This is a genomic window from Fontibacillus panacisegetis (assembly GCF_900102215.1).
GTDB lineage: Bacteria > Bacillota > Bacilli > Paenibacillales > Paenibacillaceae > Fontibacillus > Fontibacillus panacisegetis.
In genome coordinates, this window is the sequence record NZ_FNBG01000009.1 from 1 (window position 1) to 57,671 (window position 57,671).

Annotated in this window: 53 protein-coding genes (1 of these 53 running past the window's edge); 22 read left to right on the forward strand and 31 right to left on the reverse strand. The window is 42.1% G+C overall.

What is annotated here, in order from left to right; all coding sequences use genetic code 11:
• Positions 1 to 204, forward strand: a 204-nt coding sequence (locus tag BLS49_RS25000; protein ID WP_217640048.1) for a hypothetical protein, incomplete at its 5' end; no start/stop codon positions are given.
• A 152-nt stretch (positions 205 to 356) separates the two neighbouring features.
• Here BLS49_RS25000 and BLS49_RS09435 read toward each other — a convergent pair.
• The 4 genes from BLS49_RS09435 to BLS49_RS09450 form a co-directional block, all read right to left on the reverse strand.
• The gene (locus tag BLS49_RS09435; protein WP_091229241.1) at positions 357 to 782 is read right to left on the reverse strand and encodes a hypothetical protein; all 426 of its coding nucleotides are present in this window, start codon (positions 780 to 782) and stop codon (positions 357 to 359) included.
• Positions 783 to 937: 155 nt separating this feature from the next.
• A complete protein-coding gene (gene mdh, locus BLS49_RS09440) occupies positions 938 to 1,882 on the reverse strand; it encodes a malate dehydrogenase (protein ID WP_091228900.1) in 945 nt (314 codons plus the stop codon).
• Positions 1,883 to 1,896: 14 nt separating this feature from the next.
• Positions 1,897 to 3,192 carry an NADP-dependent isocitrate dehydrogenase gene (gene icd, locus BLS49_RS09445; protein WP_091228905.1) on the reverse strand — a complete coding sequence of 432 codons (1,296 nt, stop codon included), beginning with the start codon at positions 3,190 to 3,192 and terminating at the stop codon, positions 1,897 to 1,899.
• 74 nt (positions 3,193 to 3,266) lie between these two features.
• Entirely contained in the window at positions 3,267 to 4,379 is a 1,113-nt protein-coding gene (locus tag BLS49_RS09450; protein ID WP_091228907.1) for a citrate/2-methylcitrate synthase, read from the reverse strand.
• Between the two features lie 349 nt (positions 4,380 to 4,728).
• Here BLS49_RS09450 and ytvI point away from each other — a divergent pair, with 349 nt between their 5' ends.
• Positions 4,729 to 5,847, forward strand: coding sequence for a sporulation integral membrane protein YtvI (gene ytvI, locus BLS49_RS09455; protein WP_091228910.1), 1,119 nt, complete (start codon positions 4,729 to 4,731; stop codon positions 5,845 to 5,847).
• A gap of 94 nt (positions 5,848 to 5,941) precedes the next feature.
• Here ytvI and BLS49_RS09460 read toward each other — a convergent pair whose 3' ends face one another.
• The 11 genes from BLS49_RS09460 to BLS49_RS09510 all read right to left on the reverse strand — a co-directional run bounded on the left by BLS49_RS09460 (position 5,942) and on the right by BLS49_RS09510 (position 19,505).
• Positions 5,942 to 6,271 carry a FlxA-like family protein gene (locus tag BLS49_RS09460; protein WP_091228916.1) on the reverse strand — a complete coding sequence of 110 codons (330 nt, stop codon included), beginning with the start codon at positions 6,269 to 6,271 and terminating at the stop codon, positions 5,942 to 5,944.
• Between the two features lie 96 nt (positions 6,272 to 6,367).
• Positions 6,368 to 6,946, reverse strand: coding sequence for a hypothetical protein (locus BLS49_RS09465; protein WP_091228920.1), 579 nt, complete (start codon positions 6,944 to 6,946; stop codon positions 6,368 to 6,370).
• Positions 6,947 to 6,962: 16 nt separating this feature from the next.
• On the reverse strand, positions 6,963 to 9,947 hold the full coding sequence (locus BLS49_RS09470) for an ABC transporter substrate binding protein (protein WP_091228923.1): 2,985 nt from the start codon (positions 9,945 to 9,947) through the stop codon (positions 6,963 to 6,965).
• Between the two features lie 150 nt (positions 9,948 to 10,097).
• Positions 10,098 to 10,490 (reverse strand): FxsA family protein, encoded by a 393-nt coding sequence (locus tag BLS49_RS09475; RefSeq protein ID WP_091228927.1) that lies wholly within the window; start codon positions 10,488 to 10,490, stop codon positions 10,098 to 10,100.
• 64 nt (positions 10,491 to 10,554) lie between these two features.
• Positions 10,555 to 10,974 (reverse strand): acyl-CoA thioesterase, encoded by a 420-nt coding sequence (locus tag BLS49_RS09480; RefSeq protein ID WP_091228930.1) that lies wholly within the window; start codon positions 10,972 to 10,974, stop codon positions 10,555 to 10,557.
• A 96-nt stretch (positions 10,975 to 11,070) separates the two neighbouring features.
• Complete coding sequence (gene pyk, locus BLS49_RS09485) at positions 11,071 to 12,492, reverse strand: pyruvate kinase (protein WP_091228935.1); 1,422 nt, start codon at positions 12,490 to 12,492, stop codon at positions 11,071 to 11,073.
• Positions 12,493 to 12,615: 123 nt separating this feature from the next.
• Positions 12,616 to 13,638, reverse strand: coding sequence for an acetyl-CoA carboxylase carboxyl transferase subunit alpha (gene accA, locus BLS49_RS09490; RefSeq protein WP_091228940.1), 1,023 nt, complete (start codon positions 13,636 to 13,638; stop codon positions 12,616 to 12,618).
• Positions 13,639 to 14,529 carry an acetyl-CoA carboxylase, carboxyltransferase subunit beta gene (accD, locus tag BLS49_RS09495; RefSeq protein ID WP_091228945.1) on the reverse strand — a complete coding sequence of 297 codons (891 nt, stop codon included), beginning with the start codon at positions 14,527 to 14,529 and terminating at the stop codon, positions 13,639 to 13,641.
• Positions 14,530 to 14,614: 85 nt separating this feature from the next.
• Positions 14,615 to 14,803, reverse strand: coding sequence for a glutamate decarboxylase (locus tag BLS49_RS09500; RefSeq protein ID WP_091228947.1), 189 nt, complete (start codon positions 14,801 to 14,803; stop codon positions 14,615 to 14,617).
• 209 nt (positions 14,804 to 15,012) lie between these two features.
• A complete protein-coding gene (locus BLS49_RS09505) occupies positions 15,013 to 15,501 on the reverse strand; it encodes a phosphatidylglycerophosphatase A family protein (RefSeq protein WP_091228950.1) in 489 nt (162 codons plus the stop codon).
• Between the two features lie 353 nt (positions 15,502 to 15,854).
• Complete coding sequence (locus tag BLS49_RS09510; RefSeq protein ID WP_091228953.1) at positions 15,855 to 19,505, reverse strand: DNA polymerase III subunit alpha; 3,651 nt, start codon at positions 19,503 to 19,505, stop codon at positions 15,855 to 15,857.
• A gap of 336 nt (positions 19,506 to 19,841) precedes the next feature.
• Here BLS49_RS09510 and BLS49_RS09515 point away from each other — a divergent pair, with 336 nt between their 5' ends.
• From BLS49_RS09515 to BLS49_RS09525, 3 genes are all read left to right on the forward strand, one after another.
• Positions 19,842 to 20,171, forward strand: coding sequence for a YtrH family sporulation protein (locus tag BLS49_RS09515; RefSeq protein WP_091228956.1), 330 nt, complete (start codon positions 19,842 to 19,844; stop codon positions 20,169 to 20,171).
• A complete protein-coding gene (locus tag BLS49_RS09520; RefSeq protein WP_091228959.1) occupies positions 20,168 to 20,665 on the forward strand; it encodes a sporulation membrane protein YtrI in 498 nt (165 codons plus the stop codon). The genes BLS49_RS09515 and BLS49_RS09520 overlap by 4 nt, the downstream gene beginning before the upstream one ends.
• A gap of 122 nt (positions 20,666 to 20,787) precedes the next feature.
• Positions 20,788 to 21,087 carry a YtpI family protein gene (locus tag BLS49_RS09525; protein WP_091228964.1) on the forward strand — a complete coding sequence of 100 codons (300 nt, stop codon included), beginning with the start codon at positions 20,788 to 20,790 and terminating at the stop codon, positions 21,085 to 21,087.
• A 353-nt stretch (positions 21,088 to 21,440) separates the two neighbouring features.
• On the opposite strand, the gene BLS49_RS09530 is transcribed toward BLS49_RS09525, so the two are convergent.
• Positions 21,441 to 22,775, reverse strand: coding sequence for a DRTGG domain-containing protein (locus BLS49_RS09530; RefSeq protein ID WP_091228966.1), 1,335 nt, complete (start codon positions 22,773 to 22,775; stop codon positions 21,441 to 21,443).
• Between the two features lie 120 nt (positions 22,776 to 22,895).
• Entirely contained in the window at positions 22,896 to 23,606 is a 711-nt protein-coding gene (locus tag BLS49_RS09535; protein ID WP_245742320.1) for a YwiC-like family protein, read from the reverse strand.
• 187 nt (positions 23,607 to 23,793) lie between these two features.
• Between BLS49_RS09535 and ilvB the strand changes: the two genes are divergently transcribed.
• Positions 23,794 to 25,503: a biosynthetic-type acetolactate synthase large subunit gene (gene ilvB, locus BLS49_RS09540; RefSeq protein WP_217640049.1), complete on the forward strand. Its 1,710-nt coding sequence runs from the start codon at positions 23,794 to 23,796 to the stop codon at positions 25,501 to 25,503.
• A gap of 443 nt (positions 25,504 to 25,946) precedes the next feature.
• Here the strand turns inward: ilvB and BLS49_RS09545 are convergent, their stop codons facing one another.
• The 4 genes from BLS49_RS09545 to BLS49_RS09560 form a co-directional block, all read right to left on the reverse strand.
• On the reverse strand, positions 25,947 to 26,258 hold the full coding sequence (locus BLS49_RS09545; protein WP_175471358.1) for a YciI family protein: 312 nt from the start codon (positions 26,256 to 26,258) through the stop codon (positions 25,947 to 25,949).
• Positions 26,259 to 26,316: 58 nt separating this feature from the next.
• Positions 26,317 to 26,610, reverse strand: coding sequence for a hypothetical protein (locus BLS49_RS09550; RefSeq protein ID WP_091228972.1), 294 nt, complete (start codon positions 26,608 to 26,610; stop codon positions 26,317 to 26,319).
• 116 nt (positions 26,611 to 26,726) lie between these two features.
• Complete coding sequence (locus tag BLS49_RS09555) at positions 26,727 to 27,065, reverse strand: YlbF family regulator (RefSeq protein ID WP_091228974.1); 339 nt, start codon at positions 27,063 to 27,065, stop codon at positions 26,727 to 26,729.
• Between the two features lie 40 nt (positions 27,066 to 27,105).
• Positions 27,106 to 28,269 carry a DUF445 family protein gene (locus BLS49_RS09560; protein WP_091228977.1) on the reverse strand — a complete coding sequence of 388 codons (1,164 nt, stop codon included), beginning with the start codon at positions 28,267 to 28,269 and terminating at the stop codon, positions 27,106 to 27,108.
• Between the two features lie 147 nt (positions 28,270 to 28,416).
• Here BLS49_RS09560 and BLS49_RS09565 point away from each other — a divergent pair, with 147 nt between their 5' ends.
• The 14 genes from BLS49_RS09565 to BLS49_RS09630 all read left to right on the forward strand — a co-directional run bounded on the left by BLS49_RS09565 (position 28,417) and on the right by BLS49_RS09630 (position 41,655).
• Positions 28,417 to 29,784, forward strand: coding sequence for a YheC/YheD family endospore coat-associated protein (locus tag BLS49_RS09565; protein ID WP_091228980.1), 1,368 nt, complete (start codon positions 28,417 to 28,419; stop codon positions 29,782 to 29,784).
• Positions 29,785 to 29,798: 14 nt separating this feature from the next.
• Entirely contained in the window at positions 29,799 to 30,908 is a 1,110-nt protein-coding gene (locus BLS49_RS09570; RefSeq protein WP_091228984.1) for a YheC/YheD family endospore coat-associated protein, read from the forward strand.
• 25 nt (positions 30,909 to 30,933) lie between these two features.
• The gene (locus BLS49_RS09575; protein ID WP_091228987.1) at positions 30,934 to 32,307 is read left to right on the forward strand and encodes a YheC/YheD family endospore coat-associated protein; all 1,374 of its coding nucleotides are present in this window, start codon (positions 30,934 to 30,936) and stop codon (positions 32,305 to 32,307) included.
• Positions 32,307 to 33,422, forward strand: coding sequence for a YheC/YheD family endospore coat-associated protein (locus BLS49_RS09580; protein WP_091228990.1), 1,116 nt, complete (start codon positions 32,307 to 32,309; stop codon positions 33,420 to 33,422). Before BLS49_RS09575 ends, BLS49_RS09580 begins: the two co-directional genes overlap by 1 nt.
• A 27-nt stretch (positions 33,423 to 33,449) precedes the next feature.
• Entirely contained in the window at positions 33,450 to 33,947 is a 498-nt protein-coding gene (locus BLS49_RS09585) for a GNAT family N-acetyltransferase (protein ID WP_091228993.1), read from the forward strand.
• A gap of 7 nt (positions 33,948 to 33,954) precedes the next feature.
• The gene (locus BLS49_RS09590) at positions 33,955 to 35,064 is read left to right on the forward strand and encodes a YheC/YheD family endospore coat-associated protein (RefSeq protein ID WP_091228996.1); all 1,110 of its coding nucleotides are present in this window, start codon (positions 33,955 to 33,957) and stop codon (positions 35,062 to 35,064) included.
• A gap of 216 nt (positions 35,065 to 35,280) precedes the next feature.
• Positions 35,281 to 36,066 (forward strand): basic amino acid ABC transporter substrate-binding protein, encoded by a 786-nt coding sequence (locus BLS49_RS09595; protein ID WP_091228998.1) that lies wholly within the window; start codon positions 35,281 to 35,283, stop codon positions 36,064 to 36,066.
• A gap of 81 nt (positions 36,067 to 36,147) precedes the next feature.
• Complete coding sequence (locus BLS49_RS09600; protein WP_091229000.1) at positions 36,148 to 36,795, forward strand: amino acid ABC transporter permease; 648 nt, start codon at positions 36,148 to 36,150, stop codon at positions 36,793 to 36,795.
• Positions 36,796 to 36,805: 10 nt separating this feature from the next.
• Positions 36,806 to 37,528, forward strand: a complete 723-nt coding sequence (locus tag BLS49_RS09605) for an amino acid ABC transporter ATP-binding protein (protein ID WP_091229251.1) — start codon at positions 36,806 to 36,808, stop codon at positions 37,526 to 37,528.
• Between the two features lie 535 nt (positions 37,529 to 38,063).
• A complete protein-coding gene (locus BLS49_RS09610; RefSeq protein WP_091229003.1) occupies positions 38,064 to 38,642 on the forward strand; it encodes a CD3073 family putative ECF transporter S component in 579 nt (192 codons plus the stop codon).
• Positions 38,632 to 39,150 (forward strand): CD3072 family TudS-related putative desulfidase, encoded by a 519-nt coding sequence (locus BLS49_RS09615; RefSeq protein ID WP_091229005.1) that lies wholly within the window; start codon positions 38,632 to 38,634, stop codon positions 39,148 to 39,150. Before BLS49_RS09610 ends, BLS49_RS09615 begins: the two co-directional genes overlap by 11 nt.
• On the forward strand, positions 39,143 to 39,985 hold the full coding sequence (locus tag BLS49_RS09620) for an ATP-binding cassette domain-containing protein (RefSeq protein WP_091229008.1): 843 nt from the start codon (positions 39,143 to 39,145) through the stop codon (positions 39,983 to 39,985). The genes BLS49_RS09615 and BLS49_RS09620 overlap by 8 nt, the downstream gene beginning before the upstream one ends.
• On the forward strand, positions 39,970 to 40,854 hold the full coding sequence (locus tag BLS49_RS09625; RefSeq protein ID WP_091229011.1) for an ATP-binding cassette domain-containing protein: 885 nt from the start codon (positions 39,970 to 39,972) through the stop codon (positions 40,852 to 40,854). Before BLS49_RS09620 ends, BLS49_RS09625 begins: the two co-directional genes overlap by 16 nt.
• A gap of 9 nt (positions 40,855 to 40,863) precedes the next feature.
• Positions 40,864 to 41,655, forward strand: coding sequence for an energy-coupling factor transporter transmembrane component T family protein (locus tag BLS49_RS09630; RefSeq protein ID WP_091229015.1), 792 nt, complete (start codon positions 40,864 to 40,866; stop codon positions 41,653 to 41,655).
• A 69-nt stretch (positions 41,656 to 41,724) separates the two neighbouring features.
• On the opposite strand, the gene BLS49_RS09635 is transcribed toward BLS49_RS09630, so the two are convergent.
• Complete coding sequence (locus BLS49_RS09635; protein ID WP_245742322.1) at positions 41,725 to 42,429, reverse strand: HAD family hydrolase; 705 nt, start codon at positions 42,427 to 42,429, stop codon at positions 41,725 to 41,727.
• Between the two features lie 588 nt (positions 42,430 to 43,017).
• Between BLS49_RS09635 and BLS49_RS09640 the strand changes: the two genes are divergently transcribed.
• Positions 43,018 to 43,761 carry a CPBP family intramembrane glutamic endopeptidase gene (locus BLS49_RS09640; protein ID WP_091229017.1) on the forward strand — a complete coding sequence of 248 codons (744 nt, stop codon included), beginning with the start codon at positions 43,018 to 43,020 and terminating at the stop codon, positions 43,759 to 43,761.
• A 102-nt stretch (positions 43,762 to 43,863) separates the two neighbouring features.
• Here BLS49_RS09640 and BLS49_RS09645 read toward each other — a convergent pair whose 3' ends face one another.
• The 3 genes from BLS49_RS09645 to BLS49_RS09655 form a co-directional block, all read right to left on the reverse strand.
• Positions 43,864 to 44,451 (reverse strand): sugar O-acetyltransferase, encoded by a 588-nt coding sequence (locus BLS49_RS09645; protein ID WP_091229259.1) that lies wholly within the window; start codon positions 44,449 to 44,451, stop codon positions 43,864 to 43,866.
• Positions 44,452 to 44,496: 45 nt separating this feature from the next.
• On the reverse strand, positions 44,497 to 45,405 hold the full coding sequence (locus BLS49_RS09650; RefSeq protein ID WP_091229264.1) for an ROK family protein: 909 nt from the start codon (positions 45,403 to 45,405) through the stop codon (positions 44,497 to 44,499).
• Positions 45,406 to 45,685: 280 nt separating this feature from the next.
• Complete coding sequence (locus tag BLS49_RS09655) at positions 45,686 to 46,411, reverse strand: Fic family protein (RefSeq protein WP_175471365.1); 726 nt, start codon at positions 46,409 to 46,411, stop codon at positions 45,686 to 45,688.
• A 762-nt stretch (positions 46,412 to 47,173) separates the two neighbouring features.
• Here BLS49_RS09655 and BLS49_RS09665 point away from each other — a divergent pair.
• Entirely contained in the window at positions 47,174 to 47,521 is a 348-nt protein-coding gene (locus BLS49_RS09665) for a helix-turn-helix domain-containing protein (RefSeq protein ID WP_091229024.1), read from the forward strand.
• A 241-nt stretch (positions 47,522 to 47,762) separates the two neighbouring features.
• Here BLS49_RS09665 and BLS49_RS09675 read toward each other — a convergent pair whose 3' ends face one another.
• The 6 genes from BLS49_RS09675 to BLS49_RS09700 form a co-directional block, all read right to left on the reverse strand.
• Positions 47,763 to 49,733, reverse strand: coding sequence for a DUF2075 domain-containing protein (locus BLS49_RS09675; protein ID WP_091229027.1), 1,971 nt, complete (start codon positions 49,731 to 49,733; stop codon positions 47,763 to 47,765).
• A 15-nt stretch (positions 49,734 to 49,748) separates the two neighbouring features.
• Positions 49,749 to 50,081 (reverse strand): nucleotide pyrophosphohydrolase, encoded by a 333-nt coding sequence (locus tag BLS49_RS09680; RefSeq protein ID WP_091229031.1) that lies wholly within the window; start codon positions 50,079 to 50,081, stop codon positions 49,749 to 49,751.
• Positions 50,082 to 50,797: 716 nt separating this feature from the next.
• Positions 50,798 to 51,649, reverse strand: coding sequence for a DNA adenine methylase (locus BLS49_RS09685; protein ID WP_091229034.1), 852 nt, complete (start codon positions 51,647 to 51,649; stop codon positions 50,798 to 50,800).
• A 57-nt stretch (positions 51,650 to 51,706) separates the two neighbouring features.
• Complete coding sequence (locus BLS49_RS09690) at positions 51,707 to 53,440, reverse strand: hypothetical protein (RefSeq protein ID WP_091229037.1); 1,734 nt, start codon at positions 53,438 to 53,440, stop codon at positions 51,707 to 51,709.
• An 84-nt stretch (positions 53,441 to 53,524) separates the two neighbouring features.
• Positions 53,525 to 55,324 (reverse strand): AAA family ATPase, encoded by a 1,800-nt coding sequence (locus BLS49_RS09695; RefSeq protein ID WP_091229041.1) that lies wholly within the window; start codon positions 55,322 to 55,324, stop codon positions 53,525 to 53,527.
• Between the two features lie 364 nt (positions 55,325 to 55,688).
• Positions 55,689 to 57,671, reverse strand: the 3' portion of a protein-coding gene (locus BLS49_RS09700) for a DEAD/DEAH box helicase (RefSeq protein WP_091229045.1). It continues 1,161 nt past the right edge of the window; 1,983 of the gene's 3,144 nt are visible here — the last part of the coding sequence; its start codon lies beyond the right edge, outside the window — the gene reads right to left on this strand; its stop codon occupies positions 55,689 to 55,691.

A 57,671-nucleotide genomic window follows, 5' to 3' on the forward strand; every position in this document is an offset into this window, starting at 1 on the left:
AATGGCTTCGATCATCTCATCAATGACACGTGCCACATGATGATCGGGAATGAACATTTCCAAATCCAAAATCATATGGATCTGCTTGTTGTCGTAGGCTTGGAAACCGCCTTTTCTTCCAAATTCCCTAGAGGAAGTGTCGTTTGCATGGTATACTGTTCTGTAGTGGTCGTTAGATTACGCATAAAAACCGTCCTTTTGTAAAGTGTGGGTGTGGTAACTTTCATTTTACAGGAAAAGACGGTTTTTTTGTGCCTATTTTTAACTTTCAACAAAAACGGGGCTTCCAGTAGTCAGTTTTCACTGACTTTCTGGACAGCCCCACATTTTATTTTGCCTATTCATTTTTCTATAACTTAGATAATTGATCTAAATACCATAAAGAAAGAAATCAGTAACACACAAATGCTTAGAAGAGTACTGAATGTGCGTAGCTTGCCAAACACTTCGCCGATCCCTTTGTTGCTGCGAATATTTTCTAGCGCTTGACGAAGAGGTTTACCCATAATGCCGCTAAAAGCTCCAATGGCAAGGAACAATACTACGATGACTGTCATCCATATAGCCGTGTATTCACCTTTAGTCATCAAATATCCACCTGTTAACAATTGAATGACCAAACCGATTTGAGCGTAGGTATTGTAAGTTTTTACGGCCGAAACGGTTCCTTCTTGAGCTGCCGGGGACAATTTAGCTACTTTTCCAAAAACTAATGGCAAAAACAAGTAAAATCCGAGGGCTAACGAACCCACAATATGTAGAAACATCATAACTCCAAACATAAACATCTGACTCAACAACCGCCTTTCATTGTCAATTAAATTTATCACAATCTATTATACCTATTCCTAGAAACAAAAGAAAGAAAACCTTCCCAATTCGGGAAGGTTTCTTGATTAATATTTAATAAATTTTCATAAAAGAGACTAATTATCAGCTATCTCCCTTGTACAATAGAGATCACACTACGAACAGAATCAGCCGATTTATCAAGCGCAGCTTTTTCTTCTGCTGTCAACTCAAGTTCGAACACTCTTTCGATCCCATCGCCGCCCAGAATGGCAGGCACTCCCAGGAAAAGACCACCATAGCCATATTCGCCTTCGAGAAGCGCAATTACAGGAATAATCCGTTTCTTGTCCTTCAAGATCGCTTCTGTCATCTGTACGAGCGAAGCCGCAGGAGCATAATAGGCGCTTCCGTTACCGAGCAGATTTACGATTTCGCCGCCGCCAACACGTGTGCGCTGTACGATCTCGTCAATCCGTTCCTTGGAAATCAGAGTGTCGATAGGAATACCCCCGACGCTGGAGTAACGAACGAGTGGAACCATGTCATCACCATGCCCGCCGAGAACAAAGCCGCGTACGTCTTCGATGGATACATTCAGCTCCTGAGCAATGAAAGTGCAATAGCGAGCTGTATCCAGAACACCAGATTGACCAATTACGCGGTTTTTCGGAAAACCAAGAGCTTGATATGCCGCATAAGTCATCGCATCAACCGGATTGCTCAAAATGATAACCGTTGAGTCAGGGCAATACTTCTTTACGTTCTCGCACACAGCAGAAACAATGCCTGCGTTCGTATTAACAAGGTCATCACGACTCATGCCTGGTTTACGGGCAATCCCTGCCGTAATAATGACGATGTCGGAATCCGCAGCATCCTCATAAGAAGATGTACCTACGATATTGCTGTCAAATCCTTGAACCGGACTAGCTTCCAGCATGTCGAGCGCTTTACCCTTTGTTGGATTTTCCAGCGCTGGAATATCAAGCAGTACAACGTCTCCAAGTTCTTTTTGTGCCAGCATAAGTGCAGTTGTAGCTCCTGTAAAACCAGCACCTACAACGGTAATTTTTTTACGCTTAATAGCCACTCAGGTCAAGCCTCCTACATATTATTGATGACTTGATTAGCAAACTCAGAGCATTTCACCTCAGTTGCACCATCCATCAATCGAGCAAAGTCATAAGTCACTGTTTTGTTGTTGATCGAAGCTTCCAGACCTTTATAGATCAAATCAGCCGCTTCCTGCCATCCGAGATGCTCAAGCAGCATAACGCCGGACAAAATAACAGAACCCGGATTTACAACGTCAAGATCAGCATATTTAGGTGCTGTGCCGTGTGTCGCTTCAAAAATAGCATGACCAGTAACATAATTAATGTTAGCTCCTGGAGCAATACCGATGCCGCCAACTTGTGCAGCAAGTGCATCAGACAAATAGTCACCATTCAAGTTAAGTGTAGCAATTACGTCAAAATCAGTTGGACGAGTCAATACCTGTTGCAGAGCGATATCGGCAATAGCATCTTTAATGATGATTTTGCCAGCATCCTGAGCTTCTTTTTGTGCCTGATTCGCTGCATCTGTACCTGACTCTTCTTTAATACGGTCATACTGTGCCCAAGTGAACACTTTATCGCCAAATTCAGCTTCTGCTACTTCATAACCCCAGTTCTTGAATGCACCTTCAGTAAATTTCATAATGTTACCTTTATGAACCAAAGTTACACTTTTACGTTCATGCTTGATTGCATATTCAACCGCTGCACGAACGAGACGTTTGGAGCCTTCTTCAGATACCGGCTTAATTCCGATCCCGGATGTCTCTGGGAAACGAATCTTTGTCACGCCCATTTCATTTTGTAAGAATGCGAGTACTTTTTTCACTTCCTCAGTGCCTTCCTTGTACTCAATTCCCGCATAAATGTCCTCTGTGTTCTCACGGAAAATAACCATGTCAACAAGCTCAGGACGTTTTACTGGTGAAGGAACTCCGTCAAAATAACGAACAGGACGAAGACAAACATATAGATCAAGCTCTTGACGTAGCGCAACGTTCAGGGAACGGATACCGCCGCCAATCGGAGTCGTCAATGGTCCTTTGATTGCCACAATATACTCACGGATCGCAGTCAGCGTATCAGCTGGCAGCCACTCTCCGTATGCATTGTAAGCTTTTTCACCTGCAAACACTTCGTACCAAGCGATCTTCTTCTCGCCGCCGTAAGCTTTGTCTACAGCTGCATCCAATACACGTTTGGATGCTTTCCAAATATCACGGCCTGTACCGTCTCCTTCAATAAAAGGAATGATCGGATTGTTTGGCACCTGCAGTTTACCATTGTCAATGACGATTTTTTCACCTTCAGTTGGAAGGTTGAACTTTTCCAATTGCAGCATGTTTATGTTTTCCTCCTCGTAACAATTAGTTTATTCATCAATACATAGTCATCATTTTACCATAAATAATCGGACTATCTTAAATCAATAGGAATATATTGTTGATTGTTAGGGCCTGTATATTCAGCACGAGGGCGAATAATACGGTTATCCTCAAGCTGCTCCAGAATGTGGGCAGTCCAACCGGACAATCTGCTAATTGCAAAAATAGGCGTAAACAAATCGCTAGGAATACCTAACAGCGTGTAGACAGACGCAGAATAGAAGTCCACATTGGGTCTCAATCCTTTTTGACTTGATACAAGACCATCTACCTTAATGGAAATATCATAGAGGGTCGTATCGCCGTTTAACAGGCTTAATTGACGAGACATCTTTTGCAAATGCTTCGCACGAGGATCGCCATTTTTGTATACACGATGACCAAAGCCCATAATCTTCTCTTTATTAGTTAGCTTACGTTGGATGTACGGTTCCGCTTGGTCAAGTGTGCCAATTTCATTCAGCATCTTCATAACTGCTTCGTTAGCTCCGCCATGAAGAGGGCCCTTAAGCGTACCAATAGCGGAAGTAACGCCAGAATAAATATCAGACAGGGTTGCAATAGTAACACGCGCAGAGAACGTAGAAGCATTCAGCTCGTGATCTGCATGCAGCACAAGCGCCTGATCCAAAGCCCGAACAGCTACCGGATCAGGTTCTTCACCTGAAAGCATGTAGAGGAAATTATGGGACAAGGTTACGTTCGCAAGCGGTGCGATCGGCTCCTTGCCTTCACGAATACGAGCAAAAGCAGCAATAAGTGTTGGAAGCTGCGCTTGAAGCTTGATAGCCTTCTCTTGATTGCATTCCCAAGAATTATCATCAGCCTGCTCATCGTACAAAGCAAGAGCGGATACAGCCGTACGCAGGACAGCCATCGTATTCGCATCCTTAGGGTACACCTTCAACTGTTCAAGCAATTGCTCAGGCACCGGCGCGTAATCACTCAATTTTTTCCCCAACGTCTGAAGCTCTGATTTCGTAGGTAACTTACCATACCAAAGCAAATAGGCGGTCTCTTCATAACAAGCATGCTCGGCAAGGTCATCGATATTAATTCCACGATAAGCAAGTACGCCGTCATAAATGGAACTGATGGAGGAAGTTGCTGCCACGATACCTTCCAGTCCTTTGATAGCCGTCATAGTACATCTCTCCTTTGTAAACGATGTGAAGAAATCAATCAAACAACCATAGAAAACATTTTCATTTTAAGAGTTTTAAATTTGTGAAACATAACATAACTAGCCGAATAATTAGAAGTCAGTTTGTAATAAGTACTCTAATAATCATACTGGATTTTCCGAAGCATGGGAACAATTTGAGCCCTTCCAGTGATATCAAAATGTTTTATCAGCATTATAAAGAATTTTTGTAAACGTTTTCGATTATCAATGACAAATGTCACCGTATTGCATCAATTTTGTATCAGGAATACAAATTATCGATTTGTAATAAGCTTTGAAGAGAGTTGTCCTGTAGAGGAGAATGCGTATGGATCACGTATTTACGAAACGACTGTTGCGCGGGACCTGGATTTGTATAGTTCTGCTGCTGACCGGCTCAGGAATATATTGGTTATTCCCACTACTCTATCCTTTTCTAATCGCCTGGCTAATTGCTTACGCTATGAATCCGTTTGTTAGTTGGCTGCAATCCTCGTTGAAATCCCCTCGCTGGTTAGCTGTCATACTTGCACTTGCCGTATATTTTGTAGGAGCGGCGATTATACTATCTGCTGCCATTACCCGACTAGTTAAAGAATTGCTCCATTTAGCAGAATCTATCGATCTACACATCACCCAGTGGAGAGATTTATTTATTGAATGGAGCCAGAGCGAAGGGATTCAGAATCTGATCAATGAAATCAATCGCTTTATTGCGGACAATCCGAGCTACAGCCATACGTTAAACGAAAACATTGACAACACAGCAAGTACAATAACGATTGCAATCTCCCGCCTTATGAACGATACTCTATCTGCCATTGTCAATGTACTCACTTCACTTCCCAATATAGGAGTCATCTTAGTCGTGATTCTGCTATCCGTTTTTTTTATAAGCAAAAATTGGGATAAAGATATACGCTTCATTGCCCGGGTAATTCCCGCACCATTTCGTTCAATTACAGTGCAAATTTGGTATGATCTCCAAAAAGCGCTATCAGGCTATCTTCGTTCACAGTTTATTATGATCTCGATTACCGCACTCATTGTGTTGATCGGCCTGCTCATTTTAAAGGTAGATTCACCCTTAACTTATGCCATTTTAATTGGCTTCGTGGACCTTTTGCCTTATTTAGGAGTAGGGACGATCATGGCCCCTTGGCTGCTCTACGCTTTTTTCACCGGCAACGTCGCCCTTGGGATCGGCCTGTCGATACTGTATGGCATCATTGTAGTCGCAAGACAATTGATCGAGCCTAAGGTGCTATCCAGCAGCGTTGGTCTCGAGCCTCTACCCACCCTCATTTCTACGTTTGTTGGTCTCAAGCTGTTTGGGGTACTCGGATTAATCATCGGTCCTGTATCACTAGTGATTGCTGCCGCAATTATACGCGCAGGCGTGCTTGAAAACTTAAGAAATTACATAATGAATGGGAGATTAAGGTGAAATCAAAAACGTCTATCAATAAACAAAAAAAGTGGAGATGCTTGAGAAAAAGAATTCTCTTGCACTCCACTTTATTCTATAACATAACAACTAATTAAATCGAAATATCGATACTTCCCTCTTTTTGAGCAACGTTAATCCCCAGCTTTCTGGAGTCTGACTCGGGCTCATTGTTATCTTGCATTCTTTTTGCATTTTCTTCGGTGGCAGCTTGATTCTTTTTTTGAATGATTTGATTTTGTACTAGCTGGATTTCCTGCTGCAATTGCTGAGTTTTTAATTGCTTCGTTTTCTCATCAGCATCGCTAAACGCAACTTCTCCCAGCTCCTTAAGCAATTTAGCCAGTTGCTTTTCCAATTTTGCGATTTCGCTTGACGAAACTGAAGGATACGTACCGCTCCCTGATACAGATGAAATCGTCATTATTGATCCCCCCTGAATAATATGTACTCCATCAAGTATACACCATCAAAATAAAAGATGCCTTAATCGTTACTTAATGTTTACTGAATGAGTGCTTTATCCAACAATGCTGGCAGAGTATACATAAATCCTGGTATGATATATATCTTCACAGACAATCACCTTCTCCGGAACCCAGCCAGGAAGCGCGAAGCAGATGCTAATAATTCGAGTTCCTATTGACAGCTGCTCCTGAAATATCATACTTAGCGATTGCATGGCACGAGGAAACAAATAGCATACTACTACATCGGCATCTCGATAAGAAAAACGGTATATGTCTCGACGAACAAAAGTAACCATTTCTTCAGCAAGCATTACACTCATCAGCTGCGAAAACAAAAGAGGTACCATAGAATTTTCCAGTCCAATGATTTTCGGTTCTATATCCCGCCTAACCTTTCTTCCCTGTCTAGTTATAGAAAAAGCTAATGTGCCCCACCCAGAGCCTGCTTCAACAATAGTACGAACTCTATTCAGGGAGTTAATCTCCGCAGCGACAGCACGTCTGACAGCCCGAGACGAAGGCATTGGAGAAATTCCGTTACGCAGACTTCTATAAACAATAGACACCATCGCAACAAATACCAATAAAATAATTAAACCAGTCACCAGTCCATAGAGCGCAATCCCCATGTTGTTAATCTCCTGACTATGGATTATGCTTGCAAAGTTTATTTCTAGAATGTTCATTCCATTCGGATAGCCAGGTCAGCACCTTTTCCTCGGCCATTGGAGCATTAAAGTAGTAACCCTGAATTTTATCACATTTACAATTTTGTAAAAATGCAACCTGATCCCCTGTCTCTACCCCCTCTGCCGTCACCTTCATTCCAAGATCATGACCAATTGATACGATGGAATCGACAAGCGATAAATGATCCAGCGTATCGATAATTCCGTCAACAAAGGATTTATCAATTTTGAGCGTATGAATCGGTAATTGTTTTAAATAGCTCAAGGAGGAATAACCCGTTCCAAAATCATCAAGCGCAATCTGAATGCCCTTCGTTTTCAAAAACTCCAATTTAGCAACAGTTGCTTCAAAAGAGTCCATCACAACGGATTCCGTAACCTCAATTTCCAGAAAGCTAGGGTCAAGCCCAGTCTCTTCAAGAACATCCAGCACCATATCCGTAAAACCCTCATGCATTAGCTGAACAACGGATATATTCACGGAAATATGATAATTTTCAAACCCTTGCCGATGCATATACTTCATAAAATGACAGGCCGTAATCAGCACCCATTCTCCAATTGGAAGAATCAATCGGCAGTCCTCGGCGATTTGGATAAAAGAAAGCGGGGATACGAAACCAAGGACCGGATTGTTCCAACGAATTAAAGCTTCAAAGCCCCAGACGTTCCCTGACTCAAGATCAATGATTGGCTGATAATTTAAATACAGTTCATTATTAGCGATCGCAGTTCGCAAATATTTCTCAATCATAACTCGTTCATCAAGCGGCTGCTGCATCGAAGAATCGTACACAACAAATGCCCCTTGACGCTGTTCTTTAGCCTTATACATTGCCACATCGGCATTTTTAAGCAATTCTTCTGCATTTTTTGCATGATCAGGATATTCTGCAATCCCGATGCTTACCGTAATATAAACCTGAGTTCCTTCCAGCACAAATGGTTCTTTCAAGCCTTGAACCAATCGTTTCGCATATTCAGTAACTTCAGCTTGATCCTGAATATGATTTAAAATAATGGCATATTCATCGCCACCAAAACGGAAGTGCTTGTCCTTACCGTTAGATAAAAACAACAATCTGTCACTGACATGGACAAGGAGTTCATCGCCAAAATTGTGCCCCATCGTATCATTGATGTACTTGAAATTATCGATATCAAGGAAAAATAAAATAAGTCCCCGATCCCTGTTGTTTTGCGTAAATTCCTTAAGCTCTTCCAAGAGAGACAGTTTATTTGGTAAATTGCTCAATGTATCCCGATACGCCAGCTCATGTAGCTCTAGCTGTGAATCCTTCAACTTGTTATACTGTTCCATCAATTCCGATTGCAGGGCAGTCAGCTCTTCATAAGTAGTCTCCAGCTCCTCATAGCTGCTCTGAAGCTTGAGCTCAGTAGCTTTAAGCTCTGTAATGTCAGTCATGGAACCCGCAAACCGGATGTGATTGTCAAAAGCATCATTCAACAATTTGCCTCTGGTTTGAAACCATCTATATTGGCCTAATTTATCAAGCAACCGATATTCGCAATAATAATATTGAGATTGCCCGGTCAGATGTTTATTTTCTTCATTTATTTTTTTCTCCACATCATCCGGGTGAATCAATTTTATCCAGCCGCCATTGCGTTCATCAACTTCATCTTTCTCATAACCTAACAGCTCGTACCAGCTCTCTGAAAAATAGAATGTATTGGTCAGCATATCCTGGTCCCATATTACAGCATGCGAACCATTAGTAGCCAAAGCATATCGTTCATTGCTAATCTCAAGCTTCCGTTTCATTCTTCTAACCATACGAACATATATGATAAGCACTGCTATAAATGCTAGCAAAATAATAAATGCACAAACAATCGTAATAACCAAGGTCCGATAGGTTTCATAAAAGGAAAAGGGTTTATTGATAATTTCCGTTCCTTGCGGAAGCTTGCTTACTGGAATATCAAACCGCTGCAGCTGAGCGTAGTCGAATACATGACGAATCGTATTTTCTGATAGAAATGGGATTTGATCCGCAGACTCTCCATTAAGGATTCGGATCGCGAGGTCCGCAGCATACTTCCCTTGAAGAAATCCGCTAATCATGCTCCCGCCAATAGCACCATCATTTAAACCAAAATCAAAAATATGATACACGGGCACCGCACTTTGTCGGCTAAGCTCTTTCGCAAATCTGTCAAATTCTACAGTCTTTCCGGTAACATCGCTAAAATAGGTCGTCACTAAAATAATACTATTGCGATCAAGCTGGGATGCTTCCTCCATCACCTGATCATAACGCAATTTATTCATAGAAATAACATCAAGATGCGGGAAATGATCATGAATCTGATCTGTCACGATGCTCCCCGTTGATTCACCACTTTGAGAATTATCAAAAAGGACATATACAGTATTGATATCCGGATTTACTTGTATAGCTAAATTAACTGTACCTGCAGGGTCAATTTCCTCAATAATACCTGTTACATTGTCGTATTGTTCGGTCAGCTTCTCAGCACCGACTGCGTTTATTCCGCTAAAAATAATGGGCAGCATATCCCGCTCTGATTCCTCTCGATATTTTAACGCCATATCAAGAGCAATATCATCCGTAACGATGATCATATCAAAATTAACATACTTGTATTTATCTTTAAGCTTATCATAAAACTTACCTATATCTTCTTCACTGGGGTATCGCTTGCCATCTATGTATTCTGTATAAAGAGTTGCGTTAATTTCTGTATCCCGCATAGTATCCGTAATCCCTCTGGTCTGATCATCACTCCACGCCAATCCTTTGTGGTAAGAATTAAGTATAAGCACGTCCTTTACAGGAGCAAAATCTCTGGCAAAGACGGAGGGGGAACAATACAACATTATGTAGCAGAACAACAGCGAGAAAATCATTGTCAGTGTAATCCAAGACCGGTGTTTACATCTAGCTCCATCCATATCCGCACTCCTTGTTCTCAAATTTCAGATATAAACCTACTTGTTTGCTACTATTTATTTTCGGGGATTTTCTGCAAATTCCTGCAATACTAAACAAAAATCACCCTCAAATTGTGAAGGTGATTTCCCAGACCACTTTGTAAATAAATACTATCGTCTAAAAAACGTAATCGAACCATCCCGAAGCTTTTTACCAATCCATTTCATGAGTAAAGCACTAAATATCGGTCTAGTCAGAGGAAATACAAGCAAAAATCCAATGATATCTGTCACAAATCCAGGAAGCAGCAGCAGAATTCCACCGCCAAACACACACAAGCCATCCAGAGCCATCCGACCAGGAACCTGCCCATTTGTCATTTGTGCCTTTGAATCTGTCATTACCTTACGTCCTTCGAATTGCATCATTAATCCACCGATAATCGAGGTCGCAATCGTAAGAAATACAGTTTTACCTACACCTAATCTCTCAGCCACTTCAACATAACCCCAAAATTCCACAATCGGCAAAATGATGATTAAAGCGACTATCCATTTACGCATAAAATAACTCCTTCCGTTCCTTAAAGAGTATTTTACCGTTTTATTCTGTCAGAATCAAAAATCGTCAATCCGCTTTGGCACGATCAAAGGCAGCGTGCCATTCCGGGAACACTTTTTTGAATTGTACAGGCCTAAAATCATCACGACGCACTACATAATGTGTAGATGAGCCTTCAACACACAAAGTACCTTCCCCGTTTAGAACCTCATAACCGTACTCTGTCTTAACTCCGCCGTTTTCCTTGATCCAGGTGCGGAGCAGCACCTCTTCGCCATAACGAATACCGCGTTTATATTCTATTTTCATTTCCTGAACAGGAGAAATGTATCCAGCCTGTTCCATATCAAAATACCTAAAGCCAAGATCTTCAATTAATTTGGTGCGCCCGGCTTCAAACCATCCTAAATAATGTGCATGATAAATAATGCCCATCATATCAAACTCAAAATACTTGGGAACGATCGATAACTCACTTACAAACACTTCATTTCCTCTCCCTTCATCCTGGCAACCAGAAAAAAAAGCAATGGTGAGTCCGTTTCCGAACGTCCCATTGCTTATTCTCTGTAACAATATATATTATTTGCGTACTTGACCGATCTTAATCAGGTTCGTAGAACCGGAGCGTCCCAAAGGAACTCCCGCAGTAATTACAACGAGGTCTCCTTCTTTAACAAGGCCGGAATCCAAGCCGCCTTTCATTGCATAATCAAACATTTCATCTGTAGAAGCAGCAAGCGTGCCTTTAACCGGAGTAACGCCCCAGTTCAGAGCAAGACGACGCATAGTTTGATCTTCCGTTGTTACCGCGATAATTGGAGCCTTCGGACGGTATTTAGAAACCATACGTGCTGTATAGCCTGTTTCCGTAGAAGTAATAATCGCTTTAGCATTAAGCTCAAGCGCAGAGTTAGCTACAGCTTGGCTGATTGCTTCAGTAACAGTAGTTTGTTGAGCATTGCTTTGTTTGATGAAAATTTCCCGGTATTCCAGAGCGGATTCCGCTTTTTCAGCAATACGGGACATAGTCTCAACAGATTCTACAGGATATTTACCAGCAGCAGTTTCACCAGACAACATGATCGCATCAGTACCATCGAAAATAGCGTTAGCTACATCACTTGCTTCAGCGCGAGTAGGTCTAGGATTACGTTGCATGGAATCAAGCATTTGAGTTGCTGTGATAACTGGTTTACCAGCGATGTTACATTTTTCGATCATACGTTTTTGAGCGAGCGGAACATCTTCAGCTGGAATTTCAACGCCAAGGTCACCACGCGCCACCATCAAGCCATCGGAAACTTCAAGAATTTCATCGAGGTTATCGATACCTTGCTGGTTTTCGATTTTAGAAATAATTTGAATGTGTGCAGCATTGTGTTTTTCAAGCAATTGACGAATTTCAAGAACATCACTAGCTTTACGCACGAAGGAAGCAGCAATAAAATCGATGCCTGATTCGATCCCGAATTTAATGTCGTTAGCATCTTTTTCAGTAATACCTGGCAAGGAGATTTTTACTCCAGGAACGTTAACACCTTTTTTGCTCTTAATTGTTCCGCCATTAATAATACGGCACTTGATCTCGGTACCTTGAACTTCAACCACAGTCAAACCGATCAAACCATCATCGATCAAAATCGTAGAACCTACTTCAACATCACTAGGAAGATCGACATATGTAACTGAGATGCGATCTTTGTCACCAAGGATTTCTTCCGTAGTTAATGTAATGAACTGATCTTGCTCAAGTTCAATTGGTTCTTCTTTCAATTTACCTGTGCGGATTTCAGGACCTTTGGTGTCCAACAGTATGGCAACTGATTTCCCCAACTCTTCGCTCGCTTGACGAATATTTTTGATACGGCCTCCATGCTCCTCGAAATCACCGTGTGAGAAGTTGAGACGAGCGACGTTCATTCCAGCTAGAATAAGCTTCTTGATGTTTTCTAACGATTCACTGGAAGGACCGATAGTACAGACGATTTTAGTTTTGCGCATTTGGGTTTCCTCCGTTTTTTCTAGTTCTCTCTATACATCTTTTCCAACAACTAAATTTACTACAAATTACCCGTTTTGTATAGGAAGTTTGTCATATTGTAACAGGAAAATATATTCTTTTAATTATTCTTTGCCCACAAGTGAGGAATCTATAATCTGTTTTTCCTCTGGAGCAGGTATTTCTTCCTTCCTGGCTTCGGCAAATTTACCAATTTTCCGGAATTTGCGATATCGATCTTCAAGCAGCTCGTCCGGATTCATAATCAACAGGTCGTTCAGATGACTCAGCAGGCTCTTCTTGATTTCTGCAGCTGTAGCTTCATAATCGCGATGCGCGCCACCGTGCGGCTCTGGCACGATGTCTTCGATCACTTCCATCTCCAAAAGATCCTGAGCCGTAATCTTCATCGCCTCAGCAGCCTGATCGGCCTTGGATGCATCCTTCCACAAAATGGAAGCCGCGCCGTTTGGTGAAATTACTGAATAAATCGCGTTCTCAAGCATCAACACTCTGTTGCCAACACCAAGTGCAAGAGCTCCTCCGCTTCCACCTTCACCGATAACTACACAAATGATCGGCACTCTCAGGATTGCCATTTCACGCAAATTACGAGCAATGGCCTCTGATTGGCCTCTCTCCTCAGCTGTAATGCCCGGATAAGCACCTTTCGTATCGATAAAGGTAATGATTGGTCTTTTGAACTTGTCCGCTTGTTGCATAAGCCGTAGCGCTTTACGGAAGCCCTCAGGGTGTGCACTTCCGAAGAAACGCGCAATGTTATCCTTTGTATCTTTCCCCCGCTGTTGACCAAGCACAGTAACAGGAACGCCATCCAGCTTGGCCAAACCGCCAACTACCGCCAAATCGTCACCGAACACCCGATCACCGTGAAGCTCAACAAAATCTTCAAAAATCAAAGAAATGAGATCCAGTGAAGTCGGACGTTGATGATGTCTGGCCAGGTGCATTTTCTGAGATGGAGTAATTGAGCTATATATCTCATTCTCGAGCTGTGCATAACGTTCTTCCAGTCGAGCAATTTCTTCACTAAAATCAATTTCTTTCTCTCTGCCAAACCGCTGCAATTCCTCAATTTTCTCTCTCAACTTGCCCAAGGGCGCCTCAAAAGGTAATTCTCCAGCCACTTATACCCCTCCCTTCACACCGTGGAGATCGAGTAATTGGGACAACATCCCTCTCATCTCTTTGCGGTGAACCACCAGGTCCAGTTGACCGTGCTGTAGGTTAAACTCAGCCGTTTGGAAATCATCAGGCAGCTTCTGACGAATCGTCTGCTCGATCACGATACGTCCGGCAAAACCGAACACCGCTCCCGGCTCTGCAACAATAATATCTCCAAGCATAGCAAAACTAGCCGATACGCCCCCTGTGGTTGGGTCCGTAATGACCGAAATATAAAGTCCACCCTGTTCATTCAGACGAGCCAATGCCGCACTTGTCTTGGCCATCTGCATAAGACTTAAAATGCTTTCTTGCATCCGCGCTCCGCCTGATGTCGAAAAAATGATGATAGGCAAACGTTTTTCAGTTGCCGCTTCGATTGCTCTCGTTATTTTTTCACCTACAACTGAACCCATGCTCCCGGTGAAAAAATCAAAACTCATTATAGCGACAACGGTAGGAAATCCGCCAATAGTACCTTCACCAGTAACTACTGCTTCTTTTAACCCCGATTTGAGAGCTTGCTGCTCCAGTTTGTTAGCATAGCCTGGAAACTCTAATGGATCGACGGAGATCAAATCTTCGTCGTATTCCCTGAAGCTGCCTTCATCCATCGTCATACGAATACGCTCCATAGCGTTAAGCCGCATGTGATGTCCACAAGCCGAGCAGACCTTCAAATTTTTCTCAAGCTCTTTGCTGTATTGAATGCTGCCGCATCGGCTGCACTTATTCATCAGACCTTCCGGAATCTCACGTTTTGGCCGGTCATCCGACTGGCTAGCGTCAGCTCCCAAACGCTCTGAAGGAATGGTCGCGTATTTTCTTTTTTTCTGGAACAAGTCTTTAAACACAACTACACCTCTTCAGCCGTTAATTTATTGGCCGCATTGCAGCCAAGGAGAATCGATATACTGCCTGCGTTCTCCCCGCTCCCTATTATGGATGCAATATCGAATTCAAAACTTCTTGAACCTCTTCAAGCTCGCCCGAAGGAACTAGAATTTCAAACTGTTGTTTGGATAAATTAACAGGACGTGTTTGGACAAGAAAGCCTTCTTCAGTAAGTTTGGTCACAATCATTTCCGCGAACTTTGCAGTAGGCGCAATGTACATAACGGTCCACATGTCCTCTTCTAAGCCCCCTAACCTTTCTTCTTGAGCCCGTATAATAGAGTTATGATAACATAATTTTCAAATTTATCGCAACAAAGTGAACATGAAATAAAAAACCGGGACCGAGGTTAATACACGGTTCCCGGACTATGGAAAGCTGCTGCATGCACCAGTTGCCAATCTGAAAAAAATCCTGATTTTCTTAAAAGGTCTTCTCTGGCTCAGTTCGCAGAATACGTATTTACATGGGGACTTTTATGGGCAATTCGGGCAGATGCCGCTGCGGCAAGTCCAGCCACCAAATCATCCAGAAATACGTGAATGTGTTGTTCCTGACTATTCAAATCACCTATAATTTCAGGTTTGACTTTATCCAAATAACCAAAGCTTGTAAGGCCAATCATTCCAAAAACGCTTGTAATTCCCAGCGCCATCGTCTCATCTACTCCATAGAGCGGTTCATCCGCCTCCAAAATGGACTGAAGCGGCTGGGGCAGCAGCTTCTTCTCTGCAAGCTCGTCAAGGGCAATACCAGTAAACAAGGTATACTGAACCTCTCGTTTTTGCAGTACAGCTTTGACACTATCCAAACATTGCTTCATTTTCAGATCACTGTGATAGGGTTCTTGAAGAGCGTACACGATTTCAGCAATAGACTCAAGTCGTACACCTCTACGAAGAAGCTGGGCTTCTGCTATCTCAAATGACATGACTATCCCTCCCTGATTTCCCGAACAACCCCACTACAGAACATGTTTCGCCTCTCATACCTTGAATTGAAAAGCAAGAATATTTTTTTTAACGGACTTGCATCCTGTCCTGCCGTGTCTCTAAGTGTATGCTCCAACTAAATAAAATGTTCTTAAAATAGTTTATCGTTTAGAAATGAATAACTACATTTACTCTGTCGTTTCAACAATGTTTACCAAGAATATGATCAACCGTCTCTTTGTTTTTCATTGTTCGACATAGGTAAGATTGCATCAAGGGTGAGACTCAAGCTCATATATAAGAAAAAGAGCCCGGCCCCAGGTAATAACAAGGGGAGGCTCCTCGCACTGTATTATTTCACTTTTACTGTATCTTGACCCAGCATTTGCTCCATTTCAAGGAACAGCGTCGGAGAAGGCTTGATATTGTAGCGTTCAGTTAATGCCAGCAGCCTGCCAGTGCTTTCGTAGAACAGCACGGTAGGCAATGGTCCCGGGTGAAGCTCAAGCAGCGCCTTGAGCTTCTCCAGCAGGCCGGCGTTCTCCGCCGCCGCCGTGACTTTGATGAAGACGCGCTGCGACTGCGTCTTCTTGCCTTCACGGCCACCCGCGGGTGGCCGTGAGACAGCGCCGTCTGCGACCGGCGCTTGCTCTTGCCGGGGCCGCCGTGCCGCGGCCCCGGTCGGCGCAGGCGCGTGCGGCTGCTGACGCACAGCGCCTGCGCCAGCGGCGCCTGCTGCTGCGGCCGTGCCAGCAGCAGGCGCCTTGCCGTGGCTGCCGCCGCGTGTACGCGTCAAGCCACGGCGCAGCTGCTCCAGGCTCCGTTCGTTGAGCGGAGCTACTTCATCGGCCAGCAGCTTGAAGCCTTCGTCCTGCTGCTGGACCGTGGCGCGCAGTGCCAGCAGCGCGCCCTTCGTTACATGCCCTGCGCTGCGCCGCCACACTTCAGGGAACAACACAACCTCACAGCGCTCTATCTGATCCTCAAGCTCCATAAATGCCATCGCTTTTCCCTGCTTGGTCGTAATCGCCTTAACCGACACAACCATACCTGCAACTACCGTTTTACTCTCATCAGGTGCTTCAGCCAAATCCATCAGACGATCAACACCATCGCCTTCGAGCAGGTTCTCAAAATCATCAAGAGGATGACCCGATAAATACAATCCTAACAGCTCCCGCTCCAAATCAAGCTGCTGCGTAGCTGTAAACTTAGATACTTCCGGATACTCAATGTCCCAATTGGGTGTCTCTACAAAATCAAACAGCTGGATCTGTAAATCATCCCGTTCCTTGCGCCATTTTGTTGCAGCCTCTACTGTTTCATCCAGCATAGCCAGCAGCTGCGCCCGATGACCTGGCAGAGAATCAAACGCTCCACCCTGAATGAGCGACTCAATCACTCGCTTGTTACAGGTACGTAAATCAACTCGACGACAAAAATCGAGCAAGCTGTTGAACGGACGCTCCTTGCGTTCACGAAGTATGCTATCCATCGCCTGTGTTCCGACATTTTTTATGGCTGCAAGACCAAAACGAACAATTTCTGCCTGAGGTGTAAAAAGAATTCCACTCTCATTTACATCCGGTGGCAGGACAGTAATTCCCATTCGTCTACATTCGACAATATATTCAGCCACCTTGCGATGGCTGCCCATTACAGCGGTTAACATCGATGCCATAAATTGCACTGGATAATGTGCCTTTAAATAGGCGGTCTGAAACGCAAGAACACCATATGCCGCAGCATGGGCCCGAGGAAAACCGTAATCCGCAAAACGAACGATCATATCGTAAACGACATTGGCTTCATCTTCCCTGTATCCTTGAGCAAGACTGCCTGTGACGAAATGTCCTCTTTGCTCGTCCAGCACCTCGCGTTTCTTTTTTGACACCGCACGCCGCAGTAAATCCGCTTCACCCAGTGAGAATCCGGCCATCTTGGAGGCAATCTGCATGATCTGTTCCTGGTATACAATAATTCCATAAGTATCCTTTAGAATCGGTTCCAAATCCTGATGCGGATACTCCACCTCTATTTGTCCATGCTTCCCAGCTATAAATTTCGGAATGAACTCCATCGGACCTGGTCGATACAATGCCAGTACCGAAATAATATCCTCAAAAGTACTCGGCTTCAAATCACGGAGAACACGACGCATCCCGGCTGATTCCAGCTGGAATACACCCGTAGTTTCACCTTTACCCAACATATCGTAGGTTAGTGGATCGTTGTCAGGAATCGAACGAAAATCTAACGTTGTCCCTCTACCCTCTTGAATCCAATCAAGACTCCGTTCGATGATCGAAAGTGTACGCAGGCCCAGAAAGTCCATTTTCAACAGACCAATCGACTCCAAAATCTCCATCGAATATTGAGTTAGCGCCGTATTTTCCCCACCAGCCTGAAGAGGTACTGCATCTGTGAGTGGATCACGTGAAATAACGACCCCGGCAGCATGAGTTGATGCATGTCTTGGCATTCCCTCTACTTTTTTAGCCATGTCCAGCAGTCCCTTTATTCGAGACTGTGAATCATAGAGCTGCTTCAGATCAGGACTCTCCTTCATAGCACGCTCGATGTTCATACCGAGATGACCCGGGATCAGCTTGGCGACCTTGTCCACTTCTCCAAACGGAACGCCAAGTACCCGGCCTACGTCCCTTACCGCAGCACGAGCTGCCATCGTTCCGAACGTAATAATTTGCGCTACATGCTCTGTCCCGTATTTTTCTACTACATAAGCAATGACTTCATCACGTCGTTCATCACTGAAATCTATATCAATATCGGGCATTGTTACCCGCTCTGGATTCAAAAAACGTTCAAAAAACAAATGATATTTTATCGGATCTACATCCGTAATGTGCAGCACATAAGCAACAAGGCTGCCCGCTGAAGAGCCCCGCCCAGGCCCGGTTGCTATTCCATTACGATGAGCGTAGGCGATAAAATCCCACACGATCAAAAAATAATCCGAGAATCCCATGTTACCAATAACGTTTAACTCATAATGCAGACGTTGCTTTAATTTAGCCCATTCAGACTCGTCCTGCCACTCTGGCAAATGAGCATACCGTTCCTCAAGTCCCCGCTCACATAATGAAGCAAGATATGTCCCTGCGTTCATCCCCTCAGGAATCGGGGTATAGGCCGGAAGGATATGACGACCGAATTCCAGCTCTAATTCACATTTTTCTGCAATAATAGCCGTATTCGCTATCGCTTCTGAAACATGTGGAAACAATGCTGCCATTTGCGCCCCGTTCTTGAAGTAGAGCTGAGTGGTGTTCATTTTGAGACGATCCTCGTCCTCAACCGTTTTGCCTGTACCGATACATATAAGAACATCCTGTACCTCAGCATCGCTTTCACCGAGATAATGGACATCATTCGTGGCAACAAGACTGATCTCTGTCTCCTTTGCAAGCTCAAGCAGCTGAATATTCACTTTTTTCTGTTCTGCCATACCATGATCCTGCAGCTCCAAATAAAAATCCTCACCAAAGACAGATTTGTATCGCAGAGCTGCCTTTTTCGCTTCTTCATAACGTCCATGAAGTATATGCTGCGGCACTTCCCCTCCAAGACAAGCACTAAGACATACGAGACCTTCACTATGCTGTTCTAGCACATCCCAATCGATCCGCGGCTTATAATGAAATCCTTCCAAATGTCCGATAGAGCACAGCTTCATCAAATTGCGATAACCCGTCTCATTTTTAGCCAGCAAAATAAGATGATGAATCGGCTGATCCTTCCGACTGCCTCTTTCTTTCCGCGACCCCGCCGTAAAATACATCTCACAGCCTATAATAGGCTTGATTCCGTTAGCCTTGCACAATTTATAAAAAGGTACCGCCCCATACATCACACCATGATCAGTAAGCGCGAGCGACTTCATGCCAAGCTCCGCCGCCCTATGTACGAGATCCTCCAGCCGGGCGGCTCCGTCCAGCAAGCTGTATTCACTATGAACATGTAAATGAACAAAGCCGTCCATGCGTATCCCCCTCTAAGCACTACTATTACTTCCTTGATTTACTTCGTGATCAAAAGCCTACTTTTTTTAAAATAAAGGTTAAAAAGTTGGCTTTTCAGCACCAAGAAGTTTGGATGAAACCAGAGATTGAGGAGCGGAGCGTAGGGAATCCTACGTGAGCACCGGAAATCTCTGGTTGAATTCAAAATTCGACGCCGATTTACTCCTTGATTTACTTCGTGATCAAAAGCCTACTTTTTAACTTCCTTATTATTAAAAATATTTTATCATATATGGTTGAAATACGCCCATACAATGGTACAAGACTGTATTCTCGAAAAAGGGGCGTTCACAAAAATGAGCACTTTTCTGACTAAGGCAGTTATGGATTTTTTCGTCGCTTTCGGAATCGTATTGGGAGGGGCACTTATTGGCGGAATCGGAGCTGTTGTATCCCTGCAACCACCTACCCAAACGATGCTCGATATCGCTGGACGAATCAAAATATGGGCGCTCGCTGCAGCCGTAGGTGGGACGATCGATCCGATGCGGGTCATTGAGAGCAACTTTTTTGACGGGAACCTGTCGCCAGCCATCAAACAAATCCTGTATTTGTTGTTTGCCTTTCTTGGCGCCCACATGGGCTCAGAGCTGGTGAGATGGATGTGCGGAGGGAGCCGGGGATGAGTGAGAAGAAGCAGCCGACCCTAAAAGGATTTAGGCGATTTATGCAGCTGCTCGCGGTTTTTTTGTTAGGGATGGTCATAGGCAGCATAGCTTATAACGTGGTCTACCAGACCAGCTACAATACACTGTGGATTCAGAACAAGGATTTACAGATTCAATTGCATCAGGCGGAGGAAGATATTAAGACGTTAAAAAAATACCATAAACGCTCGACCGTCATCAAAGAGATCAAAGTGACCGTTGAGGAGCGCGATCCTCCTCTGGATTCCTTAGCCGTAAAAGAAGTCGTGCAGCAGCTCCACGAGGAGCTTGAAGTTCTTCGCGGGAGAAATATGTTCGACATAGATTCTGATGCGAAAATGGCGAGAACGCTGCTCAATCGAAAAATTTACAGTGTGCGGGACAAGGAATTTTCCATCCAAATCAAGACGATGCTCGTCAGTGACGGCGTATTGCAGGTCTGGATCGATATGCGTCCTTACACTCGAAGCTAACTGTTCGTATATTTTTACAGGATAAGCTACTGAAATAAGAGTTTTTCATGCTACAATGATAAAAATCACGATTGAGCTGTACTAACGCTATTACCTACGTTCGAAGGAGATGTTCGTTAACTATGATTGAAGGTATTTTGTATGTGCTGTATGCGGGCTTGATCATTTCCAGCATCGGCTCCATTTTCTACAGCTTTAAATCACGAAGAGCTCTTGATCCAATCGTGCGCGGCAAATCATCTGCGAAAATGAACATCTTCATGGGTTTTATGCTCATCATTCTAGCGCTTATTCAAATGTTTATGTATAGCGGTTCTACCGTTCGTGTAGTAGTTGGAGCTCTGTTTATGGTGCTAGGTGCATTTAATATTTTTGCCGGAATCCGCAATCTCGGACTTTATGCCCGTCAAGGCACAAAGTAATGGGACATACCTGAATATGAGCAGGCGCTGTTAGCACTAAAGTAGCGGAAATATTTTCCTTTATTTTTGAAAATGAAGCTATTGTTCATAAATAAAGGGATCTTTTCCCTCTGTCACTATCAAAACTGCTCTACAAAGTGAAAACTACGTCACTTTTGACGCTCATCCTCCCGTTTGCCGCTCTAATGCGATGATTTCGTGGGAATAGAGGGAATAGAGGAAGTATTGTTCCTTATTATTACTAGACTTCTCCATATGACAAATAACCAACTTCAAATGAGCCACAACCATACAAAAAGAGCAAGCTCCAGAGGCTGTCTCACAATCCAGCCTCATAGCTCGCTCTTCTTACCTTAAGCATGGTCAATAGATTGCAGCGTCATGACCGCTTTGGACACCAGATGGTCCTGATAGGTCATGACAATCTCAAGCTTGCACGCACGGCGGCTCATTTCGAGTACGACCGGACTAATAACGACCGGATTCTCGATTTGAACCGGATGGACAAAATACGTAGTGATATTATCAACGACATAATCTCCACCGCTGAGGTCCTTCGCTACATTAAGACCCGCTTGTGTCAGCAATGAGGTTAATACTCCGTGAGAAATGGTCCCGAGATCGGTCGCCATCTGCGGCGTAATCACCCCATGATAGAACAATCTTCCGCGTTCATCCCTCTCCTCGGCAAATCCATTCCACATTAAATGCTCGAATGTTTCACCAAGCTGCGGTTGATTTTTGGCGTCACGCATCGCCTGCAGCACCTCTCTACGAGTCACTGATGATATGAGCTTACGATTCCGGTCAACTACAGGCAAGAAGTCAATACCTTCCCACACCATGATTTGTGCAGCTGAAGCGAGTGAGGTCTGAAGCCCTACTGTAATGGGATGGCGGGTCAAACATTTTTCTATGTTTTGATCTCCGGCAAGATCCTCTACATTTTTGCGGCTCACGATGCCGATTACCCGATTCCATTCATCAACAACCGGAAAATGCTGTGCTCCCGTCTCAATGGATAGCTGATCAAAGTCAGAGATGTTGCTAGTCACCTTCAGCATATTTACTTTTGGCTTACTTGCAACGATATCTTCGACCAGCATAATTTTCTTCTTAATCAAACGGTCAAAAATAGCACGGTTAATCATTGAAGCAACTGTAAACGTATCATGCCGGGATGAAATAATCGGTAATGACAATCGATCTGCCAGTGTCTTTATTTCCCGGCTCGTTCCGAATCCACCGGTGATCAACACCCCCGCCCCTTGCTCCAAAGCCATTGAATGGGCGTTATCACGGTTACCTATAATTAACAGGCTTCCTGCATCGATATATCGTGTCATGGCATCGATTTTCATCGCACCGATGACATATTTGTGCAGCGTCTTATCAAGTCCCTCAGCTCCTCCAAGAACATGACCTTCTACGATATCAACCACATCGCCAAAGGTGAGCTGGTCTGAAATATTACGCGGTTTTTTCTCTACACGAACCGTTCCAATGCGTTCCTTTGTGATAACAATCCCCAGATTCTCCGCTTCTTTAACAGCACGATAAGCAGTTCCTTCGCTGACTCCCAAGCTTTTGGCCAACTTGCGCACCGATATTTTTGTACCAATCTTAAGGCTCTCGATGTGCTGAAGTAATTGCTCGTGTTTAGTCACGCTCTCTTCATGCCCCTCCAACTGTTATACCTCCAATCAGAATCTGTACTAATCTGTATCTATTATACACCTTTTAAGCATAAAAAAAAGCGCTCCTTCCCGCACCTGTACTACCCGGGAGGATAACGCTATGTGTCCGGTTTACGCAATCCATACGCTCACCAGTACAACGATGGAGCAGACAATCTCAGAAATTCCAGCCTGTTTTACCGTAATTCCAATTCGAGGGAACCCGATCGCCCGAATCAATAGTACAGCTGCCGCAGCTATCATAACCCATGGAAGGAGCCACAGCGATAACAGTACCAGAGCGATATGATAACTGATGGAATAATAATAGAAACGTTTGTTATTTTTCTCACGGATCATCGTCTTTACATACAAAGCTGTACCTACAAAATAAAGAAGGCTAACAATAAACAACTTGGCAGCCAGCCCGTAATCCGTTCCTTCTCCAATCAAAAAGGAGATAAAAACCATGAGGCTGAATTGAACGATCGCAGCGATATCATTTACCAGGGCACGTTCTCTCTTTTGCTTGGCATAGTAGGCATTAACGATAAACAGCGGCAAAAACACTAACGCCAGAACCACCATAACAGGCCGAAGTACAACCAGCCATAATGCAAAAGGTATCAGAACAAAGGTATAGACGAGAACCGGTTTTCGGTAAAATTTCGTCTTTTTCGTACGAATCCATTGGAGTACTGCGAACATAAGCAAATAAATAATCAGCCAACAGGCAAATAACAAAATATGTACCAAATTAGGCTTGGATGCTATGATTCCAAACAAAAAAGGAATGATCAGCATGGCCCATGCGCCGTGTTGATTAGGAATATAGTATTTCAAAGCCAGACCTCACTCTCTAGACTCTCAATGACACAATGGTAATCTATCATATTAAATCATATAATCACGATCATTTCATACGAGTGATACCCGTCACTGGTATCCTGACTTTTCTGCAATATATGACCATGGTCACTCTAAACGGATTACTAATCAGTTAAAATTGTCAAAAACGATAGGGGGTCTCATCTTGAGTGCACTTCATGAAACACTACTGCAAACGACCAACGGAGCACAGCTACTCATTCAATGCCTGCTAAATGAAAATGTGAATACGATTTTTGGATATCCCGGGGGCGCGGTCATTCCGATCTATGATGCACTTTATGATTGCGCTGAGATCACACATATTCTCACCCGTCATGAACAAGCAGCGGTTCATGCAGCAGACGGATATGCCAGAGTAACAGGTCGCCCCGGCGTGGCGTTAGTTACTTCCGGTCCTGGAGCGACCAATGCGGTCACTGGCATTGCCAATGCGTTTATGGATTCTGTACCTCTTGTCGTACTAACGGGCCAAGTTTCCACCGATCTGATCGGGAGAGACAGCTTTCAAGAGGTAAATATTTTTGGCATGACCATGGATATTACGAAACACAATTATGTAGTGTTGGATATTGCTGATCTTCCACGGATTATCAAAGAGGCATTCCATATTGCCTCTACTGGCAGACCAGGACCAGTATTGATTGATCTACCAAAAAACATCATGAACACCAAGTCGAATCTTCAGCCATTAGATCAAGTGTCCATTCGTGGTTATGATCACACTCCACCTATCTCAGACGAAATCGTGAGAGCCATCCATGATCGACTTTTCTCTGCGAAGCGGCCTGTAATCATTGCCGGAGGAGGCGTTGTCTCCTCCGGGGCATCACAGCAGCTCCACTGCCTGGCAGAAAAGGTCGGAATTCCAATCGTGAATACGCTTATGGGAATAGGTTCTTTTCCTACCAATCATCCCTTGTATCTTGGAATGTTAGGAATGCATGGTACATATGCCGCGAATCGGGCTGTTCATCAGGCTGATTTGCTCATATCACTTGGAGTTAGATTTAATGATCGTTTGTCCGGAAAAATCAAGTCTTTTTCACCAAACTCCTGGAAGATACACGTGGATATCGACAATGCAGAGTTCAACAAAAATATTCCTGTCGATCTCGCAGTACAAGGGAACATCAGCCATTTACTAAGTAAATTAATTCCTCTGGTAAATCGGTCTACTATGTCTTCTTTATCAGAATGGGCCAATGAAACCACAGCTTGGCAAAGAAAAGTACCTCATTTCACCGCTGAGTCCGGTAATTTAAGTCCTCAAGAGGTCATTCAGCTGCTCAGTAAATATACATCAGGCGAAGCCATTGTTGCCACCGATGTTGGACAGCATCAAATCTGGACGGCACATCATTATAAATTTATTCGTCCACGCTCGTTTTTGACTTCAGGTGGCCTTGGAACGATGGGCTTTGGCTTCCCGGCGGCCATAGGCGCAGCCATTGCAGATGGTAACGGCCCAATTATTTGTATAACAGGTGATGGAAGCTTTCAAATGAATTTGCAAGAGCTGATGACTGCTGTCGACTATCAATTGCCCATTAAAATAGCAATCCTGAACAATGGCTATCTAGGGATGGTTCGTCAATGGCAGCAATTGTTCTATGATCGGCGTTATTCTTCCGTACAGATTTCATCTCCCGATTTTGTAACATTCGCACAGGCATACGGAGTTAAAGGCTTGCGAGCGCAAAGTCTTGATGAGGCCGATGCCATTATTCAGGAAAGTCTGGCTACTCCAGGTCCTGTGTTAATGGAGTTTAATGTGAGGGAGGAACAAAATGTGTACCCTATGGTTCCGCCCGGGGAAAGTAATGATCGCATGATTCTAAATGGAGAATAAAAAGAAAAAGGGACTGTCGCATAATTAGATTTTCATCTACGCGCTGATATTCGAGTTCGATCCAATAGCTGAATTTTCGAAGTTATTGCCACTATTTTGGTGCTCTCGATGTTTTTCTGGTAAAAGTGCAGGTTTTTTTTATGAAATATGCTTGTTTGGAGCAAAAAAATGCTGAAGTGCAGGTTTTCGACCCAAAGATAATCAGAATTGCTCGTTGACCAGAAAAAAGCTGCACTTTCGCAGGGATTTTCTGGAATCATATAACCTAAAGCTAAAAAACGGCACTTTTGCAACAATTACAACGGCTCTTTTCATGAACAGCAGGTATATGTATAATATTGGAATCGTCATGGATGTATCAGGTAGTTGGAGGAACGATAGTGTTGAGGGCCATCTCAAAAGTAGATACTCTACTTTTGAGATGGCCCCCTTTTATGTAAAATTCATCCCATTCCCATATGATTGTTAGCCTCACAAGACAGCTCCCAGGTTCGCAATTCATAAGTTTCAACACCAGAGACTATGTATGGATCTGATTCAGCTATTTTCTTTGCTTCTTCATAGGAGGAAGCCTTAATAATGACCATTCCTCCACGATAATCGCTAAACGGACCACAAAGCTCAAGCTTTCCTTCAAGATCAAGCTGCTTCAAATGCTGAACATGGGCACGAATCAGCTCCTCCGTCATTTTTTGACCAGGTACTACGGATAATAAAATAACATATCGAATATCTTCAGGTCTTGTCACATACATAATGATTCCTCCTATATCAATTAGCCGCCTGATCTTTTGACCAAACGGCTCTTTATTACTATAAACTATGTCCCCTCTTGCCATCCTCCTGCCATTTCAGCTCCCACTCCCGTACCTTGGCACGGCGTACAGCATCAAGCGCTCGCTGCTTTTCTTCATTCACTCCAAGAATAAAATGCAAATGCGCACCGATGACCAAAAAAGCGAAAGCCGACCAGACAATTCCGAACAGAGATACAAATCCCGCGCCAGGATTAAAAGAAATCATCGGCAATGCATACACGAGCATGGCTAACGCCAGGATTAAGTATACAACATGTTTCCATTTACTTTTCTTTTTAACTGTTTTCATCTTTTTCGCAGCTCCTCATATCATGATTTACACTGATAATCCATTCTATGAGCGCTGCTTCAATTATATGAGACAAGTCTTCAAATCTATAAAATATTTATTTGTGATAGAGAAAACTACACGTTATAGAGGTGTTGAAGGCTGTCCGTAATAATTTTGTTGACATCCTGAATTATAACGCTGAGACGACGCTCTGCATCAAACAGACGGACAATGTTAGGATTTTGGCTCAACAGCTCGAACTGTTTCTCCATTTTCTCCATCTCTTCCTGTTCTGGCATTTGGCCTGACATCATTCGCTGCTGCATTTCATTTTGCTTGGCACGAAAGTTATCCAGCATCTCTTTACTGCTTTGATCTACATCGATCAATTTCACCGCATCCGTAATTTCGATTACCTCTTTGCTTTCTTTCAATGCGCTTGCCAGCTCATGTGCTTTGTCATAAATATTCAATATGCTCATCCTCTCTAAAATAATGAAACATGCGCTTTGCTTAACCCCACCACAGCATAAAAAGAGACTGCAGCAGACCGATGAATCCACCAAGGAGAACACCGAGCCAGGTTATAGCGCGAAATTCCTTGCCGGATATGTTCAAAATAATCTCCTCCAGCCGCTCCACCGGGAATTTCTCCACCTGCTCTTTAACGAGCTCTGGCAGCTGAATAGCCTGCACCGCTGTGGGAATACCTTTAGCAATGGATTGAAGTGCTCGAGCTGTCATGGCAGGAATACCCGCCTCAGCTTGTTCCTTCCAAGGCGCGATCAGGGATGATACCTTTACACCTTCTACCGATTCTATCCACTTCTCCATTGGTAGATTAGCGATTTTGCCTGTAATCCAGCTTTGGCTCTCTTCACCTGTTAGCAGCTCCAACAGCTCAGCAGCTGGCTTATCGCCATATTCATGCAACCGCTGCTGAATCACCTGTACTATTTTACTTCTCGCATCATCACTCCGCAATGCCCGAACGATAGCAGGAGTAATCTTCCTCACCATTTTATCCTCGTCCACAAAAATCGCTGCCATCGTGCCTAAAAATCCGCCAGCCTGATCCATCATACCCGTGGCCATTGTAGTCAGCATCCGTTGACCTTCGGCAGACAATATTTCTTCCTCTACAGCACCTAGCACCGCATCAGCTGCAGCCTCGCTCCAGCGCTTCGTATTATCCTCGTTCCACCCAGGGACGATTGCTTGCAGCTCTACTTCATTCAGGTTGAATTTGTGCCAAGCGATGCTTACTCCATGCGCAGCTGTCAGGCGGAGCCCATCAGCAAGCCGAAGCTTAACCGACTGCCATTCTTCCTGATCCCAAAACTTATGCGCGACCTCTTTAAGCGTAAGCGGACTGTCATTTAAACGATGCAGCAATCCCCGTAAATATTCCTCAGCTTTATTCCGGAATGCCGGGCGACTGACCATTTCCTGAAGTCCTTCCGTCGTCACCAGATACTCGGCTACCACGTTACCCAAAGATACGGCTATGTCATCCCTACGTTTAGGAATCAAGCCCGGTGTAAACGGAACATGAAGCTTACCGATATAAATCGATTTTCTGGGATGAAACAACATTTTTATTGCATAATGGTTCGTTATTCCGCCGACAAAGCCAGCCACTAATACGCTAACTAAAATATATAACCAATCATCCACCTGCAATACCTCCTGTTATCCTTCCTCTTTTGTATAGGTTAATCACCAAGGATTCTACGTCCTCATATGATGCATTACATGCAATTACGCAGAAGCCCTATTGTGCATCCAAGACACCAAGCTTAGGTCTGGAAGGAGATCCGCTTCATGCCCTCCAAAAAACTAAAGATACAGATTTCGAGCCCTAATTTGCTGGAGAGTGACTACCTCGTCCTTGGAGATCAGCTGGTCAAACAGTGGAGAATCCCTACAAATTATCCACTGCAGCTGAACTTCGGCTCACTCCGGCACACCGTTAGAGTCATATCCTTAGCCAAGTTTGACGGTGTACGAATCAGCCAGGAGCTAGCAAACAAAATGGGCGTTCTGCCCCGGTCGTCGTTACGGCTCATTTATCGCCCGCAATCATCTACCCTTCAGTTCGGGCCGCTGGTAGGGGTGCTGATTAGCAGGGACATTCCAGGCGCTCTAGAGAGACCCTTTGGCCCGATTACGATGTTCTGCAAAGAGCTTGTTAATGCGTGCCAGCGTCAAGGGGCATATGTCTATTTTTTTACACCGAATCACATCGGTTCTAGCCCGGGAAAATTAACCGCCTGGGTCTATGGAGACACGTGGAAGCAGATCCAGGTGCCAGCAGCAGACGTATTCTATAATCGTTTAACTTCACGGAAATTGGAGAACAAACCTAGCGTACAGCATTTTTTAAAAGAAGTAAAATCCAGATACGGCAGTCACTTTTTCAATGAAAAGTTCCTGGATAAAACAGAGGTTTTTGATGCATTAGGTCGTGATATAACAGTATCCAGATATTTGCCTGAATCTCATTTGCTGCGTAATTTTACTGTATTAAAAACAATGTGCGCCAAGTATCCGATCGTGTTCCTGAAGCCGATCAGAGGAAGTCTCGGAAAAGGGATTATTCGGGTATCAAGACTTGAGGGCGGTGCTTACCTGACACTCGCTACGCAAGTTGGAGGAACAAAAAGACAGACCTATCCAAGTCTCGCCAAGTTGTTCTCTTCCATATCCGGGAAAATGAAGTTTACGCGTTATCAAATTCAGCAAGGCCTTAGTCTCATTGAGATTGATCGAAGGCCTGTTGATTTCAGAGCTCTTGTACAGAAAAACTTGAACGGCAAGTGGAGCGTTACGTCTATCGTTGCCCGAACTGCCGGCAGCCAGCATTTTGTATCCAATTTAGCCCGCGGCGGCTCGCTCAGTACTGTGAAAGAAGCAGCCTTCAAAAGCACTCTTCCTGCAGGCATCAAAGCGAAGATCGGCACCAGGCTCAAGACAGCTGCTCTGGATATTGCCCAAGGTGTAGATAAGCAGTTGCCCTCCCATTTTGGAGAGCTTGGTATCGATCTGGCTGTCGATACTAATGGTCGCATATGGCTGCTGGAGGTCAATTCCAAACCATCAAAAAATGACAATACCCCCATTGGCGGGGGCAAGATACGCCCATCTGTCAAACAAGTAATTGATTATGCCCGCTATTTGTCCGGCTTCTAGAAGGGAGAACGGTGATGTTGAGACCACATAAAGGCGTCATTGGCATTTTAGTATCCGAGAGCAAAGGTCCCTTCCCCTTCTCTGAAAACAATTATTGCCGCAAGCTATGTCTGATTGGCAACAAGCAAGGAATGCATATCTATGTTTTCTGCCCGTCATCGATTACACAGGATCGTTCAACTGTTCAGGGCTACTGCTATGAGAAAGGGAATTGGAATCGAAGGTCGTCCCCCTTGCCCGACATTTTATATGACCGTTGTTTTTCACATGATCGCAAGGATCAACAGCGCAAACAGAACGCCCTTTCCCTGCTATACGAGAAGCAACCCTTCATTTATTTAGCTCGCGGACTTACAGGCAAATGGTCTGTATACCAGGTGCTTAAGAAATATCCGGATTTAACTCTCTACTTGCCTGAAACACACAAATATACCGGAGCAGACCAGCTCTCCGAGTGGCTGCGTACTCATAACGGTCAGGGTTTCATGAAACCCCAAAATGGAACTCACGGGAAAAGAACGATGCATATTAAAGTGTCTTCTCCTCAAGAGGGATTGCGGCTGATTGGAAGAGATAACAGCAACAACATATTTAAACGCAAATTCCCTTCTGTACAAGAAGGATTCGAATGGATTCATAAATTTATAGGAAATCGTCCGTTTCTGCTTCAGACTTACTTGAACCTGAACAGTACACAAGGTGAACCCTTTGATATCAGAGTGCTCATGCAAAAAAACAGCAAGGGGATCTGGGAAATAACTGGCCGGGCAGCACGAGTTGGCCAGAAGCATTCGCTTACCTCCAACCTTCATGGCGGAGGTAGTGCGCATAAAGCATTGCCTTTTCTTTGTCGGGAGTTCGGAGAAAACGGGGGTAGAAACGCCATCACCGTCATTGATCATCTCTCCAAAGACATCCCATTGTATCTGGAATCTCACTTTGGCCGTCTCGCAGAGTTGGGTATCGATTTCGGGGTCGACCGTCAGGGTAAGGTATGGATTCTGGAGGTCAATTCTAAGCCTGGGCGCTCCTCCTTCTTTAGAATCGGAGATTATAAAAGTGCCAGAAAGTCTATCGAGAATCCGATCGGATATGCACGATATTTGCTGCTGAGTAAACCCTGAACCAAGTATTTAGGAGGATAAATTCATGAGTTTGACTTTTTGCAACGTCCATTTCACGCAGCAGCCCCAAAAGGTTGTCTACGTGTCCGATACTTTAATGAAAAACTTGAAGCTGTCGGGGAAAAAGTCGGTTCATCTCAGATTTGGCGGAGAACGTGTCCCCGCTACCGTCAAACCCATCAACAAAGCGGGAAAACATCTATACCTCGCCTCCGGTATTCGCAAAGGAATCAAAATCCCGAAGGCTGGTGGAGTTTATTTACGCAGCTTACAGGAAGGCGAAGTGCAAATCGGTCCGCTCATCGGGGTATTATCCGACGGTCCAACCTCATCGACGAGCAATCCATTCGGTTCCAGAACCGGATTCATTAAGCAGCTGCTGAGATACGGGAGCAAACAATCCTATATTTTTGCATTCACACCGCGAGACATTCAGTGGGAGAGCGAAACAGTGAACGGATACTTTTTAAATGAGTCAGGGAAATTCATAAGAAAAAAAGTTCCTCTTCCAGATGTCGTATACAATCGGCTGCCGAGCCGGCGAGCAGAGACCACCTCATCCATCAACCAACTCAGAGAGCGATTTATCCGTAAAAAAATACCTTTCTTCAATTGGAGCTTCTTTAATAAATCAGATATTTACCGACTATTGGAAAGGGACCCTCAGGTCAATCGTTTTGTTCCTGAGTCCATCATGAGCCCTACTCCAGAGCAGATCAAAGATTTACTTGACCGTCATAATCTCATTTACTACAAACCAAACAGCGGCAGTCTTGGCAACGGAATATATCGGTTATCGCATGTCGCGAAGAGCGGTTACTACGCCAGATATCGTAAAAATGGACGTAACGCTCTGCTGCGTTTCAGCTCATTCGGAAGTCTTATGCGCACCCTGCAGGCCAGACACGGTCGATCTCTGCGTGGTTATGTAGCTCAGCAAGGGATTCGCCTGATTGAAATTGATGGATGTCCAATTGATTTCAGATTTCATATGCACAAAAACGGACGCAACCAATGGGTGGTCGTAGGAATTGGAGCCAAAAAGGCAGGAAGAGGAAGCGTTACTACTCATCTTAAAAACGGCGGCTCCCTCCTCACACCAGATCAGGCTTTAGGCCGGACATTCGGTTCCAGAGCAGATGAGGTTCTCAAAAATGCAAAAGCTGTAGCTATCACACTTGCAGAAGGAATCGAAACAAATCATCAGCATTTGATTGGAGAAATCGGATTTGATATCGGAATCGACAAGGATGAGAGAATATGGATGTTCGAAGCTAATGCCAAACCCGGACGTTCGATCTTCAAGCATCCCTCCTTGCGGGCCGAAGGAAAAGCATCCGTTGAACATATTTTGGAGCATTGTCTATATCTCAGTAAATTCCGGAGGAGGGAAGGCTAATGAGCCAGCTCACTGGTGATCAGAAGCCTGTTGTCGCTGTTCTCACTGTAGCTGACGAACGATCGCTATTTCGAGGCAATCGCGCCAACTTCCGAGATATCGTGAAGATGGGGAGGGAAATGGATTTCCCCGTCTATGTTGTCACTACGAGGGATTTGAAATTAACGGGTAACAGGGTCAAGGGGTACTTTTACAGTCCAGAGGATAAAGAGTGGAAGAGGCAGTGGTTTCCTCTCCCCCATGTCATTTACAACCGAATTCCACTCCGTGAGGATGAGATCAAAGTCGCTGTAAGAAAAAAGATTAAAGAGTGCATCAAGCATAGCAGCATCCATATATTCAATCCGTATTTTTTTAATAAATGGAGACTGTTTGACTGGCTTAAGAAGAATCGTTCCACCAGACCACTTGTACCGGATACAAAAAGAATGCGATCCTCCGCTACGTTACATGCAATGTTGACTCAATATAGACGATTGTACCTGAAGCCCGAGAGCGGCAAGGCTGGCAAAGGAATCATGCTGCTTCAGCTTGAATCAAGCGATCCAGAAATTTATCAATTAACGATTCAAGGAAAACGAAAAAAAAATGTCATCTATAAAACCAGCAAGCTCCCTCTGATCTGGAAACGCATAAAAATGGAGACAGGTGGAGTCCCCTACATTATGCAAGAAGGTATTGAGCTCTCCAAATTCCATGATCGTCACTTTGATCTTCGTGTGCTGGTGCAGAAATCAGGTAAAGGCGTCTGGACTGTGACAGGTGTCGGATCTCGATTAGCCGGGCCTAAGAGAATTACCACCCATGTTCCTCAAGGAGGCAGCGTTGAAGATCCAGAGAAGATGCTGATCCCTACCTTTGGTTCAGAAATGACCTCTATATTGATCAATCGGCTTAAATCCAACTCCCTGCTCATTGCAAGACAAATTGAGAAAGGGTCGGGATACACTTTAGGTGAAATGTCTATGGATTTAGGAATCGATACGGAGGGAGATATGTGGTTCTTTGAAGCCAATGCCAAGCCGATGAAATTTGATGAGCCACATATTCGCAAAAGATCGCTGGAACGCATTTTTCAATTCAGTCAGTATTTATCCCGTCAAACCAAGGATTAAGAACGTAAGGAGGGATTAGAACCGAGCATGAACATTATAACTTGGACCCCCTGCAACCAAAGAGCTTGGGACCAGCAGCATGGAGATATTCTGTCATTTGTCCGAAAATACGGGCGCAGACGCATATCCTCCGAAGTATACCGGACGCTGATGAAGCTGTCGTACGATGAGCTCATAGAGGACGGAAGTTCGGTTCTTCTCGCCAACATTCAAACCGAAGATGGTACCAGGCTTGCGGGATTCTCAATCGTTACGGCATATGGTAAAAAAATTAGTCTTGTCCTGATCCATCCACTTTACCGCGGACGAGGCATTGGCTCGAAACTTCTGGCAAGGCAGCTGGACTTTCTGGGACAGCTGACCTGTCAGGTTGCTCTTGACAACATACCCTGCCTGAAAATGTGTTTTCACGCCGGTCTTTCTGCAAAACGACTGATCATAGTCCGAGGCGGCAGAACTGAGCTTCTGCTGGACGATAAGCCCAGTTCCTCAAATTCTGCGGCCAACTTACTTCAAAGAAGGTGATTTCTCCGTGTCACAACCCGTCCTGGGCATTTTAACTTTATATATGAACAACAAGAAACAGCTGGAAGAACGTCATATCTATCAGAAAATGATTATCGAGGGGCAGAGGCTTGGTCTGGACATCTTTGTCTTCACCCCTATGGATGTATATGACAGCAAAAAAATGATTCATGCTCTCGTATATGACCCTAAAAAAAGAACCTGGTCACGCAAATGGCGAAGCTTTCCGAATTTAATCTTCGACCGCTGTCGGATTCAACGCAGCAAACGTTTTGAGCAGCTTCGCAGGTTCCGCTCCCGCTATGCTAACTTAAATTACTTAAATCGTCCCCTGCGAGACAAATGGACGATTTATCAGATTTTGCTTAAGAAATCGCGATTCCGTTCTCATTTACCCAAAACCTTAATGTTCCGCAGTACTGCAGATATTTTCAACTTACTTAACGATTATCCCTCCATCTATGTGAAACCGGTCAACGGAACTGGGGGCCGCGGAATTGTTCGTGTTGAGAAACTGAGTAATGACTTGTACCTTATTCAGGGACGTAAAAAGAACCGGAGAATTATTTCAGCCCAAAAGCTTCACAAAGCGCGACTTAGCGCTTTTCTGCTGAACTGGAGAGGAAGCAGCCGTTTCCTGGCACAACAGGGAATTCAGATTAAACTTCCTAACGGCAGAGTTCATGACTACAGAATGCTGGTGCAGAAGAACGGGCAAGGTGAATGGGATGTTACCGGGTGTGCCGGTAGAATCGGAGCGCCTCGCAGTGTAACCTCAAACCTTCACGGCGGAGGTCACGCGGTCACGATGAACAGTCTGCTGGCTCAAGGTATAAGCGGAGAGGAAAGGCGGCAGGAAGTACGCCGAACTGCTGAGCGCCTAAGTTTGGAAATAGCAGCTTATCTTGAAAAAACGATAGGTGCTTTGTGTGAGCTGGCCTTGGATCTAGCTATTGATAAGAACGGTCATGTGTATGTGTTGGAGGTTAATCCTAAACCAGCCCGCGAAGTGTTCATCCAGTCCGGTGACAGTGAAGCTTACAGACGGGCTATTATCAGGCCTTTAGAATATGCTCTATGGTTGCATAAACGCACAGCCGCCCCTTCCTCACATTGAGGAGGAGCGGCTTTTGTGTATGGATTTAGTTGTTCAACTCCATAACTCACGCACCTTATGACATATATGTGAAATTTATAATTACATATGATGTAATAATATATAACATTAATATAGTCACCTTCTCTATTTTCTGCTAGAATCATGTTATATATTTTAGTTTCGATGTATATAGTTGGAGAAATCGAAGATTTATTACGATTAGGAGAGTGGATTATGGGGAAAAGAATGTTAACTTTACTCGCTGTATGCTTAATTACGGTTATGGCAGGGTGTAGCTCCGGCAGCAAGGAGACCACCTACAAAATCGCCACAGATGCGGCATATGCACCCATGGAGTACATGGACAAAGACAAGATCACTGGTTTTGATGTCGACTTTCTGGAAGCAGTAATGAAAGAAGCGGGTCTCAAATATGAGATCGTGAACACAGGCTGGGACCCTATGCTCACAGAGGTCAAGAGCGGAGAAACCTATGCGGCAGGCGTATCAAGTATCTCGATTACTGATGAGCGTAAGCAATCGTATGATTACTCCATTCCTTACTTTGAATCTACTAACATGATTTTGGTTAAAGAAGACAGCCCGATTGCGGGTGCGCTGGACTTGAAGGACAAGAAAGTAGCGGTGCAGTTATCTACCACAGCAGATTCGCTTATGGCAGGAATTATGGGTAACGACAGTCCACTCCTAAAACGGTTTGACAGCAATGCAATCGCTTTGCTCGAATTGGACAGCGGCGGTGTAGATGCAGTGGTAGCCGACATAGCCATCGTGCGCGAGTATATGAAAAACAACCCGGATAAAAAATTCAAGGGTATTCTTGATCCAGAGCAGTTCTCAGCGGAGTATTACGGCATACTTTTTCCTAAAGGGAGCGAGCTGAAGGCCAAGCTGGACCCTGCTATCAAAAAAGTGCTTGAGAACGGAACCTATACAGAAGTGTATAAAAAATGGTTTGGAGAAGAGCCGAACATTGATAACGTACTGAATGCAAAATAAATCCAAAATCACGTTGAGGTATGCGAAATTGTTTACTTTTGCGCATGCCTCTTTTTTTAAAGCTTTAAAGGAGTGGGTCATATGGATTTTCGGTTCGACATCATTTGGGACTACGGTCCTCTGCTATTAAAAGGTTCCTTGCTTACTATCGGCATTTCAATATTAGCCATTCTGATCGGTTCCATTCTCGGATTAGGTGTAGCGATTGGCAAAATGTCGACCAAATGGTATTTAAATTGGCCGATGAACGGCTATATTCACTTTTTTCGGGGCACTCCGCTTTATGTGCAAATATTAATTGTTCATTTTGGTGTTGTACCTTTATTTATGGGACAGACCAATCCCATTGTTGCAGCAGTAACTGCGCTTGCACTTAATTCGGCTGCCTACACCGCAGAAATCTATCGCTCAGGCATCCAGTCTATTGATAAAGGGCAGACAGAAGCCTCGTATTCACTTGGTATGACACATCGGCAAACGATGCGTTTTGTTATATTGCCACAGGCGATCAAAAGAACGATCCCCGCATTCGGCAATGAATTTATAGTCCTCATTAAAGACTCCTCACTCGTAGCACTTATTGCAGCACCGGAAATTATGTACTGGAGCAATGCGATGCGTGGACAATATATCAGGGTCTGGGAACCATATTTGGCAGCCGCATTCATTTACCTTATATTGACCTATTCGCTCAACAAGCTGCTATCCTGCATAGAAAGGAAGCTGTAAGATGAAGCCGATCATAGAAGTGATGGATTTGACGATGTCTTACGGAGAGCATCAGGTCCTTAATTCAATAAATGTCGCGATTAATAAAAGCGAGGTTGTCGTTATCATCGGCCCCTCCGGTTCAGGTAAATCAACACTGCTGCGCTGTTTGAACGGACTTGAGAAGCCACAGTATGGAGAAGTAATTATCGATGGACAGTCGCTTATGGATTCATCCGTTAACATTTCCTCTGTTCGGGCAAATATCGGCATGGTGTTTCAGCAGTTTAATTTATTCCCTCATATGAATGTACTGGAAAATATAATGCTTGCTCAGGAGCAGGTGCGCAAACGCTCCAAAGAATCATCCCAGGCCAAAGCGTTGGACTTGCTCCAGAAGGTCGGATTAACGGACAAGGCAGAGCAATCCCCGACCGCACTGTCCGGCGGACAGGCGCAGCGCGTCGCTATTGCCAGAGCACTCGCGATGGACCCTGCTATTATGCTGTTCGATGAGCCTACCTCGGCGCTTGACCCCGAGATGGTTGGCGAGGTGCTTGCTGTCATGAAGGATCTGGCCCGAGAAGGGATGACTATGGTCGTCGTTACACATGAGATGGGTTTTGCCCGCGAGATTGGCGATCGTGTCCTATTTATGGAGCAGGGCATCATCATTGAAGAAGGAGCACCGCAGCAGCTATTCGATCAACCGCAGCAGGAGCGGACGAGAGATTTTTTATCCAAAGTATTGTGAATATGATACGGAGCTTAATATAAAGCCGCCCCTTCCTTTTATTGAGGAGGAGCGGCTTTATTCTCTTTCATAATTTCAATCCAATCTCCCCGAAATCTCCTTATCTCACCCTATGCCCGCTGATAAGCGTATTTTTGTACAGTAATTGTATAGAGTACAACTAATTAAGCCGCAAGAAGATGTTTTGGGCAATTTAAGTACAAAATTACACTTAAACCTACCTAATTAATGTTAATTTGTAACTTTCCTACATAATAAGTGTATTATTGCAGCTAATCCAACGACACAAGTTAGTTATCGTTAATCTAGTAGTACATCCAATATTTTCACTTGACATATATAAAAATATTACTAAAATAAAATCTATTAATCCAATCAACTTAGTCGTGATTAATATTGAATCGTCTGTAGATGTTGCTGCGTACCTTTACAACATCTCGTTATGTACAAAGGAGGAGTCTGATTTTTTCATAATCTCAAAATACACAGGTCATTCAGCATTTGTTTATTAAATTTGGATTAAGGAGACAATCAGATGAACAAAAAAACACAAGTCATTACAATTTCAGCGCTAGCAGTAGCCATCAACGTAATTGCCGGAACCATCGTAGGCAGTTTGAAAATTCCATTTCTATTTCTTGATACCGTCGGAACTATTTTTGCCGCAGCCTTTTTCGGACCTCTCTGGGGAGTGCTTGTCGGGATTGTAACGAATCTAGTTCTAGGCGTCACTTCCGGATACACCGCGATACCTTTTGGACTTGTAAATGCTGTTGTCGGTCTTGTTGTCGGACTATTGGCTAGAAAAAAAGGGTATCGTCTATCAACCGCACTCCTATCAGGCGGAATATTGGCTGTCTTGTGCCCGTCCATAGGTACCGTTATAGCTATTGGTCTTTTTGGCGGATTAACAGGCGGAGCACATGACGTAGCTATTCTCTGGCTTAAACAAGCAGGTAGCAGCCTGTTCACCGCAGCATTTCTTCCTCGTCTGGCAGAAAATTTTGTCGATAAAATTTTGTCTGCCATCCTTGTATTTTTTATAGTTAAAAATTTGCCGCAATCACTGATTAAGAAAAGTAACAGAAAGAAGAACAAGTCCATTGAAGCGTAGCAAACAAATCCTTGTCGTCTCACACTGTGTCATCAATCAGAACGCGGTCGTAGGCGGCGAAGCTCGTAGCCCAGGCATCATGAAGGCGGCAGTCGACTGGTCCTACATGCAAGGATATGGCATTTTTCAGCTTCCATGCCCTGAGTTTACTTTTCTTGGTCCCGAACGTCCACCCATGACAGTTGAAGAATATGATACGCCGGAATTTCACGCTCATAATCGTAAAATATTGCTTCCTTACATTGAGCAATTAAAAGTGTATCAGGATCACGGCTACAACATTGTTGGAGGACTCGGTATAGCCGATAGTCCATCCTGCGATCCGGGAAAAGGTGTATTCATGCAAGACTTTCAACAAATAGCAGCTGAGCATGAACTTAATGTCGATTTCTTCTGGCAAATTCCGAATACCAAGAGCGGCCGATTTAATCCCGATGATCCAAAAAGCGTGTTCGGACCTGTATCCCCTTCCTCTAACAGGAATGAGGCGGTGAGCAGCAATGATTGAGATCCAGAATGTCTCCTTCTCCTATATCGATTGGGAGGATGAGATAGATAACGAGCACTCTTCGCGAGTGCTTCACCATGTGACAACCAGCATCATGACCAACGAATTCGTCGCTTTACTTGGACGAAATGGATCGGGCAAATCATCTCTGACACGTTTGCTTAACGGAATTGAGCTTCCATCTGAAGGTGCTGTTCAGGTGGAAGCTCAAACAACTCGCAACTCTCATAACATCCCTTCCATTCGCCGGGCTGTACAAATCGTATTCCAAAACCCGGAGAATCAGCAGGTTGGGCTGACCGTCGGTGAAGATATCGCGTTTGGACTTTCCAATATCGGCTACCCTCATGAGCAAATTCAGGAGCGCATCGCTTGGGCCATCGATATCGTTGGCCTTGATGCCGATGTGGATCGTCCAGTCACCCGGCTTTCAGGCGGTGAACAGCAGAAGCTGGCGCTAGCTTCTGTGCTGGCCTTGTCACCCCGTTACCTTATTCTAGACGAAGCCACCTCCATGCTAGATCCTGTAGCAAGAAAACAATTCGTACAAACCTTGCATGAGGCGCGTAAAAAGCACCCTTTTGCACTCATTTACATCACACATCATCTAGAAGAAGTTTTAGAGGCAGATCGCTGGATTTTGTTCCGTAACGGCCATTTGTATCAAGAGGGCTTACCGGAGCAATTTCTATCAGATAAAACTCTGCTTCAGGAATGCGGATTGGAATTGCCTTATTTGCGCTCTCTAGGCCTTACCCTTCGCGACAGAGGAATTCCTGTCTCAACCTCACTAGATGTAGAAGAATTGAGGGAATTGTTATGCAGATTCAATTAGTCAACGTCTCCTTCACCTATTCGAAAAAGAAAAAGCGGGCAGCTTCTACTGCTGCCCCCTCTGTATTGCATCATATTAATTTAACGATTCAGAGCGGAGAAATGCTGGCCATCGCCGGGAAATCGGGCTCAGGTAAATCTACCTTTTTGCAGCTGCTCAAAGGATTTCTCGCTCCAACTGGCGGACAAATTTTGTTAGATGGCATTGATCCTAACACTTCAAAACGTCCCGATTTATTTGATCAAATCGGTTATATTTTTCAGTATCCTGAGCATCAGCTGTTCTCCCCCACTGTTTTCGAGGATATAGCATTTGGGCTGCAGAGCGCCAAGCTTACCCGGGAAATCAAAGAGCAAAAGGTCCGTAAAGCAATGAAAGCCGTTCAGCTTGACTATGATGAGTTTAAAGATCGCAGTCCTTTTGAATTAAGCGGCGGCGAGAAGAGGCGCGTTGCCATTGCCGGGGCGGTTGTACTGGAACCTAGGGTGCTTATACTGGATGAGCCTACCGCTGGATTGGATCTGCAATCACGGACCGCGTTATTCGATCTTTTGCATCAGATGAACGAGGAGCTAGGACTTACTATTCTATGGGTTAGCCACCAGTTGGATGAAATCGTCAATCACGCTTGTAGACTGCTGGCCCTGAAAAAGGGCGAATTTATCGCTGACGGATCACCTGTCGCTATACTTTCTGACCCTGCATTTCTGAATGCTTTTGGATGGGAAGAACCTTCTGTGCTTATTGTCTCAAGATTGCTGAAAGAGCTCGGCATAACGTCAGGCAATGATAGAATATCTCCAGAAGAAGCCGCTGATGCCATTGCAGCAGCACTAAGTCTTCACCAACAACAAATTACAGCTAAATGAGGAAATATCATGGCAAATAACAGCTTTCTTTTGTATCAAAAACAAAATACGTGGATAGAGCGATGGGACCCGAGAATGAAAATTACGGTAAGCCTGATTTTTGCAGCAGCCCTGCTGCTCAACCACCATCTGTTGTTGAAGACCGCTCAAATTGCTCTACTGATCTTCTTATGGTGGATTGCCAAATTGTCATGGAAGGTTCTCATAATCACCATACTATCCCTGACCATCTTCTTCATTTCGACGATGATCTATCAGTCTATGCTTATTACAAATCCAGGCGATACCCTGATTCAGATCGGGATTCTGGAATATTCTGCCGAGGGAGCATTAAATGGACTTTTGATGTGTGAACAAATTGCTGGCATTGTACTTCTACTGTCACTGCTTGTCCGAACCACTTCACCCATCATACTTGCCGAAGGTCTGGAAATGATCCTAAAACCGCTTAAAAAAATCAAGCTTCCCGTCCACGAGGCGGTCATGATGTTCACGATTGCCTTGCGTTTTCTGCCTATACTTGTTGAAGAAATCGATAAAATCCGCAAGGCTCAAATCGCTCGTGGCGGCGGCTTCCATCGCAAGGGAGTATCCTCCCGCTGGCGAGGTATACTTCCGATGCTGATGCCATTGTTCGTACTCTCTATTCTTCGTGCCAAAGAGCTTGCAGTCGCAATGGAGTCACGTTGTTACCAAGGAGATCACGGTCGTACACCGATCCGAAAATATAAGCTTCATCCAAGAGATTATTCCATTCTTGCCTTCTCTATCGTTAACTTAATGCTTATTTTTATTGTGTAACCGAAACAGCCAGTTGCCGGATTTCAATCGGCAACTGGCTGTTTCGGTTGTGCAACTAAATAGATTCAATTAGAGCTTGGCTTGTTCGTAGAGTTCCAGCAATTCATTAAAATTAGTGATCAATACGTCTGACCCCTGAAGCTCAGCGCCTTGACCAAACCCCGCATAAGCGCAGCCGATCACCGCCTGCCCGTTCTTAATGCCAGCTTCAACATCTGAGGAACGATCCCCAACCATCCATGCGCTGCTGACACCATGATTGTCCAGAAGCAGTTTCACCAAATCTACCTTTGATGCCGTCTTATGCTCACCTGCACTATACAAGCCTTCAAACAGAGGGAAAATGTGATGCGCCTTAGCCACTTCCTTTACGTAGTGCTCCAGACCATTGCTTGCAACAAACAGCCTCACACCACGTCTACTCAGTTCCTCCAAAGTGGATTGAACATGCGGATACAGCTCTGTTACGTACTCTTGCAGACCGATCAGCTCATATTCCAGCAGCAAGTCATTAGCCCGCAGATGGACCTCCTCTGATTGATTCGGAATAACCTTCTTCCATATATCTTCTAACAGCATCCCGAGACAACCCAGAATCAGCTCCTCTGGAGGAGTCTCCCCGCTGTACAATCCTTCCTCGCGAAGCGTATCAAATACACGGTGATACACAGGTAAAAGCAATGTCTCCGTTTTAAACAACGTTCCATCCATATCAAAAATCATCGCTTCCGGTTTGCCAAGTTGCTTCATTTGCTCGTTCTGCTTGTTCTCCATCTCCTATCCCCTGCCCCTTCTTCGTTGAAAGTAATACCTACATCATAGGGGAGTCTTCCATGCATTGTAAACCACTGTTCTGTAAAATGCACTGCGATATTCTTCATATACTAATGATAATCCATTTGCTTACATTAGAAGCAGCTAGAATAGAAGCCGACTGGCCTTATATCAAAGCAGATATGAAGTGGATGATGGGATGATAGCGGAAAAAACTTCCTCTATTTTCTGAAAACGGCCTTGTTTTTGAATAATAAAGGAATTTTTTTCCGTTATGTGGGAGTCGACAGGTGTTTTCAGGCCTTTTGGAGCATTTTCAGAAGTTATAGGGGAAGAAACTTCCTCTATTTTCCAACATTGACCTCACTTTTAGTAAATAAAGGAAATCACTTCCTTTATTTTGCTGCAATACATACTCCATTGGTTGTAGTTGATCCTGAAACGATGTTCTGGCAAAAATCGTTGTGAGTACAGCTAACTATATGCGACCATGAAGTCGCCAAGGAGGAACTCCCCTTTGAAATACATGTAAGCATACATCATATCAAAGATTTCCAAATACAAAGCTAAAGGGAGCTCTATACATATATGAGGAAAATATTCCGCATTCAATTCGATCAAGAAGCCTTGCAGGTACTAACTAAACGTGATGGTTGGGCGGCAATACTCTACTATCTATACAACATGATCTTCCTGTTCATGTTCGGTGTGATCATGTTCAGAACCCAGCTTATAAGTGATTTTGCAAATCTTTTTACTAATCCTTTCTTCGCTAGAATTACTCTGGATTTACTGACTATGATCATTCAGTTCCTACCGATTTTCATCTATTTGCTCATCAGAAAGCAATCACTAAGAACAGTTGGCCTGAAATTCAATGGAACCGCCTTTGGAAAATCTCTTATAATAGGCATCCTTTGCAGCTTGCCTTTCATCCTGCCTCAATTAGTGAATTTCTTTCTTGGCCATATAACTTTTCAACATTCCATCCCTGAGCTGATCTACATGTTTCTTTATTTTCTGATTACCATCGCATTTGTGGAAGAGATTGGATTCCGAGGTTTTATCCAAACCCGCATTTTCTCGCTGATTCGCAACAAATATGTCGGCATTCTATTCGTTGGGTTTCTGTTCGCCATCATGCATATTCCTTTTCAAATGTTCCAGGCGAAAATGGGACTCCTTGATTTTGTAATGTACGATTACCCTCATCTTCTCACCACATGGGTCTTACATATGTTCTTTGTATATCTGTACACTCGCAACAACGACTTGGTTGCCCCAGTCATCGCCCATACGCTGATCAACTTTGTCCCATCGGTCATTTATTAGACTTTAAATGGATCTACAACAAAAGCTGCCTCAGGCTGCAGACATTTCCGTTCTGCGCCCCAAGGCAGCTTTCTTTTACTCGCGGATTATTTTTCGATGATACTAATACTTTTCAAAAAACCGTTCCTTATCCTCAACCGTAATTTCGCGCAATACCTTACACGGATTACCAACAGCAATCACATTCGCAGGAATGTCTTTGGTCACTACACTACCGGAGCCAATAATTGAATGATCACCAATGGTTACTCCAGGGTTAATAATCGACCCTCCACCAATCCATACACTATTTCCAATCGTAATAGGAAGGGCAAATTCATGGTCCGCTTTTCTGAGCTCATGATGTACAGGATGACCCGCCGTAAAAATACTCACATTCGGTCCAATCAGCACATGATCGCCAATCGTCACCGTATTACAATCCAGCACCGTAAAATTATAATTCGAATAGAAATTTTCACCCAACAAAATATTGTAGCCATAATCGCAACGGAAAGGCGGTTCTATAAAAAAGTTTTTTCCCATCTTGCCTAGAAATCCCCGTAATATCGTATTACGCTTTTCGATTTCAGTCGGGCGCAGCGCATTGTATTCAAAAACAACCTCTTTCGCATGCTGACGCTCACGCATAAGCTCCTCGCCAAAAGCCTTGTACGCCTTGCCAGCCAGCATTTTTTCTTTTTCCGTCATGTTAGTCATATGGGTTCTCCTCTATGTTCAAGCATGTCGTTACATTTAAATTCTTTTCTCCACTAGCTGAAGATTGTACGTTAAACTCTCCAACGTAAGGGAAATGAGTCCATTCAGATATTCGTCATGAGTGTTGCTTTTTACGAACAGTTCTGGCATGTGCTCTTGCGGTATATCCTTCAGACAGCCTTTATAAATATCATCCAATAGCTCAGGCTTGGCCAAATCACCAGTAAGAGCGATAGACACCGGATTAATTATGGCAATAATCGCAATTATCATTTTCACCGCCAAAGGAACAAATCCATTCGAACTATTCAACTGCTTCATTTGCTCGTCCCGTGTCAATTCCAAAGGTAAAAAAGATACCTCACCCGCAAATTTCGTATTCCCCTTCAAAATATGCCCGTCGATAATGACACCAGATCCCGGAAAATTGTCCTTCGGAAAATTCACGATTGCAAAGGTTTTGTCTTCATCAAAATTTTGCATATTATAAAAACCGTACACCGTAAAATGCATATCATTCTCCGTGATAATTTCCAGACCGTACTTCTCTTTTAGCTTCGGACCTATAGGCAGCCCTACAAAAGCTTCAACATCACAGACACCAATGATCCCCTCATGCACAACGCCTGGAATACCGATTCCGATTGCTTTGATATTTCCGTACTGCTGAATGAGCCCATTGATTTGATTGTCGATAACCTCATAATTGATATCCTCGATCAACCTGCTTTTCTCTTCAATGACCTCACCAATCAGATTAGCGATAGCGTACGCAAGCGAGTGAACCCCGCCATCTGTTTTTACATACATACACACAATATAGGAAAAATCCGCGTTAAACTTATATCGCATAGCCGGACGCCCACCGCTTGATTCATCAAGCTCCGTCTCGATCACTTCTCCCGTTAGAAGCAGCTCATTCAAAATATTACCGCAGGTAGCCACACTCAGCCCGGTCATATTCGCAATCGACGCCTTTGTCCCATACTCCATCGCCTTCAGCGTATTTTTCACTAATTCCGTATTAATTTGTTTGACACGTATCGCATTGTTAGAAATGGGGAGCATTGGGGATATCAACTCCTAAATTTTATCGGACTTTTAAAATATCTTTTAATAAGTTTGAATATAACATACTTTATGAGTTTTTCAAATAACAAAAAAAACTACCCTTAGCAGAAAATCTGCTGGGGATAGTTTGTCTAATCTAACCTCTTAATCGTTTTTACACCGCGCTTAAATAAAGGTCTAAAGAAGACTCGACCTCAGTAGCTACTAGCTCAATAAAATCGCGATAATCTTCCGACGTATGTGCTTTGTCCAGGGCATTGTAATACGCTAAACGGTTTTCCACTTTAATAATAATTGGTGGGTAGCCTGATTTCATTAACTCTAAATTCAACAGCAATCTCGAAGTTCGACCATTGCCATCAACGAACGGATGAATGCCTACAAAAATTGCATGTAGCATTGCACCACGTTCAATTGGATGCATGCTTTGTGCATCGTGCTCATACCAATGCATTAAATGGTCCATATGTTCTTGAATTTTGAATGGCTCTGGAGGTGTATGCACCGCGCCTGAAATAAATACTTGCTGATTACGATACACACCCGCATAATCATCTTCGATTCCTTTAAGCACTAATCGATGTAAATTTTTAATTTGCCATTCTGAAAATGATTCCTCTTTTTGCACAATATCTTCAACATAGGAAATCGCATCTCGGTGGTTAATAACTTCTAAATGCTCTCGCATCGTCTTACCACCAACTGTAATCCCTTCAAGTACTACCTTTGTTTCATTGAGTGTAAGCGTATTACCCTCGATTGCATTTGAGTTATACGTCCATTCTAAAAACAACTTTTCACGTAAACTCTGCACCGTATATTTCGGTAATGGAAGTTTTGCATCTAAAGCGGCTTTCTTCTCATCTATTCTTTCAAACACAAGCTCACCGCCTTCATATTTGGCATCTTTCATATTAGTTTACCCGAAGTGAACACTGTCTGAATACTCCTTAATCTTTTTCAATTTTGAAATTCATGATTATCCTCTGTGGCATTCGTCTTTCGAACGTTGTGTATTACTACCCTTCTATTTAAATATCGAAGTATATCGCTCGGTAGGGGAATTAGTAACTCTACAAGACAGTTGACACAATAGCTCGTCCACCCTCCTAATAACTCTCTGTAAATGTGCAGCACTCATACTCTGTAACGAAGTGTGATTTGGATAGTTCGCAATACACTTTACCGATTGAATTAACGCTAAGGAGTCTAGGTCTATACCTGAGTCAGTACGAGTCAAATCAACCAGCATCTCAAAAGACAATGTATGAGGTGGAAAGATGCTGCCTCTCTCTTTCATAAATGCTGCCTTGAGCATAATTTCTAATGACCAGTTGCTGAGGATTAGGCAGGGTTTCGGGAGGTTTTGGAAGATTGGGATGAGGTTCATGTAGGTTTGAGCGAGATTGCAACCAAAAGGACGTTTGAGCAATATATTCATTCTTTCCACTGAAATCTCATTAATAACCATTCACAACAACCCTTCCATAGGATATCTATATTGTAAATATTATACATTAAAATAATATTTATTAATATCATTTTAGATATATATAGATATTATTATTTATATTGATATCTTTATACTGATGTTTGAATTGTATATTCTTGTCTACACTTTTTCTTTAGAGGAGTGTGGAATATGAACGAAAAAGAAATTCTTAAATTAGTAGGTGCACGCATAAGAATTTCAAGAAAAAAACGAGGCTTATCGCAGGAATCCCTTGGAGAAAAAGGTGGGTTCCATTTTTCATATATTGGACAAATTGAGCGAGGTGAAAAGAACGTCTCGTTAATTAACCTTGCCAAAATTGCCAATGCCCTAGAGGTAAATGTGGCTCAATTGTTTTCATATGTTCATGAGGATAGTGAGCTTACTGAAGCTGATGTTGAAGTGAAGGAAATAGTAATGATGCTCAGGGAATCGAATCTGGAGAAAGTGCGAATGGCTAAAAATGTGGTTAGAGAGATCGTGCGAGAAAAAGAGTAGATCTATTAAAGTAATTATCTTTCGTCACTTTAATAAATAATCATCATCAAAATTCCAGATTTACGCTATACCTCTCTCTTTAAGTACTCCTTCACATATCCGAAGTGTACCATGTGCATTAAGTGAGCTATCCAATGGCAAAAGAGAAACATCCATTTTTCTCATATAGAAAAAATCGCCGATGCGTTAGGCATCAGCGATACTAGGGAGATTATAGATTTGGTGGAAGAATAGAATATTATTATTCACCTTCTTGAGTTCCCCCTGTTACATAAAGATTCTTTTCCTCAGCTGCGATGAGCATTTTCTCTTGATACAGCGGATATGTGATTTCACGCCTCATTCTCTTTAATCGATTTTTAAGATATTCTGCTAAAAGAGGATCAACACAATATATATAGCAACCCTTCATTCCCCTTGTAAGTAAAGTACGGTAAGTATTTTTTATGATTTGATCAGCTATTCGCATTGCCTCATTGCTATCCTTCTTATACAAAGTCTTAAATCCAGACAACGATTTATCCGTCCTCGCACGTTTAAATGGGTCCGTTACAATTTCTCCATTAACATATCGAAGATCTTCGCCTATGATAACTCCTACATAATCAAACTCTAGCCCTTGCGAAGTGTGGATGCAACCAATTTGCTCCACAGATTCAGGGTCGATTGCCCAGGTTGTTGTATTGTTCAAATTCCAGCTCATGGAGAATTGATGCTCCTCCAGATAAATATCATGAACCTCTGGATTATTTTTGCCTTCTGTCTTCCAATCCCAACAGTAACCGGCTAGCATTCTAGCTTTATTATTGATTTGATTCTTGTTAAAAATCTCATTACGCAGTTCATTAGGATTATCAAATATCTTAAAATCATATTGAAAATCAAACCCATCTGCATTTGCTGTTTTTCGAAGTTCCAACACATCATCCAACCAAGCCAAATAACCATCTGAACCATTACAACGAAATTGAGATTCTAGCTGCATCTCTACGACTTCAGCATTGTACAATTCAGCAAATTGTTTGATCTGCTCTTTATTCCCCGCGTCATGCATCGAGACTTTTTGATACTCATCAATGAAAAAAATAGAACATTTCGCAGCTCGAATGATCTCCATCATCTGATTTTCACCTTTGTTCTTGAATAAGCCTGATCTCTCATTAAGTCGATGGGCTTCATCCACGATCAGAACATCCAATTCATTCGGCAATGCCTCATGATAGACCCCTGAACTCTTAAACAGATTGTTAATAAAGGTCTTCTTATAATTTCGCTGAAGCCTCTTCGTATATACTTCTCTGGGAGCGCTGTTCTTGGTGACATATTGGCAAACCATTTCCTGTGAAGTTAATTGAACCAATAAGTTAATGGCTAGTACTGATTTTCCTGTACCAGGTCCTCCCCCCACAATCAGAACCTGCTTGCGATCCGTAGTTAGTGCTCTTTTAGCCATTAAAATAGCCTCTTCATAGACTACCTTCTGTTCTTCAATCATAATAAACTCTTCATTTCCATCTAACATTTTGAGGAGTGAATCCTGCAAAGACTTAGATGGCCTAATCTTTCCTAGTTCAATCAAGTATAGTGATTTCTTACGATCTGTTTTTTTAATATAAGTAGAAATAAAGCCCCTTAACTTTAAGGCATCGCCTTTAATAAATACCGGAGCCTCAGATAAGTAATTTTCATATAAATTATCCGTGATTGGATCATTTTCTTTTTGAATATAATTATGTAAGTAAGCACAAGGGTATAGAGAAATAGGTTCATTCTGAACCGATTCATTGTAGTCCGTGATTAACTTTGCATATGAATATGCCTGGTAAGAAGGATGCGTTTTCTTTCTTAATCCTCCGTTCAAATACGTCTCAACAAGACCATCTGAGTTTGCAACTAAGTTTACTTCAGACCACTGTTTTAATTCCACAATAACGACAGAATATCGATCCTGCTCATCTAACCCAGTAAGCATAAAATCAATCCTATTCGAGGTTCTAGGTATCTTATATTCAAGAGCAATGCCTACATCATCAGGGATCATAGGTGTATTCAGTACCTTATACATATAATTCATAGAATTATTCCATGAGTTAATCTCACTAATCGATACTTTACCGATCTTTTGTAAATAAGACTGATGAATCTTGACAGCTATACTATCATCAGTAACATCATTCATGAATTCTTCTTTGGTCGCTTCGTAAATAATCATAGCTGCTTCACCTCGTTACTCAACATCTGTATACTTTCTTGCTGTTCCTTTAAATTTGTTTATAGGATATTTCTCCGCATTTTTCTCTAACTTGTGCAGGATAGCCTCTTTCACATCGATACCCAAATCATGTGCAAGCATTAAAGAATAGATCAACACATCCGCCAACTCATCTTGGATATCATTAAAATTAGCATCAACCGCCTGATCGCTACTCTTCCATTGAAAATTTTCAAGTAATTCACTAGCCTCTAAAGTCAACGAAATCGCCAGATCCTTTGGGTTATGGAACTGCTTCCAGTCTCTTTCATCGCGGAAGGATATGATTTTATTTATAAGATCGTTCATGTGGGCACCCCTTGGTGGTGGAATATGTGTCTATTATAAGCTTTAAGGATTGAATAAAATACATAAAGAATGAAAATGGTTTAAGTGAAATATTAACATATCCTTATTCCTTTGGAGAATAACTTACCAAATAATGTCGGGTTAGAATTGGAACTTTTAATAGGTCTTGAGGACTGTATACTAGATAGTATAAATTCCCCTAATCAAAATAAAAATATAGGAAGGTTAGTAAGAATATATGTCTCTATAGTCAAAGAAAAACGACGACGATTCATAATGGAGAACAACGTAGTAGTAACTTAGCATATATCCAATAATCAATGAATGAAGTACTCGCAAAGACTCTTTAAGAGATGCCTGAAGAGGAGATGGATAGGCATCTCACTCTCAATATTAGTAAATAAAAGGTCATTGTTCCAACAAAACAAAAGACCTCGCCTTCTGTTAAAAAAAGCGAAGCCAATTTAAACTGTTTTATTTTATTTCTGGATATTCTTAATTCAATTCTGATAAAGAGGGGCTGACTAAACACACTGTGACAAACACTATTGTAATATACTGGATATTGCATGGAGTAGCAGACTATACTGTCTTAGTACTAACTTTAATAATCCAGATGTTCAAAGAAAAAGTATTAGACTCTGGGTAATGATAGATACAGTTGCTAAAATATACTTAGTAATTTTTCAAACTCTGATTAGCTCAGTTTAATCTATCTATGCGAAATTTAAATACTTCTGAATATCTCCCTTATTTGTTTTGTTTGAGAAAAACATGAATTCTTGTCCTTTTGTTGGAGTTGCAATTGAATAATTTAAGTAGTACTTTGTATAAAATTGATTTTTATAAAGTTCTTCTATTTGACTAGCAATATCATAGGTTAGAATCCAATATCTATTTTTCATTTTCGATTGTATGATCTTAGCCAACTCAACATGATCTTCATGGGAGTAAAAGTTTGTATATAAATCAGGTCCTTTATCATAATAGGGAGGATCAAAAAATGTAAGTGATTTACGCGTTTTTTTTATTTCTGCCTCAATAAACTCCTTTGCATCGTAGTTACAAACCCTAATTTGACTTGCATAAGAAGCAATAAGCTTAATTCGCTTAATGATAGTTTCTTTATTAAATCTGCAGTCTATTTTATAGATACTATTTTGATTTTTACCACCAATAACTCCTCCTTTGATAATTCCAGATCTATTTGTTCGATTTAAAAAAAGTGTTGAGAATGCCAAAGATAGATCATCGATATTATTTTTTTGTTTTTGAATTTCTCGTTGGATATACCATTGCTCCATATCTATAGGTGTATCACGTATAAGTTGAATTAATGGTTCTGGATGGTTGATAATAGTATTCCATAGGGCATAAATTCCGCGGTCATAATCATTAATAATAATTTTTTTAACATCATGATTAATGAGCAAACGAATAGCTACAGCTGCTCCTCCGGCAAAGGGCTCTATGTATGTTGATATATTGTTTGTAGTCACAAGGTGCTTGATATAATAATATGTTTTATCTTTTCCACCTGGATATCTTAGTGGAGATAGAGTAGTCATCGGCATCACCTCGATGTTATAATAACTAATTTTATTTTTCTTGGCAGTGATAAAGTTTCAGTCTAACAGTAGATAATTATGAAAGACAATTAGAATCGGTGTGACTCTCAGATTTATTCTCTCAACCAATTCATCGTAAACAGTAGCATAACTATCATGGGTTATTAAGTTTAAATAATCATATAGAGTATCTGATTCAATAGCACCAAATAAATTTTTGGATGCCTGGAATTTAAGCTTGTTATCCCCGCTACAAATCTGGGTAAATAACGTATTTTCGGTCAACTGTTCAATTAAATACTTCAAGTTTTGCTTCGGATTTCCATGGTTTTTAAGACCTTTGTCTTTTATCACTTTATCTATAGACAACTCTAATAACTGCCTCACTGATGAAGCGATCATGTATCTATAATCTTGAGCATTTTCTAAAGATTGAATTTCACCTATTAGTCTATTAACGGTATTGTTTATATTTATTTTCACTTCTCCATCGATAAACGCAGCAACGGACTTAAAAAATTCATTTTTGGGTTGATCTATTTTTATTGTTTTACTTGATAAAACCACACAAATTTCAACACTCTTCGAAACACATATTCCACTGTTTTCCAGCTTTGCCTGTATGATATATGTTCCAACTGGTGCATTTCCAGAAAAAACATTGTCCCTTATTAAATTGCTATCTGAATTAAATAGTACTTTTCCTTTTAAATTTTCACCATTAGAATCAGTTGCAACTTCTACTAAATCTATTAAGTTATAATCATTGTACAAGTTAATAACTTTCCTACTAGATTTTAATTTCAAATCCAATATATAGGGCGTGTTATCAATCACATTGCTACTAGTACCAACAATATCTCTGTCGGAATTATGATTTGAATTTGAATTTATGCTTGATTTAGAACGATCATGCGCAGTATCTAAATCAAGATCTGAAATAGTATTGGATTCTACATCTGTTGTTGTGTTATTAGACAATGTAATTGGTGATATCTTTTCAAAAAAATTACTAGCCAGCTCTTTAGTGTATACTTCTACAACAGAAGCATCTTGTGAAATGAAATATTCAATCATTTCGCATACTTTGTTAAAGTGCTCATCAATATCCAAGTCAACTTTGATCCCACGTTCTAATTTAAATATTCTTGATCTAATATCAGAAAAATTAAATATTCTTTCAAATGTTGTGGCATAACCGTTATCTTTAATTTTATCATAAAGATACTTTTTGTTAGGAGTAGATTCAAGTTTCTTATAGATTAAATTCCCAATACTTAGCGGTTTGTTAAAGAACTGAGAATCAAAAGTGTCTTTTTCGTTTGAATCCCATGGAATTTGTCCTGCTCCCGACTGTTCACCCGAGTGAATCTTTATTACATGATTCGCCATCGCTTCAGGATCTGAATAAATTTTAACGTAAAGAATTAAACTTTTCGCATTGATATTATGTTTTACCTTTTCTATGTAACGATAGGTTCTTGGATACTTGTCTTTTATCAATTCTGCATTATCATCCAATAATAGCTTCAATGCTGTTAGTCTTCGATTCCCATCGTGTACAATATATTCATTATCTTTATGAAGGACAATAAAATCTTCAAGTACTACTCCAGTTTCTATAATATCTTGAATAATAGCTTCTATCTTTTTCGGACCAACTTTTTTTAAGTTAAAGAAGGTTAGAATCGCTTCTTCTTCGCTATTTACAGGTTTAGGAAATCTAGGATTAGTTTTCGATAATGCTAATTCTGTTGCAAACATCTCTTTAATTAGAGGTCGTTCATACATATAGACTCCTCCTTGTAATATATCCTATTCACAACATACCCGCTCTATTTTCTGCCACTTTGACTAATTATTTCGAACATGGGACTATCTGTTATTAACTTGTTCTTTGCTTTTGAATAAGTCTGCTTTATCACTCCAGTTTTTTGCTGGTATATTGTAAGCTACGCGTGTTTTATTAAATACTAAAAATAAATTGTTATAAAAACTTTGAATTTCTCCTTGAGTAGAAGTATCATTCAACCATGCTTGAAAGACTATATGGAAAAAGTCCTTATAATTATTATATAATTTTTTATTTTTTTCTCTTTCAATTCCTTTTACTGATTTACTATTAGTTTTCTTTTGTTCTATATCTTCTTTGATCTTTACAATCTCTTTATAAATTGATTGAGCCATATCGTATGTATATCCCATGTTGACGTGAACCTGTCCATGTCTCCAGAATTCATTATTTTCGCTCAATAGTTTAGTTAAGTGATTAAAAATTATGCTCTCTGGATTATCCTTTCCAGGCAGTGTAATAATGTTTTGTTCAATATCTTTGTTAGTATCTCCATCTAGAATACAAATAGCTTTCATTATGTTTCCACTTAATATTTCATCACAAAATATGCTCTTCAAATTATTACTCCCTATATTACTAGAAACAAAGTGAAAATTGCCCTCTACTTTTTTGAAATTGGGATCTAGATCTGATATTTTCATGAATATTATATTAAGTAAATCTCTTGCCTCTTGATCTTCTGTAAAAATTGGAATTTTACTATTTTCTTGTAATTGATTTGCCGTCATTTGCTGCAGATACATGTTAATAGAAAACATATCAATATCATTACATACGCTTACCTTATTGCCCTCATTTAATAGGTACATTACATTAGCTTTCTTTTTCAAACTATAATCAATTAAAGTTAAACTATGTGTAGTAAAGACGACTTGTATATTATAATTCTCAGAGTACTCTTTTATTAATTCATATAATTTAATTTGATATGATGGATGTAACGATGCATCTAACTCATCGATAAGTAATAAACTTTTAACTCTTTGATTTAAATAACTTACATCCTTTTGTGATTCTTCGTAATAATATCTCAATGAAATTAAAGCCGTAATAATTACATACAAGTTATCCTCGCCAGCTGAAATTGTATTCGAGTCAATTCCTGGGGTAGCAGTTTTGAACTCTGCTCTTTTTTTTATATTACCAACTTTATTAAAGGATTCATGATTAACTCTTACATTGGTGAAATTTTCATACTCTTGATTAATAATATCAATATACTTACTTGGAAGATTTTTGTTAATCACACTTATGTAATTATTTTTTAATTCTCTTTGTAAGATACCTCTTATTTTTTTTAAGGTTACTTCATCTACACTTTCTAATGCAGTTACTTTACCTAGAACATTATCAATATCGAATTCATGGTACTCACCAAACGATATTAGTCTAGACAAGCCTAAATAAATAACGGGTAACTTAGGAAGTGACTCTCCTTTATTAACAACATAATATGGCTTTATTGCATATCTAGCATTTTTCTTAGAATTGTGTTTACGAAATTCTAATGTCGATTCATCAAAATAAGTTACTTTCAATATAATTCCAGTAACTCCATTTGAAGGGTCATTGTATTGTTTGTCTCCTTTACTTAATGATTCAATTTTAGGATTCATCATGTTATTTATACTACCTATCACGGTCATACAATTTTTCAAACTTATATTTCCTTTAACCTCTTGATACGAGTTAGATAACAAGTATAATATTGAACTTTTACACGTCCCATTTGTTCCAGATATAACATTAATACCAGGTGAAAATTCTAATTCTAAGTCAATTAACTTCCTATAACTAATTACATTTAGTTTTTTACTCATTTAATAATCACCTTATCTATAATATATTTACAGTAAATGGCCCTCAATTGTATAGTCTTATTCAAACATGTTCAACAGGGCTTCTATATTAAATTTGTCGTATCAATTAAGATTTACCACAGATATATCGTATGAGAACGTACATAACCTAATTATACGACAAATCAACACCATAAGTTCTTTATTACTGACAAAACAGTGTACTCTCCTGTTCAAAATTTTGTAATTCATCCCGCTCTCTCATCCTTGTCGGTAGTATTGTCAATCATCCGTTTTATTTCTTCACGATTCGCACTCATAGAAAGCACCACCTCCCATCACTAAATACATTATACTTTACCAAATGTAATGCTTTCTTCTCCCCCTACACAATACACTTATTCGCCGTCGCCACCATCTGTGGCGGCATCGCTTCACGCAATTGCCACACAAAGTTCATCGGTTTCCCGCCCGTATGACTGACATAGTCAGCTTCACCCAAGTAGACAAACGGTGAGGTATACCCGTTCTGCTCTTTATATTCCCGAACAAACAACGCAATCCGATTACCTGTTGTGCGGTGGTGGATATAGCGCTGTGCTGTCTTAGTATTTTCGGTTACACGACTTTGGGGCTGCCAATGGAACAGAACTTCATTAATGGCATAATCTTCATACAAGGTTGAAGGAGAGAAATCTTTATCCGATTTATTCAAAGTGATAAAGAAAATGTCCGTCTTCTCTGCCTCAAAATACTTAACCCCTTCACGGAAGGTTGGAGCCTGCTCCTCATTCCAATAACCAAACCCAGCTAATACCTGATCCATCGTATAGCTACAATGAAGATCGATGGGACAGGTAAAAGGAAACTCATTCTTTTTGTCTACAAAATCGAGATGGGCAGCGTTGTATTTAAAAATGTCTACAATTTCCTCACGGAACTGAGGATATGTCATAATCCGAGCTACACCATCCTCTATACTCTCGAATCCGTTCTTCTCAGGAGCTGACCTGTAGAATGTATAGTAGAACATAGCTAACATACGGCATTCTTCATCATTTTGCGGCTTTACCTCATTTTTTATATATGATAGTAAAAACTTCAGCCATGCTCGGGAATTAATGTTTAAAAGAGCAGGTATCCGCTTCACATATTCCTCTTGCTGCTCGAACTCAAATGGCTCTAGCACTTCGGCCTCAACCATAAGTCCACGGAAGAAACGTTTACCGCTGCGTCCCCCATATACCTCATACAGCGACATTCCGTAATACTGCACAAAGTTATCTAAAGTAAGGTCCTGACCTGTATCCTGTGTAAAATACTTCATTCTGTTGATCAGACTAGCCTTGTTGTTCGTTGCTTGTTTCAGGCTGCCCAGAATGTAATCCTTCGCCTGCTTTTCTAATTGAATGAACGTTCCGCGTGGTAGACTAGAGAATCCCTGTTCTACGTAGTGTTTCACGGAATGCTTGGTTCTGCCGAGCAACGCCCTGAATTTATCTTGAAAATTGTATTCCTTGTGAGCCTGTCCGATAAAATCCAGTACAGTAAGGCATTCCTTACCTTCAGCAAGTCTCAATCCCCGACCAAGCTGCTGCAGGAAGACGGTTAAGCTCTCCGTCGGACGCAGGAACAGAATCGTATTGACCTCTGGAATATCCACACCTTCGTTATACAAATCGACAACAAAGATCATTTTGATTTCGCCGCTAACGAGTAGTCCCTTCGCCTGCTTGCGTTCCTGATCTCCTGTATTCCCATGTAAAGCAAGCGATGGAATACCCGTTTCATTAAATACTTTTGCCATATACAGCGCATGTTCAACACTGACACAAAATCCAAGTCCTTTGACCTCTTCCAAATCCGTGACATATTTCCTTAGACTGTTCATGATTTGCGTTGTTCTAATTTTATTATGCGTATATAGCTTCTCTAGCTCGCCTAAGTCATAGCCTTTGCGAGACCATTTTACCTGCGACAAATCCGTAGTATCTGTAACGCCAAAATACTGAAAAGGACACAGCAGCTTTCGATCAATCGCATCTGTTAGCCGAATTTCCGCAGCAATATGTCCGTCGAAATATCCAACAATGTCTCTCCCATCCATCCGTTCCGGTGTAGCTGTTAAGCCAAGCAAAATCTCCGGTTTATAGTAGGTTAAGAGCTTCTGATACGATGGTGCAGCCGCATGGTGGAACTCATCCACAATGATATAATCGTAGAAATCGCTCGATGTTCGTTCCGTCAATTTTAGTGAATTAAAGCTTTGAATACTAATAAACAAATGATCCAGCGCATCTGCCTGATGTACGCCAACATGTAGCTCGCCAAAGTTCCAATCCTGCATAATGACACGAAACGTATCTCT

Bases quoted from the DNA above. Each gene is read 5' to 3' on its own strand.
- BLS49_RS09675 (WP_091229027.1), bottom strand. From the start codon at position 49,733: ATGATTATTTACGAAGCGACCAAAGAAGAATTCATGAATGATGTTACT.
- BLS49_RS09500 (WP_091228947.1), bottom strand. From the start codon at position 14,803: ATGTGGACCGTTATGTACATTGCGCCTACTGCAAAGTTCGCGGAAATG.
- BLS49_RS09690 (WP_091229037.1), bottom strand. From the start codon at position 53,440: ATGTATGAACGACCTCTAATTAAAGAGATGTTTGCAACAGAATTAGCA.
- BLS49_RS09680 (WP_091229031.1), bottom strand. From the start codon at position 50,081: ATGAACGATCTTATAAATAAAATCATATCCTTCCGCGATGAAAGAGAC.
- icd (WP_091228905.1), bottom strand. From the start codon at position 3,192: ATGCTGCAATTGGAAAAGTTCAACCTTCCAACTGAAGGTGAAAAAATC.
- BLS49_RS09610 (WP_091229003.1), top strand. From the start codon at position 38,064: ATGAACAAAAAAACACAAGTCATTACAATTTCAGCGCTAGCAGTAGCC.
- BLS49_RS09510 (WP_091228953.1), bottom strand. From the start codon at position 19,505: ATGGACGGCTTTGTTCATTTACATGTTCATAGTGAATACAGCTTGCTG.
- BLS49_RS09645 (WP_091229259.1), bottom strand. From the start codon at position 44,451: ATGACGGAAAAAGAAAAAATGCTGGCTGGCAAGGCGTACAAGGCTTTT.
- BLS49_RS09585 (WP_091228993.1), top strand. From the start codon at position 33,450: ATGAACATTATAACTTGGACCCCCTGCAACCAAAGAGCTTGGGACCAG.
- pyk (WP_091228935.1), bottom strand. From the start codon at position 12,492: ATGCGCAAAACTAAAATCGTCTGTACTATCGGTCCTTCCAGTGAATCG.
- BLS49_RS09470 (WP_091228923.1), bottom strand. From the start codon at position 9,947: ATGGATGGAGCTAGATGTAAACACCGGTCTTGGATTACACTGACAATG.
- BLS49_RS09515 (WP_091228956.1), top strand. From the start codon at position 19,842: ATGAGCACTTTTCTGACTAAGGCAGTTATGGATTTTTTCGTCGCTTTC.
- BLS49_RS09625 (WP_091229011.1), top strand. From the start codon at position 39,970: ATGCAGATTCAATTAGTCAACGTCTCCTTCACCTATTCGAAAAAGAAA.
- BLS49_RS09635 (WP_245742322.1), bottom strand. From the start codon at position 42,429: ATGGAGAACAAGCAGAACGAGCAAATGAAGCAACTTGGCAAACCGGAA.
- BLS49_RS09525 (WP_091228964.1), top strand. From the start codon at position 20,788: ATGATTGAAGGTATTTTGTATGTGCTGTATGCGGGCTTGATCATTTCC.
- BLS49_RS09505 (WP_091228950.1), bottom strand. From the start codon at position 15,501: ATGTCATTTGAGATAGCAGAAGCCCAGCTTCTTCGTAGAGGTGTACGA.
- ytvI (WP_091228910.1), top strand. From the start codon at position 4,729: ATGGATCACGTATTTACGAAACGACTGTTGCGCGGGACCTGGATTTGT.
- BLS49_RS09695 (WP_091229041.1), bottom strand. From the start codon at position 55,324: ATGAGTAAAAAACTAAATGTAATTAGTTATAGGAAGTTAATTGACTTA.
- BLS49_RS09450 (WP_091228907.1), bottom strand. From the start codon at position 4,379: ATGACGGCTATCAAAGGACTGGAAGGTATCGTGGCAGCAACTTCCTCC.
- BLS49_RS09600 (WP_091229000.1), top strand. From the start codon at position 36,148: ATGGATTTTCGGTTCGACATCATTTGGGACTACGGTCCTCTGCTATTA.
- BLS49_RS09640 (WP_091229017.1), top strand. From the start codon at position 43,018: ATGAGGAAAATATTCCGCATTCAATTCGATCAAGAAGCCTTGCAGGTA.
- BLS49_RS09460 (WP_091228916.1), bottom strand. From the start codon at position 6,271: ATGACGATTTCATCTGTATCAGGGAGCGGTACGTATCCTTCAGTTTCG.
- BLS49_RS09685 (WP_091229034.1), bottom strand. From the start codon at position 51,649: ATGACTACTCTATCTCCACTAAGATATCCAGGTGGAAAAGATAAAACA.
- BLS49_RS09575 (WP_091228987.1), top strand. From the start codon at position 30,934: ATGAGTTTGACTTTTTGCAACGTCCATTTCACGCAGCAGCCCCAAAAG.
- BLS49_RS09545 (WP_175471358.1), bottom strand. From the start codon at position 26,258: ATGTATGTGACAAGACCTGAAGATATTCGATATGTTATTTTATTATCC.
- BLS49_RS09620 (WP_091229008.1), top strand. From the start codon at position 39,143: ATGATTGAGATCCAGAATGTCTCCTTCTCCTATATCGATTGGGAGGAT.
- BLS49_RS09665 (WP_091229024.1), top strand. From the start codon at position 47,174: ATGAACGAAAAAGAAATTCTTAAATTAGTAGGTGCACGCATAAGAATT.
- BLS49_RS09580 (WP_091228990.1), top strand. From the start codon at position 32,307: ATGAGCCAGCTCACTGGTGATCAGAAGCCTGTTGTCGCTGTTCTCACT.
- BLS49_RS09565 (WP_091228980.1), top strand. From the start codon at position 28,417: ATGCCCTCCAAAAAACTAAAGATACAGATTTCGAGCCCTAATTTGCTG.
- BLS49_RS09595 (WP_091228998.1), top strand. From the start codon at position 35,281: ATGGGGAAAAGAATGTTAACTTTACTCGCTGTATGCTTAATTACGGTT.
- BLS49_RS09435 (WP_091229241.1), bottom strand. From the start codon at position 782: ATGTTTGGAGTTATGATGTTTCTACATATTGTGGGTTCGTTAGCCCTC.
- BLS49_RS09475 (WP_091228927.1), bottom strand. From the start codon at position 10,490: ATGCGTAAATGGATAGTCGCTTTAATCATCATTTTGCCGATTGTGGAA.
- BLS49_RS09520 (WP_091228959.1), top strand. From the start codon at position 20,168: ATGAGTGAGAAGAAGCAGCCGACCCTAAAAGGATTTAGGCGATTTATG.
- BLS49_RS09465 (WP_091228920.1), bottom strand. From the start codon at position 6,946: ATGGGGATTGCGCTCTATGGACTGGTGACTGGTTTAATTATTTTATTG.
- BLS49_RS09630 (WP_091229015.1), top strand. From the start codon at position 40,864: ATGGCAAATAACAGCTTTCTTTTGTATCAAAAACAAAATACGTGGATA.
- BLS49_RS09570 (WP_091228984.1), top strand. From the start codon at position 29,799: ATGTTGAGACCACATAAAGGCGTCATTGGCATTTTAGTATCCGAGAGC.
- BLS49_RS09550 (WP_091228972.1), bottom strand. From the start codon at position 26,610: ATGAAAACAGTTAAAAAGAAAAGTAAATGGAAACATGTTGTATACTTA.